General features: G+C 73.1%; 49 protein-coding genes and 1 pseudogene (1 of these 50 only partly in view). 30 read left to right on the forward strand and 20 right to left on the reverse strand.

The window, feature by feature from the left end; all coding sequences use genetic code 11:
- Positions 1-554: pseudogene (locus STBA_RS06495) on the forward strand (PucR family transcriptional regulator ligand-binding domain-containing protein) (its annotated part extends 1,066 nt beyond the left edge of the window); the annotation flags it as partial.
- A 4-nt stretch (positions 555-558) separates the two neighbouring features.
- Here the strand turns inward: STBA_RS06495 and STBA_RS37640 are convergent.
- Positions 559-1,614, reverse strand: coding sequence for a DUF3533 domain-containing protein (locus tag STBA_RS37640; RefSeq protein ID WP_077058326.1), 1,056 nt, complete (start codon positions 1,612-1,614; stop codon positions 559-561).
- Between the two features lie 267 nt (positions 1,615-1,881).
- On the opposite strand from STBA_RS37640, the gene STBA_RS06505 reads away from it, so the two are divergent.
- Positions 1,882-2,619 (forward strand): hypothetical protein, encoded by a 738-nt coding sequence (locus STBA_RS06505; RefSeq protein WP_077063144.1) that lies wholly within the window; start codon positions 1,882-1,884, stop codon positions 2,617-2,619.
- Positions 2,620-2,670: 51 nt separating this feature from the next.
- Here the strand turns inward: STBA_RS06505 and STBA_RS06510 are convergent, their stop codons facing one another.
- Entirely contained in the window at positions 2,671-3,390 is a 720-nt protein-coding gene (locus STBA_RS06510) for a GntR family transcriptional regulator (protein WP_077058327.1), read from the reverse strand.
- Between the two features lie 138 nt (positions 3,391-3,528).
- Here STBA_RS06510 and STBA_RS06515 point away from each other — a divergent pair, with 138 nt between their 5' ends.
- Positions 3,529-4,356, forward strand: a complete 828-nt coding sequence (locus tag STBA_RS06515; RefSeq protein WP_077058328.1) for a (2Fe-2S)-binding protein — start codon at positions 3,529-3,531, stop codon at positions 4,354-4,356.
- A gap of 169 nt (positions 4,357-4,525) precedes the next feature.
- Positions 4,526-5,515, forward strand: a complete 990-nt coding sequence (locus STBA_RS06520; protein ID WP_077058329.1) for a DUF2637 domain-containing protein — start codon at positions 4,526-4,528, stop codon at positions 5,513-5,515.
- Between the two features lie 55 nt (positions 5,516-5,570).
- Here STBA_RS06520 and STBA_RS06525 read toward each other — a convergent pair whose 3' ends face one another.
- The 3 genes from STBA_RS06525 to STBA_RS06535 all read right to left on the reverse strand — a co-directional run bounded on the left by STBA_RS06525 (position 5,571) and on the right by STBA_RS06535 (position 8,721).
- The gene (locus STBA_RS06525) at positions 5,571-7,040 is read right to left on the reverse strand and encodes an AlkA N-terminal domain-containing protein (RefSeq protein WP_077058330.1); all 1,470 of its coding nucleotides are present in this window, start codon (positions 7,038-7,040) and stop codon (positions 5,571-5,573) included.
- A 110-nt stretch (positions 7,041-7,150) separates the two neighbouring features.
- Positions 7,151-7,618 (reverse strand): PPOX class F420-dependent oxidoreductase, encoded by a 468-nt coding sequence (locus STBA_RS06530; protein ID WP_077058331.1) that lies wholly within the window; start codon positions 7,616-7,618, stop codon positions 7,151-7,153.
- Positions 7,619-7,671: 53 nt separating this feature from the next.
- Entirely contained in the window at positions 7,672-8,721 is a 1,050-nt protein-coding gene (locus tag STBA_RS06535) for a LacI family DNA-binding transcriptional regulator (RefSeq protein ID WP_077058332.1), read from the reverse strand.
- Between the two features lie 247 nt (positions 8,722-8,968).
- On the opposite strand from STBA_RS06535, the gene STBA_RS06540 reads away from it, so the two are divergent.
- The 4 genes from STBA_RS06540 to STBA_RS06555 all read left to right on the forward strand — a co-directional run bounded on the left by STBA_RS06540 (position 8,969) and on the right by STBA_RS06555 (position 13,938).
- A complete protein-coding gene (locus STBA_RS06540; protein ID WP_077058333.1) occupies positions 8,969-10,255 on the forward strand; it encodes an extracellular solute-binding protein in 1,287 nt (428 codons plus the stop codon).
- A 187-nt stretch (positions 10,256-10,442) separates the two neighbouring features.
- Complete coding sequence (locus STBA_RS06545; protein ID WP_077058334.1) at positions 10,443-11,474, forward strand: sugar ABC transporter permease; 1,032 nt, start codon at positions 10,443-10,445, stop codon at positions 11,472-11,474.
- On the forward strand, positions 11,471-12,415 hold the full coding sequence (locus tag STBA_RS06550) for a carbohydrate ABC transporter permease (protein WP_077058335.1): 945 nt from the start codon (positions 11,471-11,473) through the stop codon (positions 12,413-12,415). The genes STBA_RS06545 and STBA_RS06550 overlap by 4 nt, the downstream gene beginning before the upstream one ends.
- Positions 12,416-12,480: 65 nt before the next feature.
- Positions 12,481-13,938, forward strand: a complete 1,458-nt coding sequence (locus STBA_RS06555) for a GH1 family beta-glucosidase (RefSeq protein WP_077058336.1) — start codon at positions 12,481-12,483, stop codon at positions 13,936-13,938.
- Between the two features lie 331 nt (positions 13,939-14,269).
- On the opposite strand, the gene STBA_RS06565 is transcribed toward STBA_RS06555, so the two are convergent.
- The 3 genes from STBA_RS06565 to STBA_RS06575 all read right to left on the reverse strand — a co-directional run bounded on the left by STBA_RS06565 (position 14,270) and on the right by STBA_RS06575 (position 17,251).
- The gene (locus STBA_RS06565) at positions 14,270-14,845 is read right to left on the reverse strand and encodes a TerD family protein (protein WP_077058337.1); all 576 of its coding nucleotides are present in this window, start codon (positions 14,843-14,845) and stop codon (positions 14,270-14,272) included.
- A 61-nt stretch (positions 14,846-14,906) separates the two neighbouring features.
- Positions 14,907-15,926, reverse strand: coding sequence for a hemolysin family protein (locus tag STBA_RS06570; protein WP_077058338.1), 1,020 nt, complete (start codon positions 15,924-15,926; stop codon positions 14,907-14,909).
- A complete protein-coding gene (locus tag STBA_RS06575) occupies positions 15,923-17,251 on the reverse strand; it encodes a hemolysin family protein (RefSeq protein ID WP_077058339.1) in 1,329 nt (442 codons plus the stop codon). Before STBA_RS06575 ends, STBA_RS06570 begins: the two co-directional genes overlap by 4 nt.
- Positions 17,252-17,495: 244 nt before the next feature.
- Here STBA_RS06575 and STBA_RS06580 point away from each other — a divergent pair, with 244 nt between their 5' ends.
- Together STBA_RS06580 and STBA_RS06585 are read left to right on the forward strand one after the other, a co-directional pair.
- Positions 17,496-17,951 (forward strand): TerB family tellurite resistance protein, encoded by a 456-nt coding sequence (locus tag STBA_RS06580; RefSeq protein WP_077058340.1) that lies wholly within the window; start codon positions 17,496-17,498, stop codon positions 17,949-17,951.
- Between the two features lie 106 nt (positions 17,952-18,057).
- Entirely contained in the window at positions 18,058-18,621 is a 564-nt protein-coding gene (locus STBA_RS06585; protein WP_077058341.1) for a TetR family transcriptional regulator, read from the forward strand.
- Between the two features lie 16 nt (positions 18,622-18,637).
- Here STBA_RS06585 and STBA_RS06590 read toward each other — a convergent pair whose 3' ends face one another.
- From STBA_RS06590 to STBA_RS06620, 7 genes are all read right to left on the reverse strand, one after another.
- A complete protein-coding gene (locus STBA_RS06590; RefSeq protein WP_077058342.1) occupies positions 18,638-19,567 on the reverse strand; it encodes a M56 family metallopeptidase in 930 nt (309 codons plus the stop codon).
- Positions 19,568-19,573: 6 nt separating this feature from the next.
- The gene (locus tag STBA_RS06595; RefSeq protein WP_077058343.1) at positions 19,574-20,002 is read right to left on the reverse strand and encodes a BlaI/MecI/CopY family transcriptional regulator; all 429 of its coding nucleotides are present in this window, start codon (positions 20,000-20,002) and stop codon (positions 19,574-19,576) included.
- A gap of 96 nt (positions 20,003-20,098) precedes the next feature.
- Positions 20,099-22,495, reverse strand: a complete 2,397-nt coding sequence (lon, locus tag STBA_RS06600) for an endopeptidase La (protein ID WP_077058344.1) — start codon at positions 22,493-22,495, stop codon at positions 20,099-20,101.
- A 117-nt stretch (positions 22,496-22,612) separates the two neighbouring features.
- The gene (locus STBA_RS06605) at positions 22,613-23,524 is read right to left on the reverse strand and encodes a helix-turn-helix transcriptional regulator (protein WP_079252359.1); all 912 of its coding nucleotides are present in this window, start codon (positions 23,522-23,524) and stop codon (positions 22,613-22,615) included.
- Between the two features lie 189 nt (positions 23,525-23,713).
- A complete protein-coding gene (locus STBA_RS06610) occupies positions 23,714-24,403 on the reverse strand; it encodes a response regulator transcription factor (protein ID WP_077058345.1) in 690 nt (229 codons plus the stop codon).
- On the reverse strand, positions 24,400-25,695 hold the full coding sequence (locus tag STBA_RS06615; protein WP_077063146.1) for a sensor histidine kinase: 1,296 nt from the start codon (positions 25,693-25,695) through the stop codon (positions 24,400-24,402). Before STBA_RS06615 ends, STBA_RS06610 begins: the two co-directional genes overlap by 4 nt.
- Positions 25,696-25,702: 7 nt before the next feature.
- A complete protein-coding gene (locus tag STBA_RS06620) occupies positions 25,703-27,946 on the reverse strand; it encodes an MMPL family transporter (protein WP_077058346.1) in 2,244 nt (747 codons plus the stop codon).
- 231 nt (positions 27,947-28,177) lie between these two features.
- Between STBA_RS06620 and STBA_RS06625 the strand changes: the two genes are divergently transcribed.
- The 14 genes from STBA_RS06625 to STBA_RS06685 all read left to right on the forward strand — a co-directional run bounded on the left by STBA_RS06625 (position 28,178) and on the right by STBA_RS06685 (position 40,750).
- On the forward strand, positions 28,178-29,830 hold the full coding sequence (locus STBA_RS06625; protein ID WP_077058347.1) for an acyl-CoA dehydrogenase family protein: 1,653 nt from the start codon (positions 28,178-28,180) through the stop codon (positions 29,828-29,830).
- A gap of 81 nt (positions 29,831-29,911) precedes the next feature.
- Entirely contained in the window at positions 29,912-30,544 is a 633-nt protein-coding gene (locus tag STBA_RS06630; RefSeq protein WP_143659444.1) for a hypothetical protein, read from the forward strand.
- Positions 30,544-30,915, forward strand: coding sequence for a hypothetical protein (locus tag STBA_RS06635; protein WP_079251763.1), 372 nt, complete (start codon positions 30,544-30,546; stop codon positions 30,913-30,915). The genes STBA_RS06630 and STBA_RS06635 overlap by 1 nt, the downstream gene beginning before the upstream one ends.
- Before the next feature lie 198 nt (positions 30,916-31,113).
- Positions 31,114-31,197, forward strand: coding sequence for a putative leader peptide (locus STBA_RS39440; RefSeq protein ID WP_366510921.1), 84 nt, complete (start codon positions 31,114-31,116; stop codon positions 31,195-31,197).
- A 146-nt stretch (positions 31,198-31,343) separates the two neighbouring features.
- A complete protein-coding gene (locus tag STBA_RS06640) occupies positions 31,344-33,038 on the forward strand; it encodes a nitrite/sulfite reductase (protein ID WP_077058349.1) in 1,695 nt (564 codons plus the stop codon).
- Positions 33,035-33,265 (forward strand): hypothetical protein, encoded by a 231-nt coding sequence (locus STBA_RS06645; RefSeq protein WP_077058350.1) that lies wholly within the window; start codon positions 33,035-33,037, stop codon positions 33,263-33,265. The genes STBA_RS06640 and STBA_RS06645 overlap by 4 nt, the downstream gene beginning before the upstream one ends.
- 12 nt (positions 33,266-33,277) lie before the next feature.
- Positions 33,278-33,991 carry a phosphoadenylyl-sulfate reductase gene (locus STBA_RS06650; RefSeq protein ID WP_077058351.1) on the forward strand — a complete coding sequence of 238 codons (714 nt, stop codon included), beginning with the start codon at positions 33,278-33,280 and terminating at the stop codon, positions 33,989-33,991.
- Between the two features lie 34 nt (positions 33,992-34,025).
- A complete protein-coding gene (gene cysC, locus STBA_RS06655; protein ID WP_077058352.1) occupies positions 34,026-34,571 on the forward strand; it encodes an adenylyl-sulfate kinase in 546 nt (181 codons plus the stop codon).
- A gap of 68 nt (positions 34,572-34,639) precedes the next feature.
- The gene (cysD, locus tag STBA_RS06660; protein ID WP_077058353.1) at positions 34,640-35,578 is read left to right on the forward strand and encodes a sulfate adenylyltransferase subunit CysD; all 939 of its coding nucleotides are present in this window, start codon (positions 34,640-34,642) and stop codon (positions 35,576-35,578) included.
- Positions 35,578-36,930 (forward strand): GTP-binding protein, encoded by a 1,353-nt coding sequence (locus tag STBA_RS06665; protein ID WP_077058354.1) that lies wholly within the window; start codon positions 35,578-35,580, stop codon positions 36,928-36,930. Before cysD ends, STBA_RS06665 begins: the two co-directional genes overlap by 1 nt.
- Positions 36,931-37,104: 174 nt before the next feature.
- Entirely contained in the window at positions 37,105-38,241 is a 1,137-nt protein-coding gene (locus STBA_RS06670; RefSeq protein ID WP_079251764.1) for an ABC transporter substrate-binding protein, read from the forward strand.
- A gap of 35 nt (positions 38,242-38,276) precedes the next feature.
- The gene (locus STBA_RS06675; protein ID WP_077058355.1) at positions 38,277-39,071 is read left to right on the forward strand and encodes an ABC transporter ATP-binding protein; all 795 of its coding nucleotides are present in this window, start codon (positions 38,277-38,279) and stop codon (positions 39,069-39,071) included.
- The gene (locus STBA_RS06680; RefSeq protein WP_077058356.1) at positions 39,058-39,957 is read left to right on the forward strand and encodes an ABC transporter permease; all 900 of its coding nucleotides are present in this window, start codon (positions 39,058-39,060) and stop codon (positions 39,955-39,957) included. Before STBA_RS06675 ends, STBA_RS06680 begins: the two co-directional genes overlap by 14 nt.
- Positions 39,958-39,961: 4 nt before the next feature.
- Complete coding sequence (locus STBA_RS06685; protein ID WP_077058357.1) at positions 39,962-40,750, forward strand: sirohydrochlorin chelatase; 789 nt, start codon at positions 39,962-39,964, stop codon at positions 40,748-40,750.
- Here STBA_RS06685 and STBA_RS06690 read toward each other — a convergent pair whose 3' ends face one another.
- The 3 genes from STBA_RS06690 to STBA_RS39445 all read right to left on the reverse strand — a co-directional run bounded on the left by STBA_RS06690 (position 40,751) and on the right by STBA_RS39445 (position 41,696).
- Complete coding sequence (locus STBA_RS06690; protein WP_077058358.1) at positions 40,751-41,257, reverse strand: winged helix-turn-helix domain-containing protein; 507 nt, start codon at positions 41,255-41,257, stop codon at positions 40,751-40,753.
- A 27-nt stretch (positions 41,258-41,284) separates the two neighbouring features.
- A complete protein-coding gene (locus tag STBA_RS36305; RefSeq protein ID WP_253194571.1) occupies positions 41,285-41,425 on the reverse strand; it encodes a hypothetical protein in 141 nt (46 codons plus the stop codon).
- Positions 41,426-41,612: 187 nt separating this feature from the next.
- A complete protein-coding gene (locus STBA_RS39445; protein ID WP_107484989.1) occupies positions 41,613-41,696 on the reverse strand; it encodes a putative leader peptide in 84 nt (27 codons plus the stop codon).
- 262 nt (positions 41,697-41,958) lie between these two features.
- Here STBA_RS39445 and STBA_RS06695 point away from each other — a divergent pair, with 262 nt between their 5' ends.
- Together STBA_RS06695 and STBA_RS06700 are read left to right on the forward strand one after the other, a co-directional pair.
- On the forward strand, positions 41,959-42,426 hold the full coding sequence (locus tag STBA_RS06695) for a cysteine dioxygenase family protein (RefSeq protein WP_077058359.1): 468 nt from the start codon (positions 41,959-41,961) through the stop codon (positions 42,424-42,426).
- Between the two features lie 59 nt (positions 42,427-42,485).
- A complete protein-coding gene (locus STBA_RS06700) occupies positions 42,486-42,872 on the forward strand; it encodes a rhodanese-like domain-containing protein (protein ID WP_171987863.1) in 387 nt (128 codons plus the stop codon).
- Between the two features lie 223 nt (positions 42,873-43,095).
- Here STBA_RS06700 and STBA_RS06705 read toward each other — a convergent pair whose 3' ends face one another.
- A complete protein-coding gene (locus STBA_RS06705) occupies positions 43,096-44,115 on the reverse strand; it encodes an NAD-dependent epimerase/dehydratase family protein (protein WP_077058361.1) in 1,020 nt (339 codons plus the stop codon).
- A 163-nt stretch (positions 44,116-44,278) separates the two neighbouring features.
- Here STBA_RS06705 and STBA_RS06710 point away from each other — a divergent pair, with 163 nt between their 5' ends.
- Entirely contained in the window at positions 44,279-45,505 is a 1,227-nt protein-coding gene (locus tag STBA_RS06710) for an MFS transporter (protein ID WP_216355914.1), read from the forward strand.
- An 11-nt stretch (positions 45,506-45,516) separates the two neighbouring features.
- Here the strand turns inward: STBA_RS06710 and STBA_RS06715 are convergent, their stop codons facing one another.
- A complete protein-coding gene (locus STBA_RS06715) occupies positions 45,517-46,746 on the reverse strand; it encodes an SAV2148 family HEPN domain-containing protein (RefSeq protein ID WP_077063150.1) in 1,230 nt (409 codons plus the stop codon).
- Positions 46,747-46,869: 123 nt separating this feature from the next.
- Here STBA_RS06715 and treY point away from each other — a divergent pair, with 123 nt between their 5' ends.
- From treY to STBA_RS38695, 3 genes are all read left to right on the forward strand, one after another.
- Positions 46,870-49,281 (forward strand): malto-oligosyltrehalose synthase, encoded by a 2,412-nt coding sequence (gene treY, locus STBA_RS06720; protein ID WP_077058362.1) that lies wholly within the window; start codon positions 46,870-46,872, stop codon positions 49,279-49,281.
- 58 nt (positions 49,282-49,339) lie between these two features.
- Complete coding sequence (locus STBA_RS06725) at positions 49,340-49,927, forward strand: kinase (RefSeq protein WP_077063151.1); 588 nt, start codon at positions 49,340-49,342, stop codon at positions 49,925-49,927.
- Between the two features lie 359 nt (positions 49,928-50,286).
- On the forward strand, positions 50,287-50,627 hold a 341-nt coding region (locus tag STBA_RS38695), incomplete at its 3' end, for a lytic polysaccharide monooxygenase (RefSeq protein ID WP_253194573.1).

Genomic DNA, 50,627 nt, shown 5'->3' on the forward strand with positions numbered 1-50,627 from the left:
CGGTGGCGCACGAGGGCGGGGAGGCGGTGGCGTTCGTCCCGCTCGCCGAGGGCGACGACGGGGAGCCGGTGGCCGCGGAAACGGTACTCGGCCCGCTGCGGGAGGTCCTGGCCCGCGGGCTGCGGCCGGGCGGGCGGCTGACGCTCGGGGTGAGCGCCGCGGTGCCGTCCGCCGAGGGGCTGCGCGGCGCGGTGGCGGAGGCGCGGCACGCGCGCCGGGTCGCGGCGGCCCGGCAGGAGACGGTGTCGGGGGCGGGCCACGACGAGCTGGCCTCACACGTGCTGCTGCTGCCGTTCGTGCCCGACGACGTGCGGCTGGCGTTCACCGCCGGGCTGCTCGATCCGCTGCGGGACTACGACCGCAGGCACCGCTCCGGTCTCGTCGCCACGCTGGAGGCGTTCCTGGCGGCCGACGGCTCCTGGACGCGCTGCGCCGCCGGGCTGCACCTGCACGTGAACACGCTGCGGTACCGCATCGGCCGTATCGAGCAGTTGACGGGGCGTGACCTGACGAAGCTGGAGGACAAGGTGGACTTCTTCCTCGCGCTGCGGATGGACCTCACGCAAAGCTCAGCTCGTTCAGCGGCGAACGCGCCGGGGTCCGCAGGCGGGCGAGGAACAGGGTGAGGGCCGCGCCCGCCACCGCCCAGGCGGCGAGCACCAGCAGCGGGCCGAGGACCGCCTGCCCGTCGAAGTAGGCGATCGACCGGGCGGTCCAGGTGCCCGCACCGGGTATCAGCACCGGGCCGATCGCCTGCCAGAACGGCGGCAGCAGCGGGTAGGGATACGCCCCGCCCGCGCTCGGATTGCCCAGGACGACGACCACCAGGATCGCCAGGCCGATGCCCATGATGCCGAACAGGCCCTGGAGTGCCAGGGTGAACGCCCCGGTCGCGAACACCACCAGCGCGCCGAGGCCGGCGAGTGCCACCACGCGGCCCGGCAGCGCGTCCAGCACGGGCCCGGCGAGCACCGCGCCGCCCACGCCCGCGGCCACGGCGTAGACCGCGAGGACCGCGAGCCGCCGCATCGCGCGCCTGACGGTGGCAAGGCGGGCGCCTGCGCTGATCGCGAGGGCCGCCGCGCACAGGTAACCGCCCACGCACCAGCCGATGATCAGGTAGAACGCGGAGAGGCTGCGGCTGTCCCCGTCCGCGGCGGGCGCCACGTCCACCACCTCCACGGTGCGGTCCTGCTCCCGCCCCGCCTCGGTGACCACCTCCGTCACCGCCTGCGCGAGCGACGTGCCCGCGCCGGAGGCCACGTACAGCAGGTCCGCGGCGCCCGCGTCGTTCACGATCAGCGCGCCGTCGAGGTCGCGCCGTGCCACACGGTCCCGCGCGTCGTCGGCGTCATCCGCCTCCCGCGTGGCGTCCAGCGGGCGGCCGGGCAGGCCGTCCAGGCGCTCCACCATCTCCGCGCGCACCTCCTCGGCCGCGACGACGGCGACGGGGACGCGGTCGGGTTCCGGGTCGTGCAGGGCACCGAGGTAGGAGGTGATGAAGGCGAGGTGCAGCAGCAGCACGCCGAACACCAGCAGCGCGGCCCGCGGGGTCACCGCGCCGCGCGCCTCTCCGCGGCTGTCGCCAATGCCGTATCCGGTTATCCGGTCCATACCTGGCATCGTCCGCACCCGGCCCGCCGTCCGCACCCGCGGCAAGGCCGTTCGGCTGATGGTGGAGGACTTGTGAACTGGTTCACGCAGCCCTCTTGGCCAGGTGATGTTCCCCATGCTGAGATGCATTCACATCTGTCGACGATCATCGGTCGACGATCAACGGCTCGACGACGCGCTGGGGAGGGCGATGTGACGGAGACCGCCGTACCACATCCGGTTCGGACCGCGGGCGGGGATACGCCCTGGGGCCGGGGCCCGGGAAGGCTGGGGGGTGCCCCGACGGGCACCGCGGTGTGGCGGCTGCGGTCCCGGGGCTGTTGGGACGACGCCGCGGCACTGCTCGACGCGCTGGCGCGCAGCGAGCCGCCCGCGGCCCTGCTGCGCGCCGAACTGCTGGTGGAGCGCTGCATGTTCACCTCCGAGGGGTGGGGCCAGGCCGAGGAGGCGCTGCGCGCGGCGGAGTCCCTCTCGCTCGACGACGAGGAACGGGGCGCCGCCGCCTGCGAACGGGGCTACCTCGCCTACGCGGCCACGCTGCTGCGGGTGCGCGACCGGGCGGACGAGGCGCGCGCCGCACTGGGCCGGGCCGCCGCGCTGCTGGCCCCCGACTCCCCCGGCCGCCCGCTGCTGGACTTCAGGCGCGGGCTGATGGCCCAGCACATCAGCGGCAACCCGCAGGCCGCGGAGGCGGCCTACCGGCGGGCGCACAATGCGGCGCTGGCCGGTGGCGACGCGCTGCTCGGCTCATACACCTGGCGCCACCTCGCGGCCCTCGCGCTGGACGCGGGCGAGGTGTCGGAGGCGCGGCACGGCTTCGCGGAGTCGCTGCGGATGCGCGAGGAGACCGGCTTCCTCATCGGCATCGCCCCGGCCCTGGTGGCGCTCGCCGACGCCATGCCCGAGCCGGAGGCGGGGCGCCTGATGGCCGAGGCGGGGCGGCTGTACCGGCTGCTCGGCGGGGTTCCCCGCTGGCTGGCCGACCGCCTGCCCCGCACGCCCTGACCGGCGGCGTCCGGTGGCGGCCCGCCGTCGGGCCGCCACCGGACGCCGTCCTCACAGCCCGGTCAGGTGCTCACGGGCCAGCCGCTCCGCGGTGACCAGGTCCCCGGCGCGCAGTGCGTCGAGCAGCGCGGTGTGCTCCAGCGCGTCGGCCAGCAGCTCGGCCGTGCCGGGCAGCGGCCGGTGCAGCACGGGGCACTGGGCCTTGCGGTGCAGGTCCTCGGCGACGGCCACCAGGTGGCGGTTGCCCGTCAGGCGCAGCAGCTCGCGGTGGAAGCCGCGGTCGGCCTCGGCGTACGCGGCCCGGTCGCCAACCGTGGCCGCGGTCACGGTGGCCTCGGCCAGCGGGCGCAGCTCCTCCCACCGCTCGGGCGGCAGGCTGCGGGCCAGGCGCAGCACCGCGGGTACTTCGAGCGAGGCGCGCACCTCGGCCAGCTCCGCGAGGTCCCGCGGGCTGTGCCCCGCGACGCGGAAGCCGCGGTTGGGCAGGGTCTCCACGATTCCCTCGCCGGCCAGCCGCTGCATCGCCTCGCGCACCGGCGTCGCCGAGACGCCGTAGCGCTCGGCGAGCACGGGGGCCGAGTACGTCTCGCCCGGCGCGAGTTCGCCGCTGGCCAGCGCGTCGCGCAGGGCGGCGAGCACCTGGGCGCGCACCGAGTGCCGTTCGGGCAGGGAACGGGGCCTGACGGGCAGGGGCGGGCGCTCCGGAACCGGAGCGGCTCGCACGGCGGTCGCGGCCACCGATATGGCCGAGTCCGTTCGGGTGGGCTCCATCCGTCCGCTCCGTCCCCTCCTGCCCCCGAATCAACACGGTTCCAGCACCCTAGGCGGAGTTGACGCCCCGGCAAACCCCTAACCTTGATCGGGTAAGGTAAGGCTTACCTGCCCGAGATCAAGAGGTTCGGTGGCTCCATGACCCTGTCCGCCCTCGCCGGCACCAGCCCGCTCGCATCCGCATTCTCCCGGGTCTGCGACGTGCTGCCCTCGCTGCGGATCACCGAGGAGGCGCCGCGCGACGGCGACGGCTGGGTCTCGGGCGGCGATCTTGCGGCCGGCGGCGAGGCCCTTGAGGCGTTCCTGGACAGGGACGACGCGCGCATCCTCGAGGACTACGGCCGGCGGGCCAGGCCCGACGTCGTCGCCGCCTTCTCGCTGCACCGCTACGCCTGGCCCGCCGCCGTGCTGTTCACCGTGCCGTGGTTCCTGCTGCGCCGGGTGCCGTGGCTCGCGCCGCAGGACGTGTCCTTCCACCGGGACGAGGGGCGGCTCACCGCGCGGGCCACCGCGTTCAGCTGCCTGCCCGACGATCCGGCGGCCGACCTGCCGCAGGCGCGGGTCGTTCCGGACGAGGAGGCGCTGCGCGCCGCCGTGCGGCAGGCCGCCGCCGACCATCTCGGCCCGGTGCTGGCCGCGTTCGGCCCCCGCATGCGGCGCGGGCCGCGGGCACTGTGGGGCGCGGCGACCGACGAGCTGGTCGAGTCGCTGTGGTACCTCGGGCACCTGCTGGGCGAGGAGGGGCGCGCCGTCGCCGAGGCGGGCGAGCTGCTGCCCGGCGCCACCGCGCCGTTCACGCGCGGGGCCGCGTTCCGCGACCTCACCGGGCCGGACGGCGGGCCGCTGCGGACGCGGGACCGGGCCAGCTGCTGCATGTTCTACACGCTGCGCCCCGAAAGCACGTGCGTCACCTGTCCGCGGACGTGCGATACCGAACGAGTGAGCAGGCTGGCCGCGAGCCGATAACAGATTCGAACGTGGGGCGCCAACTCTCCCAGGATTACCACCCGTTGGTGTGATTCGGGCCGAATTGGCGGCCATACGGGCTCGGGTAGCATCAGGATGCTCGCGGAGGGTCATCACCAAATCACCACACCCGCCCGCGCTTTCCGCACACCCACACAGGGGGCACCCCATGGCATTGACGGACATAGAGCTGAGCTGGGTGCTGCCCGCCGCCGTGCTGCTGGCCGGGGCGGTCGTGGCGGTGGCCCTGCTGACGCGCGGCAGGAAGAGCACGCAGGACGGCGCCGAGGGCGACTCCTGGGAGCGGCTCGAAGCGGCCAGGCGACGCCGCGAACGCGCGTATGCGTCCGCCTCCTACACGCTGCTGTTCTGCTGCGCGGGCGTGGCCGCGGCCCTCTCCTTCCAGGGCCTGGTCGGCTTCGGCCGGGAAAATCTGAACCTGTCGGGCGGCTGGGAGTACCTGGTGCCCTTCGGCCTCGACGGCGCGGCGATGTTCTGCGCGGTGATCGCGGTGCGCGAGGCCAGCCACGGCGACTCCTCGATGGGCTCGCGGATGCTGGTGTGGCTGTTCGCGGGCGCGGCCGCCTGGTTCAACTGGGTGCACGCGCCGCGCGGCGCCGCGCACGCGGGCGCCCCGCACTTCTTCGCGGGCATGTCGCTGTCGGCCGCCGTGCTCTTCGACCGGGCGCTGAAGCAGACCCGCAGGGCGGCGCTGCGCGAGCAGGGTCTGGTGCCGCGCCCGATGCCGCAGATCCGGTTCGTGCGGTGGATGCGCGCCCCGCGCGAGACGTACGCGGCCTGGTCGCTGATGCTCCTGGAAAACGTGCGCACCCTGGACGAGGCCGTCGAGGAGGTGCGCGAGGAGCGCAGGACCAAGGCGGAGAAGCAGGCCACGCGCCGCGAGCGGCGGAAGCTGGAGCGGGCCAGGATCAAGGCGCTCGGCCGGCAGCGGCAGATGCTCCCCGCGGCGGCGGAGCCGCAGGTCGAGGTCGCCGTCACCCAGGAGCCGGCCGCCCTGGAGGCCGCCGGGCAGCGGCGCGCGCTCCACTCCTCGCGGGACACGGACGAGACCCTGGACGCGACGTCCATCTCGCAGGCCAGCCCGCGGCTGGACTCCCTGGAGGAAAAGCTGGCCAGGATCGAGCGGCAGTTCGGCTGACCGCGGCCCTGGGTGTATTGACCACGAGCGTTGTTGACACTCGTGGTCAATACACCTAGGCACCGGGACCCGTCACGTTCCACAGGTGGTGCAGGGCGTACGAACGCCACGGCCGCCACGCTCGCGCCGCGCCTGCCTCCGCGCCGACGATCCGCAGCCCGTGGCGCACCCCCGCGTCCCCCGGCAGGAAGACGTCCGGGTCGCCCAGGGCACGCATCCGCACGTAGCCCGCGGTCCACGGCCCGATGCCGCGCAGCGCGAGGAGCGCCCGTTCGGCCTCGTCGCGGTCCGCGCCCGCGTCGAGGGAAACGGTGCCGTCGGCCAGCGCCGCGCACAGCGTGCGGATCGCCGCGCGCCGCGCCTCGGGCATGCCCAGCTCGCCCAGCGGCGCGCCGGCGAGCACGCCCGGCTCGGGGAAGACGTGCGTGAGCCCGCCGTCCGGTGAGGACAGCGGCTTGCCGTACGCCTCGACGAGCGTGCCGGCCAGCGTGCGGGCGGCGCCGACGCTGACCTGCTGGCCGAGGACCGCGCGCACGGCCAGCTCCTGGGGGTCGGCCGCCCCCGGCGCGCGCAGTCCCGGCCGGGCCGCGACCAGCGGGCCGAGGACCGGATCGGCGCCGAGCCGTTCCGCGACGGCGAACGGGTCGGCGTCCAGATCGAACAGCCGCCGGAGCCGCTGCACCGCGGTCGTCAGGTCCCGGGTGTCGGTCAGGTGCAGCCGCGCCTCGATCCACCGGCCGCCGGGCGTGCAGGGCGGCTCGGCCACCTCGGCCACGCCGGTGCCGTGCGGCAGGGCGAGTGACCGGCGGTAGACCCTGGTGCCGGGGGCGCCGGTCATCTCCTCGATGCCGGCGATCGCGCGGCGCTGGAGGAAGTCGAAGACCTGCGGCGCGTCGTAGGGCCCGCGGTGGGCGAGCCGCAGCGGGACACCGCTGCCGGGCGCGGGCGGCCCGGCCCGGCGCGCCGCGCCGCGGGCCCGCGCCCGCAGCTCGCTCGGCGTGCAGTCGTAAACGGCGCGGACCGTGTCGTTGAACTGGCGCACGCTGGAGAACCCGGCCGCGAACCCGACGGCGGTGACGGAAAGGCCGGTCGTCTGGAGCAGCAGCCGCGCGGTGTGCGCGCGCTGCGCCCTGGCGAGCGCGATCGGGCCCGCGCCCAGTTCGGCCGTGAGCAGCCGCTGCACCTGCCTCGCGCTGTACCCGAGCCGCCGGGCGAGACCGTCGACGCCCTCCCGGTCCACGACGCCGTCCGCGATCATGCGCATCGCGCGGCCGGTCGCGTCCGCCCTGACGTTCCACTCCGTGGAGCCGGGCACCGCGTCGGGGCGGCACCTGCGGCAGGCCCGGAAGCCCGCCGCCTGGGCGGCGGCGGCCGAGGGGTGGAAGCGGACGTTCTCCCGCCTGGGCGTCGTCGCCGGGCAGCTCGGCCGGCAGTAGATGCCGGTGGTCAGCACGGCCGTGAAGAACACCCCGTCGAAGCGCTCGTCACGGCCGCGCACCGCCTCGTACCTGCTGTCGTCGTCCATCACGTCCCCCAGTGTGCCGGGCCGCGACGACGTTCACTCGCGGGAATCGGACATGGACGTGGGTGGGCGATGAGGGTGGGCGACGGGAGTGGGGGCGGGACCCGGGCTACCTACCGCGCGGCGAGGCGGGCCGGGAAGCCGCCGGTCGCGACGGGGCCCCAGCGCAGCGGCGTGACCCGGATCAGCGACTTGCCCTGCCGCGTCATCGCGGCCCGGTACTCGTCCCAGTCCGGGTGCTCACCCGCGATGTTGCGGTAGTACTCGACCAGCGGCTCCACGGCCTGGGGCACGTCCAGCACCTCGGCGGTGCCGTCGATCTGCACCCAGGGGCCGTCCCAGTCGTCGGACAGGACGAGCAGGCTGACCTCGGGGTCGCGCCTGGCGTTGCGCGTCTTGGCGCGCTCGGGGTAGGTCGAGACGACGATGCGCCCGGCATCGTCCACCCCGCACGTGAGCGGCGACCCCTGCGGGGAGCCGTCCGCGCGCCGGGTGAGCAGGATCGCCCGGTGGCGGGGGCGCACGAAGTCGAGCAGCTGCGCGAGGGTCACGCTGGTGTTCGTCGCAATCGAAGGGCTCATGGCGCAGCACCCTACGCCCGGACCCGGGAAGCCTGCGGGCGCGCCCCGCGATCTCAGCTGGAGGCCCGGACGATCAGCGAGGTGGGCAGCACCACGGGGAAGCGGGCGCTGCCGCCGCAAGCGATCTCCTGGAACAGCAACTCGGTGATGGTGCGGCCGATCTCCTCGACCTGCTGGCGCACGCTGGTCAGGGACGGCTCGGTGTGCCGGGCGACGATCGAATCGTCGAAGCCCACCAGCGCCACGTCGTCCGGCACTTGCCGTCCGGCGCGGCGCAGCTCGGCCAGCGCGCCCGCCGCCATCACGTCCGAAGCGGCGAAGACCGCGTCCAGACGAGGATGGCGCTCCAGCAGGGCACGCATGGCCAACCGGCCCCCCTCCTCGGTGAAGTCCCCCGGTGCCACGAGGGATTCGTCTGCCGGGGCCCCCGCCCCGACCAGCGCCTCCCGCCAGCCCCGCAGCCGACTGCTGCCGACGTCCATGTCCAACGGGCCGGTGATCGTGGCGATTTCCGAGCGCCCGCGGGCCAGGAGGTGGCGCACGGCCTCGGCGGAACCGCCCACGTTGTCGGAGTGGACGTGGGGCAGCGGCTCCTCGGCAGAACGTCGTCCGGCCAGCACCGTGGGCAGGCCGAGCTCCTCCAGCAGGCCGGGCAGCGGGTCGTCGCGATGCACCGAGACCAGCAGGACGCCATCCACCCGGCCGGCCGTCAGGAACTCCTGGAGGCGGTCCAGCTCGCGCTGGTCGCGCACCAGTATCAACAGCAGTTGCAGCTGTGTGCCCGCCAGCGCCTCGCTGACGCCCCGGATCACGGCGGAGAAGTACGGCTCGGAGCCGAGTCGGCTCTCGGACTCGGGGATCACCAGGGCGATCGAATCCGTTCTGCTGGTGACGAGGCTGCGGGCCACCGAACTCGGCACGAAGTTGAGCTCGGCGATGGCCGTCAGCACCGCGGTCCTCGCCTCATCGCTGACCAGCGGAGATCCGTTCAGCACCCGCGAGACGGTGGTCCGTCCCACGCCGGCGCGCGCGGCCACCGTCTTGATGGTGGGGCGCCGGCCGCCGCCGGCGGCCGGCTGTCCCCGCTCCTGACGCGGTGTCACCAATGGGCCAACTCTCCTCTCAAACATCGCGTTTCAGTCCGTGTCCTTGACACCGTCATCCTTCGGGCGACAGTCTTCCACAGCCCGGTGGGATCGTTCCCACTTCGTTTGGGATCGATCCCAACGGGCTTTCCGCTCTCATGCGACAAAGCTGCCGCAAGGAGATGTTTTCATGCCTGATGACACCCCCCGTCGCCTCCGTCCGCATGGCTCAACCATTTCGCCGACTCCATCCCGTTCCCCTCGCATGTCCCGCTCCCGACGACTGACCGTCGCCTCGGCCGTGACCGCACTCGCGCTGGTCGCGGGATGCGGGGGCGGCGAGAGCGACGCACGCGGCGAGGACGGGTCCGTCACGATCACCATGGGCCTGTTCGGGGTCATGGGGTACGCGGAGACCGACCTCCTGGACCGCTACATGGCGGAGAACCCGAATGTCACCATCGAGGCGGAGGTCGCCGGTGACGAGCAGACCTACTACACGGCGCTCCAGACCCACCTGGCGGGCGGCAGCGGCCTGAAGGACATTCAGGGCATCGAGATCGGCCGCGCCCAGGAGATGGTGGAGACCCAGGCGGACAAGTTCGCCGACTTCGCGGGCATGGCGGGCACCGATCACTTCCTGCCCTGGAAGCAGCCCCAGGTGACCACGGACGACGGCCGGATGATCGGCCTCGGCACGGATACCGGCCCCATGGCGATCTGCTATCGCAAGGACATGTTCGAGCAGGCCGGGCTGCCGACCGAACGCGAGGACGTCGCGGCGCTGTGGGCCGATGACTGGTCGCAGTACGTCGAGGTCGGCGAGCAGTTCATGGCCGACTCGGCGGACGGCGAGCTGTCGTACATGGACAGCTCCACGGGCCTGTTCAACGGCATGGTCTACGGCCACTCCGAGCAGTTCTACAACGCGGACGGCGACCTGATCCACGACGAGAACCCGGCCGTCGCCGACGCGTGGGACCTGGCCACCGAGGCGGCCGAATCGGGGATGACCGCGGCACTGCGGCAGTTCCAGCCCGGCTGGGACCCGGGCCTGGCCAACAGCACGTTCGCCACCACCGTCTGCCCGGCCTGGATGCTGGCCCACATCCAGGAGAAGGCCGGTCCGGACAACGCCGGGCTGTGGGACGTCACGCCGGCTCCGCAGGGCGCGAACTGGGGCGGCTCGTTCCTCGGCGTCATGGAGGACAGCCCGGTCCGGGACGAGGCCATGGAACTCGTCGCCTGGCTGACCGCGCCGGAACAGCAGATCTACCTCTTCGAGGAGCTGGGCATCTTCCCGTCCTCCCAGGAGGCCATCGAATCCGAGGCGGTGCGGAGCGGTACCTCGGAGTACTTCGACGGCGCGCCGGTGGGCGAGATCTTCGGCGCGGCGGCTCAGGAGATCCCTGCGGAGCAGGTGCTCGGCCGCCGGGACGGCACCATCAAGGACGCCTTCTCCCAGGGGCTTCAGCAGGTCGAGTCGCAGGGCGAGGACCCGGACGCGGCGTGGGACTCCGTCGACGAGAACATCCAGCGGGTCGCCGGCTGACCCGCGCGCCCCGCGCCCGGCACGCCGTCCCGACGGCCGCTTCCCACCGGGTCGCGGTCGTCGGGAATCCCCCGGCACCACCCGTCAACAAGGTCCCGTGCCCCCGACCCCGGTCCCGTCGACTCCCCGGCCTGGCCTTCCCGTAACTCCGCCTCCACCGAGCGTCCCTCACGGAAGGGAGCCCACCGTGGCCACCTCCAGTGCGCCCGCGCCCCCACCCACCCCCGCCCGGGACGGGCCGCGCCGCCGGCAGCCGCTGCGCAATCTGTTCCACCGCCTCGACCTGCGGGCCGCGCCCTATACGTTCATCGCCCCGTTCTTCATCATCTTCGGCGCCTTCAGCCTCTACCCGCTGATCTACACCTCGTGGATCTCGCTCCACCGCGTCGAGCTGTCCACGATGGACATGATGGAGTGGCAGGGCTTCGAGAACTACGTCAACCTCTGGCAGGACGACCGCTTCTGGAACGCCCTGACCAACACGTTCACCATCGGCGTCATCTCCACCGTCCCGCAGCTGCTGATGGCCCTGGGACTGGCGCACCTGCTGAACTACCGGCTGCGCGGCTCGGCTTTCTTCCGGGTCGCCGCGCTCGCTCCCTACGCCACCTCGGTCGGCGCCGCCGCCCTGGTCTTCACGATGCTCTTCGAACGCGACTTCGGCATGATCAACTGGGCCCTCGGCCTGGTCGGCATCGAGAACGTCGACTGGGAGAACGAGAAGTGGCCCGCCCAGCTGGCCATCTCCACCATCGTGATCTGGCGCTGGACCGGCTACAACGCGCTGTTGTACCTCGCCGCGATGCAGGCCATCCCCAGGGACCGGTACGAGGCCGCCGCGATCGACGGCGCCTCCCGTTGGCAGCAGTTCACCCGGGTCACGGTGCCCGGAATCCGCGCCACCATCGTCTTCACCATCGTGCTGTCCACCATCGGGGCCACCCAGATCTTCGGCGAGCCGCTGATCTTCGGGCAGGGCCCGAACGGCGTCACCGGCGGCGCCGACAATCAGTACCAGACCCTCGGCCTGCTGCTGTACGAGGAGGGCTGGCGCAACGGGCAGATGGGACGTGCCGCCACCGTCGCCTGGGCGATGTTCCTCATCCTCATCCTCGTCTTCGTCCTGCAACGCGTCCTGGCCGGCGCGCGGTCCCGGCGGGAGCCGGGGCGGCGGCGCGCGGCGGCGGGCGCGGCGAGCGCCGGGAGGCCGTCGCGATGACCACCGAATCCGTCGAGCCCGTCCGGCAGGAACGGCGGCGCGGGCACACGCCGTTCACCCACTCCGCCACTCCCCCGCCCCCCGCCCGCAGGTCCCGGCGGTCGCTGCGTATGGGCGCCGGCCGCCAGCACCACGGCGGTCCTGTCGCCTACGTGCTGCTCGGCATCGTCGCGCTGATCTCCCTCTTCCCGCTCTACTGGACGATGGTGGCGGCCTCGACCGACAACACCCGCGTCACGCAGAGTCCGCCGCCGTTCCTCCCCGGTCCGAACCTGTTCCGCAACCTCCGGGCCGCCTGGGAGGACGCGGCCCTCGGACAGGCCATGACCAACAGCCTGATCGTGGCCGGCAGCATCGCCGTGGCCACCGTGCTGTTCGCCACCCTGGCCGGCTTCGCCTTCGCCAAGCTGCGCTTCCGGGGCCGCAACATCCTGTTGATGCTCGTGATCGGCACCATGATGGTGCCGCCGCAGCTCGGGGTCGTCCCGCTGTTCATGATGATGAGCGACCTCGGGTGGGGGCTCCGCCTTGAGTCCGTCATCTTCCCCACGCTGGTCAGCGCGGTCGGCGTGTTCTTCATGCGGCAGTATCTCGCCGAGGCCCTGCCGGACGAGTTGGTCGAGGCCGGCCGCATGGACGGGGCGCACTCGCTGCGGATCTTCTGGAGCATCGTGCTGCCCGTCGCCCGGCCCGCCATGGCCGTGCTCTTCATGATCACGTTCGTCCACGCGTGGAACGACTTCTTCTGGCCCTTCATCGCCCTGGACATGAGCAACCCCACCGTCCCCGTGGCCCTCACCCAGCTCAGCGCGGGCTACGTCCGCGACCAGTCGCTCATCATGGCCGGCGCCCTGCTCGGCACCCTCCCGCTGCTCGTCATGTTCGTCGTCTTCGGCCGCCAGATCGTCGGCGGCATCATGCAGGGCGCGGTCAAAGGCTGACCGCGCCTCCGTCCTTCTCCCCTCCTTCCTTCTGCCCTCCACCGTCCCCGCCCGAAAGGACCCCCGTGGCCACCGCATTCGAATCCGCCGCCCCCGCGACACCGGGCGGGCGCGTCTTCCCTCCCGGCTTCCTGTGGGGAACCGCGACCGCGGCCTATCAGATCGAGGGCGCCGCGGCGGAGGACGGGCGGACGCCGTCCATCTGGGACACGTACTCCCGCACCCCGGGCAAGGTGCACAACGGGGACACCGGCGACGTTGCCACCGACCACTACCACCGCTGGCGGGAGGACATCGCGATCATGGCCGACCTCGGGGTCGGCGCGTACCGCTTCTCGCTGTCCTGGTCCCGGCTCCAGCCCGGCGGCCGGGGCTCCGCCACCGGAGCCGGCCTGGACTTCTACCGCCGGCTCGCCGACGCGCTGCTGGAGAAGGGCATCACGCCGGTGGCGACTCTTTACCACTGGGACCTGCCGCAGGAACTGGAGGACGCCGGCGGCTGGCCGGAGCGGGAGACCGCGGCGCGGTTCGCCGACTACGCGACTCTGGCCGCCCGCGCCCTGGGCGACCGCGTCGGCACCTGGATCACCCTCAACGAGCCCTGGTGCAGCGCCTTCCTCGGCTACGGCTCCGGCGTGCACGCGCCCGGCCGCACCGACCCGGTCGACGCGCTGCGTGCCGCGCACCACCTCAATCTGGGCCACGGCCTGGCGACCCAGGCGCTGCGCGCCGAACTCCCCGCCGGATCACGGGTGTCGGTCACGCTCAACTTCCACCACACGCGGGCGCTGACCGACAGCCCGGCCGACCGTGACGCCGCCCGGCGCATCGACGGCCTGGCCAACCGGCTGTTCACCGGGCCGCTGCTGCACGGCTCCTACCCGGCGGACACGCTCGCCGACACGGCACCGCTCACCGACTGGTCGTTCGTGCGCGACGGCGACGCCGCCGCCATCCACCAGCCGCTGGACTTTCTCGGCGTCAATTACTACACGCCGACCCTTGTCGCCGCCTCCGGCACCGCCGCCCCGCAGGGCGCCGACGGGCACCGGCCGAGCACGCACAGTGCCTGGCCGGGCGCCGAGGACGTCGCCTTCCACCGGGCGCCGGGACCGACCACCGCGATGGGCTGGGCGGTCGACCCGAGTGGACTGTACGACCTCCTGCTGCGGCTGCGGCAGGACCTGCCCCGCCTGCCTCTGATGATCACGGAGAACGGCGCGGCGTTCGACGACTACGCGGGCCCGGACGGCGCGGTCCACGACCCGGATCGCATCGCCTACCTGCACGGCCACCTCGCCGCCGTACACGCGGCGGTCGAGGCCGGGGTAGACGTCCGCGGTTATTTTCTGTGGTCACTGCTGGACAACTTCGAATGGGGCTACGGCTACAGCAAGCGCTTCGGCGCCGTCCACGTCGACTACCCGACCGGACGCCGCACGCCCAAGTCCAGCGCCCACTGGTACGCCCGGATCGCCCGCACCGGCACCCTGCCCCCGGAGGACACCTCGGGCACCGCCTGACCTGTGCTGGCTGAGCGACTCCGGACTTGTCCGCCCGGCGGTGGCCAAGGCCCGCCGTCCCGGGCTGCCGCTCCGAGGCCGGGGAAAGCCCGGCCGGGCGAACCGTCGCCGAAGTCGGTCCGCCGGCTCATCGAGTCCGTCAACGACACGCTCAAGGGACAGCTCGGGCTGGGGCAGCACGGCGGGCGGGCATACGAAGGCGTCGCTGTCCGCGTCGCCCAGCGCGTCCTGGTGATGGCCGCCGCCATCCGGCACGACCACCACACCGGCACACCCATCGCCAGGTCGCTGACCGCCTTCGATCACCGATCACATCGGACTTACTCGTCTGCTAGACGTTGACGCCGTAGTCGGTGGCGATGCCGGCGAGACCGGAGGCGTAGCCCTGGCCGACGGCGCGGAACTTCCAGTCGCCGCCGTGCCGGTACAGCTCGCCGAAGATCATCGCGGTCTCGGTCGCGGCGTCCTCGCTGAGGTCGTAGCGGGCCAGCTCCGCGCCGCCGTCCTGGTTGACGACGCGGATGAACGCGTTGCTGACCTGGCCGAAGCTCTGGCCGCGGTTGGCCGCGTCGTGGATCGACACGGGGAAGACGATGGTCTGGATCTCGGCGGGCACCGCCGCCAGGTTCACCTTGATCACCTCGTCGTCGCCCTCGCCCTCACCGGTGAGATTGTCCCCGGTGTGCTCCACGGAACCGTCCGGGCTGGTGAGGTTGTTGTAGAAGACGAAGTGCTGGTCGGAGACGACCTTGCCGGCGCCGGTGCACAGCAGGGCGCTGGCGTCCAGGTCGTAGTCGGCACCGGTCGTCGTCCGCACGTCCCAGCCGAGGCCCACCAGGACGGCGGTGAGCCCGGGGGCTTCCTTGGTGAGCGAGACGTTGCCGCCCTTGGACAGGCTTACGCCCATGATCTCCTCCTTCTGTGGCGCGGCGTGAATTTACAACACTGTAGAAGATGGCGGAACCGGATCATGCAGCCGGTGCCGGTCCGACCAGCGAGGTCAGCACGTCCTCCATTGTGACGAAGCCGAGAACCGTGCCCTTTCCGCCGGTGACGGCGGCCAGGTGCGTGCCGTCCGCGCGCATGGCGGTGAGGGTGTCGTCGAGCGGGGTGTCGATCTCCACACGGGTGACCGCGTGCAGTGCGGAGCGGGGGAACGGCTTGGTGCGCTCGGTGAGTCCGAGGCCGTCCTTGATGTGCAGGTAGCCGAGCACCGTGTCCCCCGGGCCTATGACGGGGAGCCGCGAGTAGCCGGCCGAGGTCGCGATGCGCTCCAGGCCCGCCGGGGTGATGCGGTGGTCCACGGTCGTCATCTGGCCGAGCGGGACGAGGATTTCGCCCACCGGCCGGGTGCCCATCTCCAGGGCGTCGCGCAGCCGCTCGCCGTCCGCGGGCTCCAGCAGGCCCGCCTGGCTCGAGTCGGTGACGAGCCGGGCGAGTTCGTCGTCGGTGAAGACGGCCGCCACCTCGTCCTTCGGTTCGACCTTCAGCAGCCGCAGCAGCATGTTCGCGAACGCGTTGATGCCGAAGATGACCGGCCGCAGGGCCCGGGTCAGGGCGACGAGCGGCGGCCCGAGCAGCAGGGCGCTGCGGGCTGGGGCGGCGAGCGCGATGTTCTTGGGGACCATTTCGCCGACGAGCATGTGCAGGTAGGTGGCGGCGGACAGGGCGATCAGGAACGCGATCGGGTGCACGAGCCCGTGCGGGACGTGCACCGCCTCGAAGACGGGCTCCAGCAGATGCGCGATGGCCGGCTCCGCCACCGCGCCGAGGACCAGCGAGGAGACGGTGATGCCCAGTTGCGCGGTCGCCATCATCGCGGACAGGTGCTCCAGGCCCCACAGCGTGGTACGGGCGCGCTTGTCGCCCGCCTGGGCGCGCGGCTCGATCTGGCTGCGCCGCACGGAGATGAGCGCGAACTCGGCGCCGACGAAGAAGGCGTTGGTCACCAGGGTGAGGGCGCCGATGACCAGTTGCAGCGTGGTCATCGGGCGTCCTCTTTCTCCTTGGCCGCCGCGGGCGCGGTGATCGCCACGCGGTCGGCGCGGTGGTGATCGATGTCCAGGACGGTCAGCTCCCAGCCGTCGATCCTGAGGGTGTCGCCGCGGGCGGGGATGCGGGCGAGGTGGGTGGCGAGCAGCCCGGCGAGCGTTTCGTAGGGCCCGTCAGGGGCGCTCAGGCCGATGTCGGCGAGCTGGTCGAGGCGCATGCCGCCGTCGGCCTCCCAGCCGGGCCTGCCGTCGGCGGTCGGCGGTGCGGGCAGCAGGTCGGGGACCTCAAGAGGGTCGTGCTCGTCGCGGACCTCGCCGACGACCTCCTCGACGATGTCCTCCACCGTGGCGACGCCCGCGGTGCCGCCGTACTCGTCGATGATCACCGCCATCGTCCTGGTGGCGCGCAGCCGGTCGAGCAGCCGGTCCACGGGGAGGCTGTCGGGTACGAGCAGCGGTGTGGACAGCAGGTCGGTGACCGGGGTGCCGAGCCGGGCGGCGGGTTCGAGGGCCAGCACGTCGCGGATGTGGACCGTTCCGATGACCTCGTCGAGGGTGTCGCGGTAGACGGGGAAGCGGGAAAGGCCCGTGGCGTGGGTGAGGTTCGCCGCGTCCGCGGCGGTGGCGTGCGCCTCCAGGGCGAGCACGTCCACGCGCGGGGTCATCACGTTCTCCGCGGTCAGGTCGCCGAGGTGCAGCGTGCGCACGAACAGCTCGGCCGAGTCGGCTTCCAGGGCGCCCTCGGCGGCCGAGTGCCGTGCGAGGGCCACCAGCTCCTCGGGGGAACGGGCCGAGGCCAGCTCCTCGGTGGGTTCGAGGCCGAGGCCGCGCACCAGGCGGTTCGCCGTGTTGTTCAGGTGCCGGATCAGCGGCCCGAAGACGGCCGTGAAGCCGCGCTGCGGGCCGGCCACGACCTTGGCGACGGCCAGCGGGCGGGAGATCGCCCAGTTCTTCGGGACCAGTTCGCCGATCACCATGAGCACGACCGTCGAGATCGCCACCCCCAGCAGGGTGGCGACGGAGGAGGCCGCGCCGCCGAGTCCCGCGTCCCGCAGCGGCCCGCGGAGCAGGGCGGCGAGCGAGGGCTCGGCGAGCATGCCGATGACCAGGGACGTCACCGTGATGCCGAGCTGGGCGCCGGAGAGTTGGAGCGTGAGCCGCCGTACGGCCCGCAGCGCGCCGTCGGCCCCGCGTTCGCCGGACTCGGCCGCGCGCTCCAGCTCGCCGCGCTCGACGGTGGTCAGGGAGAACTCGGCCGCGACGAAGATTGCGCAGGCGAGGGTGAGAGCCAGGGCGAGCAGGAGCAGCAGCAGTTCGGTCACCGTGCCACCCCCCAGCCCTGGCTCACTCGTGTGCGGCGGGGAACGGCACGGCTGGTACTGGGAGGTTCACCCATGGCGGGTTCGCTGCTCCTTCTCGACTGATGGGCTCATCTGGTCTGGCGTCGGTGGGCGGTGGGCCCGCCCTCCAGCGTAAAGGGCATATCAAGCCCCTTCACCGGTGCACCCTATGCTTCTACACGACTGTAGAAAGTTCGATACCGCAACGAGGACACCTGGAGTACTCATGGCCCTGTGGGACCGTGTGAAGGAATCCGCCCAGTCGATGCAGTCGCAGCTGACGGCGAAGAAGAACGACCTGAAGAGCGGCGCGTTCCGCGACGCGAGCATGGCGATGTGCGCGCTGGTCGCGGCCGCGGACGGCGAGGTGGACGCGGCCGAACGGCGCCGCGTCGCGCAGCTGATCGCCGGGAACGAGGTGCTGAGCAATTTCCCGGCCGAGGACCTCCAGCGCCGGTTCAACGAGTATCTGGACAAGCTCGCGGCCGACTTCGACTTCGGCAAGGTCGGGGTGCTCCAGGAGGTCGCGAAGGCCAAGAAGAAGCCGGCGGAGGCGCGGGCCGTCATCCAGATCGGCGTGGTGATCGGCGGCGCGGACGGCAATTTCGACGATGCGGAACAGTCGGTCGTGCGGGAGGCGTGCTTCGCCCTGGGGCTGCCGCCGCAGGAGTTCGACCTCTGAGCCCGTGGTCCGGCGCCCGGCGCCCGGCGGGAGCCGGTCCCGCCGGGCGCCGGGACGGGGGCCGGCCGCCCGGGCCGAACGAACCGGTTCGTATAGGTTGGGCGGCATGGACAGGGCACAGGCCAGCAGGCGTCGGCTCCTGGACGCCGCCGCTGCCGAATTCGCCGCCCACGGCATCGCCGGCGCGCGCGTCGACCGCATCTCCGCCGACGCGAAGGTCAGCAAGGCGCAGATGTACGCCTACTACGGCAGCAAGGAGAGCCTGTTCGACGCCGTCCTGGCCGACCAGGTCGCAGCCGTCCTCGACGCCGCCCCGCTCACCGCCGAGGATTTGCCCGGCTACGCCGTCCGCCTCTACGACGCCTACCTCGCCCGCCCCCGCCTCGTCCGCCTGGCCACCTGGGCACGTCTGGAACGCACCCCCGCCGGCCACCTCTTCGGCGAGGCCGGCGAGCTCCCCAAGATCCGGGCCATCTCCGAAGCCCAGGAAGCCGGGCACATCAACCCCGCCCTGTCCCCCGCCGACGTGCACTCCATGGTCATCGCCCTGGCCATGACCTGGTCACCGGCCAGCATCACCTGCACCGCGACGGCGGCCGACCCCGACGCCGACCACCAGCGCCGCCGCACGAGCCTCGCCACCGCCGTCCGGCACGCCTTCGCCCCGTGAGACCCCGGCGGCGGGATCACAGCGGCGTGGCCGCCTTCAGGACGAAGAAGAGGGTGACCGCCGCATTCGCGGAGGACAGGGCGGAGACCGTCGCGCCCGCCGCCGCGGTCCACGCGGCGAGGCCGACGGCCGTGAACGCCGGGGGCCAGTGGCGCGGCGCCGGGGCCGGGCCGAGAAGCGCGGCGACGCGGCGCGGCACAGGCCCCGGCGCGGCCGCGCCCGCCAGCGTCGCGGCCGGCGCGCCGCGGGAGGCGAGCGCCGCGTGCGCGATCGCGCGCGCCACCGCGCGCCGGTCGCCGACCGCGCGCGCCGCCTCCTCGTCCGCCCACCGCTCCGCGACGTAGGCCACGGCCGTGGCCAGCGGCAGCAGGAACGGGTTGGCCCGCGCCGCGAGCTGCACCACCAGCAGGCAGCGGTGGTGCCGGGCCGCCAGGTGGGCCCGTTCGTGCGCGAAGAGCGCCCGGCGCTCCGCCGGGGCGAGCCGCGCCAGCAGGCCGCGGGAGACCACGATGCGGCCCGGGCGGCCGGGCAGGGCCCAGGCGTAGGGCTCGGAGTCGGGCAGCACCGCGACGGGGCCGCCCGGGAGACCGGCGAGCGCCCGCCGTGCGGCACGGCGCACCCGCACGTGCCGCACCAGGGTGCGCCCGCAGGCGAGGAGCACCAGGATCAGCGCCGGAATGGCGGCCCGGCCCGCGATCTCCTCGAACGGAACGGCCCGGCGCACCTCGGGGTCGGACCAGCCGTCGGGCAGGGGGTTGCCCGGCAGCTGGGCGGTGCCCACCACCATCACCAGGGCCAGGCACAGGGTGCTGCACACCGCGAGGACGCCCGCCACCGTCGTCAGCAGCCGGGTGGCGGCCCGCGGGTGCAGCCGCTGCTCGGCCAGCCGCGCGACCGGCCAGGCGCTCAGCGGCAGCACCAGCGGCAGGAAGACGAAGACCCCCATGACGGCTCAGCCCTCCGGTTGCTCCGCCTCGCCGTGCGCGCCGGTCCCGGGCGGGCCGGCGTCGTCCAGCTCGTTGAGCAGGCCGCGCAGCAGCCGCTCGTCGTCCGCCGAGAGCACCGTCACGAAGCTGGCCAGGACGGCCTTGCGGTCCGTCTCGCCGTCCAGGACCCGCCGCATCCGCAGCGCCGCGAGCCCCGCCTCGCCCGCGGCCGGGGTCCAGGCGAACGACCTGCCCGACTTCTCGCGCCGTACCGCGCCCTTCGCCAGCAGCCTGGTCAGCGTCGTGACGACGGTGGTGTACGCCAGGTCGCCGCCGATCCGTTCGCGCACCCAGGCCGCGCTCACCGGTCCAGGCGCGGCGCCGAGTGCGGCGAGCACCTGCGCCTCCAGCTCGCCCTGGCCGCGGCGCCGGGGGCGCGCGTGCCGGTCCTTCACCCCGCCTCCCTCACGACGACTCGCCCCGCGGCCGTCGGCGGGAGCGCTTCATGATAGGCGCCTTCCGCCGAAGGCCACGGGGCGTGCCCGCGAAGGTCAGGCCGCCACGGCCACCGGGGCCCCGGCGGGCGTGAGGGCCAGATCGAGCACCTGCCGCACGTCGGCGACGGGGTGCACGTCCAGCGTGGCCAGCACTTCCTCCGGCACATCGTCCAGGTCCGGCTCGTTCCGCTTGGGGATGATCACGACTGTCAGCCCCGCCCGGTGGGCGGCGAGCAGCTTCTGCTTCACGCCACCGATGGGCAGCACCCGCCCGGTCAGGGAGACCTCGCCCGTCATCGCCACGTCGGGCCGCACCTGCCGCCCGCTGAGCAGCGAGGCCAGTGCGGTCGTCATGGTGATGCCGGCGCTCGGCCCGTCCTTGGGCACCGCGCCCGCCGGAACGTGCAGGTGGATGCCGCGCTCCTTGAGGTCGCCGACCGGCAGCTCCAGCTCCGCGCCGCGCGAGCGCAGGTAGGACAGCGCGATCTGGCCGGACTCCTTCATCACGTCGCCGAGCTGCCCGGTCAGGGTCAGCCCCGCGCCGCCGGTCTCCGGGTCGGCCAGGGACGCCTCGATGTACAGCACGTCGCCGCCGGTGCCGGTGACGGCGAGGCCGGTGGCCACGCCGGGCACCGCGGTGCGCCGTTCGGCCGGCTCCTGTGCCGCCTCCGGGGTGTGGTGCGGTCGGCCGATCAGCCCGCGCAGGTCCGCCTCGGTGACGGTGCACGGCAGGGCCAGCTCGCCCAGCTCGGCGCGGGCCGCGACCTTGCGCAGCAGCCGGGCGACGGTGCGTTCCAGGCTGCGGACGCCGGCTTCCCTGGTGTACTCGCCGGCCAGCTTGCGCAGGACGGCGTCCTGAACCGTCACCTCGTCGGGGCGCAGGCCGGTGCGCTCGATCTGCCGCGGCAGCAGGTGGTCGCGCGCGATGGTGACCTTCTCGTCCTCGGTGTAGCCGTCGAGGCGCACCAGGTCCATCCGGTCGAGCAGCGGCTGCGGGATGGCCTCCAGGACGTTGGCCGTGGCCAGGAACACCACGTCCGACAGGTCCAGCTCGACCTCCAGGTAGTGGTCGCGGAACGTGTGGTTCTGCGCGGGGTCGAGCACTTCGAGGAGGGCGGCGGACGGGTCGCCCCGGTAGTCGCTGCCGACCTTGTCGATCTCGTCGAGCAGGACGACCGGGTTCATCGAACCGGCCTCCTTGATCGCCCGGACGATACGTCCTGGCAGCGCGCCGACGTAGGTGCGCCGGTGGCCGCGGATCTCCGCCTCGTCGCGGACGCCGCCGAGCGCCACCCGCACGAACTTGCGGCCCATCGCGCGGGCCACGCTCTCGCCAAGGCTCGTCTTGCCGACGCCCGGCGGGCCGACGAGGGCCAGCACGGCCCCGCCGCGGCGCCCGCCGATGACGCCGAGGCCGCGGTCGCCGCGGCGCTTGCGCACGGCCAGGTACTCGGTGATCCGCTCCTTGACGTCGTCCAGGCCCGCGTGGTCGGCGTCGAGGACCGCCTTGGCACCCGGGATGTCGTAGGCGTCCTCGGTACGGGTCTGCCAGGGCAGGTCGAGCACGGTGTCGAGCCAGGTGCGGATCCAGCTGCCCTCGGGGCTCGCGTCCGAGGACCGCTCCAGCTTGTCGACCTCCTTGAGGGCGGCCTCGCGCACCTTCTGCGGCAGGTCGGCGGCCTCGACGCGGGCCCGGTAGTCCTCGCCCTCGTCGGCCGCGTCGCCGTTCAGCTCGGCCAGCTCCTTGCGCACGGCCTCCAGCTGGCGGCGCAGCAGAAACTCGCGCTGCTGCTTGTCGACGCCGTCCTGCACGTCCTTGGCGATCGACTCGGCCACGTCCTGCTCGGCCAGGTGCTCGCTCAGCAGGCTGACGGCCAGCTTCAGGCGTTCCACCGGGTCGGTGGTGCGCAGCAGCGTGACGCGCTGCTCGGTGCCGAGGAACGGCAGGTAGCCCGCATTGTCCGCGAGCAGCCCGATGTCCTCGATCTGCTGCACCCGGTCCACGACCTGCCAGGCGCCGCGCTTGCGGAGCCAGTTGGTGGTGAGTGCCTTGTATTCCTTGGCCAGCTCGGCGACGGCACCGGGCAGGGGGCTCGGCACGGTCTCCTCGACCGCCGTGCCCTCGACCCACAGCGCGGCGCCGGGACCCGTGGTCCCCGAACCGATGCGGACGCGGCGCACGCCGCGGACCAGCGCGCCCGGGTCGCCGTCGGCCAGCCGGCCGACCTGCTCGACCCGGCCGAGCACACCGATGTCGGCGTAACGGCCGTCCACGCGCGGCACGAGCAGCAGCCGCGGCTTCTCCCCGCCGGGCGCGGCGACCTGCGCGGCCTCGACCGCGGCGCGCACCTCGGCGTCGGACAGCTCCAGGGGCACCACCATCCCTGGCAGTACCACCTCGTCATCGAGCGGCAGCACCGGCAGGGTGAGTACATCGAACGTCGAAGTCATGACCTCTCCCTCGGCAAGCAAATTGAGCTATGTCGGCTCAATGCCGAGGGCGGGCCGGATGTTCCCCACGGCCCACGGTGTTCGCTGTGGGCGATATGCCCGCCGCCCGGGGCGGCGTCAGGTCTCGCGCCTGATGCGGTTCAGGAAGTCGCGGGTCTCGGCCGGCGGGTGGGCCTCGACGACCAGGCGGTTCATCATGTGCCGGTACTGCTCGATCTCGCACGGCTTGTCCGGGTAGACGCCGCCGGTGAGCTGCTCCAGGTAGACCACGTCGGGCAGCTCGCCGCCCGGCGGGCGCAACACGGTCACCGGGCCCGCTATGGCGGCGTGCCCGCCAGCGGTGAACGGCACCACCTGGATGGTGACGTGCGGCAGCACCGAGACCTCGATCAGGTGGTCGAGCTGGCGCCGCATCAGCGCGGAGTCGCCCATCGAACGCCGCAGCGCGGCCTCGTCGATGACGACCCACAGGTGCGGCGGGCTGGCCCGGTGCAGGATCTGCTGGCGCGCCATGCGCAGCTCGACACGGCGCTCGATCCGCTCCTCGGTGTCCTCGGGCCCGAGCAGCACCACGGCGCGGGCGTACTCCTCGGTCTGCAACAGCCCCGGGACGAATTGGAGTTCGTAGGCGCGGATGACCACGGCCGTCTGCTCAAGGCCGAGGTAGACGTTCAGCCAGGAGGGCACCACGTCGTAGTAGATGTGCCACCAGCCCGGCGCGTTCGACTGCCGGGCCAGCGCGAGCAGGGTGTCGGTCTCGGCCTCGTCCGTGACGCCGTACAGGGCGAGCAGGTCCGCCACGTCGCGCGCCTTGAAGCCGGTCCTGCCCATCTCCAGGCGGCTGATCTTGGAGTGCGAGGCCCTGATCCGCGTGCCGGCGTCCGCGCCGGTGATCCCGCGCGCCTCCCGCAGCTGCCGCAGGCGCGCCCCGAGAACCATGCGGGGCACGGTCGGTCCCGTCTGCTGGTAGTCAACGGTACGAGCGGTACTGCGCTCGCCGACGGACCCCTCGTGCTTCAACACGCCCATGCCCGCTCCCATCGCAGAGGCCGCGAACGCCCAACTGTACTAAGGTTCCCCGCTCGATCAGATAGGGCGGTCGCGGGCTTTTGTCCACTGCGGCGGACACGGCCTGTCCTCAAGGAAGCTACCACCAGCCGCTGTCCGGGCCGTTCGGGCAGGTAGAACGTCCTCGTGCTCGCCTCCGGCGCCCCCGGCTCAGGGGCGGTCGGTGCCGCCGTCGGGGGCGGCGGGGGCCAGGCCCGTCCGGTAGGCGATGACGACGAGTTGCGCCCGGTCGCGGGCCTCCAGCTTCGTCATGGCGCGCTGGACGTGGGCGCGGACGGTGAAGGGGCTGAGGAACATCCGCTCGGCGATCTCCTGGTTGGACAGGCCGGTCGCGACCAGAGCCACCATCTCGCGTTCGCGCGGGGTGAGCACGGCGAGCCGCTCGGGCTGGTGCGACGGGGCGTCGTCCGGTGTGGCCAGGAAACGGGCGACCAGGGAGCGGGTCGCGGCGGGGGACAGCAGCGTGTCGCCGCCTGCGATCGTGCGCACGGCGTTCAGCAGGTCCTCGGCCCCGATGCCCTTGCCGATGAACCCGCCGGCCCCCGCGCGCAGCGCCTGGGCGACGTACTCGTCGGTCTCGTACGTGGTGAGGATCAGGATGCGGCTGGCCCGCAGTTCCGGGTCCGCGCAGATCTCCGACGTGGCGGTGAGACCGTCCACCTCCGGCATCCTGATGTCCATGATCACCACGTCCGGGCGCAGCTCCCGGGTGAGTCTCACCGCCTCCCTGCCGTCGGCGGCCTCGCCGACCACGGTGATGTCGTCGGCGGTGTCGAGAAGCATCCGGAAGGCATCGCGCAGCAGAGCCTGATCGTCGGCGAGCAGCACCCGGAGCGTCACGTCGCATCCCCGGCCTCTGGGCCGGCCACTCGCCCCTCGGCGGCCGTTGCTCCGCCGTTCCGCCGCGCCGTGTCCTTGGCGGGCGGCAGGGGCAGCTCGGTGGAGACGAGGAAGCCGCCCTCCGGGCGCCTGCCCGCGGAGAGGTGCCCCCCGACCGCGGTGGCACGTTCACGCATCCCGATCAGACCGTAACCGGGCGGACGGTCCTGCACCGTGGACGCACTCGGTCCCGTGGCCGCGGTCGGCGCCGTACGGGTGCCCCCTCCGTCGTCGGCGACGGTGATGGTCACGCGATCGCGGTTCCAGGAGAGGCCCACCCGGGCGCTGCCGGCACCGGCGTGTTTGGTCACGTTGGTCAGGGCCTCCTGGACGATGCGGTAGGCGGTGAGGTCCACTCCCGGCGGCAGCGGCCTGGCCGTGCCCTCCTGGTGCACCGACACCTCAAGTCCCGCGCGGCGGAAGGATTCGAGGAGCGTGGGGAGCCGGGACAGTCCGGGCGCCGGTTCCGCGGGCGTGGCCGCGTCCCCGGACTGGCGCAGCAGACCGACCGTGGCCCGCAGGTCGTCGAGCGCGTCGCCGGTGGTCTCGACGAGCTGCTTCAGGCTCTTGCGGGTCTGCTCGGGGCGGGCGTCGAAGAGGTGGGCGGCGACCGTGGCCTGCGCGTTGGCCAGGGTGATCTGATGGGCCACGAGATCGTGCAGCTCCCGGGCGATGCGCACCCGTTCCTCGGCCACTCTCCGGCGCGCCTCGCTCTCCCGGCTCTTCTCGGCCCGCCGGGCCCGCTCCTCCACGGCCGCCAGGTAGGCCCGCCGGTTCTGCACCGAGTGCCCGAGTACGCCGGCCACCAGCGGGAACGCCGCCACCGCTCCCATCCTGCTCGCGTCCTTCCACGAAAGGGCCCCGAACACGGGGGTGAAGGCGACCAGCAGCGCCGCGGAGGTGAGCGCCACCGCGCTCACCGCGTGCCGTTCGGTGCGCACGGTGAGCGAGTAGGCGGTGATCACGGCGGGGGCCACGATGAGCGGGCTCAGCAGGAGACCGAGGAGCGGCACCAGCATGCCGCTCGCGGTCGTGGCCGCCATGGCCGCCAGGGGCGCCCGGTGCCGCACCGGCAGCACGGCACAGGACACCACGGCGATGAAGTAGGCGGCGGCCGACGGCGGTGACAGCGTGCTGCCGTCGTCCTGCACCACGCCGCCGAGCAGACAGAGCACGAACGCCGTGGCCGTGATCGCCCCCTCCCGCCACCATGTGCGGCGTGATCGCGGACCACGGCCATCCGTGTTCGTCATGGCGGGCTCAGTGCCGGCCGACGGGGAGCTGCGGCGCCGCCGCGTCCTGCTCGGCCGCGGAGGCCGGGACATGCCTGCTCAAGTCCTCACCCTCGATATCCACATTCGGCAGCACGCGGTTCAGGATACGGGGGAGCCACCAGGCCCGGTCGCCGAGCAGTGCCAGGACCGCGGGCACGACCGCCATCCGGACCACGAAGGCGTCGAAGGCGACGGCGGCGGCCAGGCCGACGCCCATCGTCTGGATGGTCGGGCTGCTCATCCCGATGAATCCGGCGAACACGCTGACCATGATGATCGCCGCCGCGGCCACCACACGTCCGCTGTGCCGGAACCCGTTGACGATGGCCTCGCCGGGGGACGCGCCATGGACGTAGGTCTCCCGCATCCGGGTGAGGAGGAAGACCTCGTAGTCCATGGCGAGGCCGAACACGATCCCGATGATGAGGATCGGCATCAGCGACATGACAGGACCGGTCTGCTCGATGCCGAGCAGGTCCGCCGCCCAGCCCCACTGGAAGACGGCGACGAGGACGCCGAAGGCGGCACCCACCGACAGCAGGAAGCCGAGCGCTGCCTTGACCGGGACGAGGACCGAGCGGAAGACCACCGTCAGCAGGAGTACCGCCAGGCCGATGACCACGGTCAGATAGGGGATGAGGGCGTCGGACATGGCTTCGGAGATGTCGATATTCATCGCGGTGGTGCCGGTCACCAGGACGTCGGCGCCCGTGCCGGTCTCGACGCCGGAGACCGCGTCCCGGATCGTGTGCACCAGGTCCTTGGTCTCGGCGCTGTTCGGCGCGGTCTGGGGGACGGCGGTGAGGACGGCCGTGTCCTCGGCCCGGCTGAGAACCGGATCGCCGACCGACGCGACCCCGTCCACGCCCCGTACGGTCTCGATGACCAGGTCCGTGGTGGCCCGGGCGTCCGCGGACTCCGACGTGTCCACGACCACGGTCAGAGGGCCGTTGAAGCCGGGGCCGAAGCCTTCGGACAGCAGGTCGTAGGCGCGGCGCTGGGTGGTCTCCACCGACTTGGCCTCGTCTCCTGGCAGCCCGAGTTCGAGGCTGAGCGCCGGCAGGGCGACGGCGCCGAGACCGAGTCCGGCGACCATCAGCACGGCCACCGGCCGGCGCAGCACGAACTGCGCCCAGCGGGTGCCGAGCCCGGGCCGGCCGGCCGCGGTGGGCAGCGCGTGCGGACGTTCGGCTCCCGGCCGGGTGGCCTTGCGGACACGGCGGGACAGGACCCGCCGGCCGAAGTAGCCGAACAGCGCGGGGACCAGGGTCAGTGCGACGAGTACGGCAAGGGCCACGGCGCCCGCGCCGCCCATGCCGATCTTGGTGAGTTCGGGGATTCCGACGACCCCGAGACCGACCAGGGCGATGAAGACGGTCGCGCCGGCGAAGACGACGGCGGAGCCGGCCGTGCCCACCGCCCGGCCGGCGGCCTCCTCCGGCTCACTGCCCCGGGCGCGCTCGTCGCGGAAGCGGGAGGTGATGAAGAGCGCGTAGTCGATGCCGACCGCGAGCCCCAGCATCAGCGCCAGGATGGCGACGGTGGATGTCAGGCCCAGCGGAACGGCCAGCGCGGAGACCAGGCCGAAGGCGATGGCCACGCCCACGAACGCGGTCAGCAGGGACAATCCGGCCGCGACCAGCGACCCGAGGGCGACGATCAGCACGACCGCGGCCACCGCCACACCGATGATCTCCGTCGTACCGCCCGGCTCCTCTTCCGCGTCCAGGGCCGAGCCGCCGATCTCCACGGTCAGCCCCGTGTCCCGGGCCTGGCCGGCGGCGTCCTCCAGCGCGCTCTTCGTCGACTCGGTCAGGTCGACGGTGTCCGCGGTGTAGGTGATCGTGGAGTACGCGATGGTGCCGTCCTCGCTGACAGCGCCGGTCTCATAGGGGTCGGTGGTCGACGCGACCTGATCGCCCCCGTCCAGCGAGCCGAGCGCGTCCTCGACGGCCGCCCTGTTCTCCCTGGCCGTCACCTGCTGCCCGTCCGGCGCCTGGAACACCAAACGGGCCTCGGCACCTTGGGAGTTGCTCTCGGGGAAGCGCTGGTCCAGCAGGTCGAACGCCTGCTGCGACTCGGTGCCGGGCATGGAGAGGTCCTCTTCCTCCCCGGCCGGCGCCACGGCGGCGGCGACGATGGCCAGCAGCAGACCGCCCAGCCACAGACGAAGCACGAGCCGCCGCCGCCGGAAGGACCACCGTCCGATCCGGTAAAGAAATGTCGCCATCTGCTGATCACTCCAGACGCCGCAAGGCAAGGGGAATGTGCGGGATTCGCACGCCTCCCACACTCCCCTCCGGCGCCCCGCCAGGCATCGTTCCCCGTCGCCGTCTTCGCCTGGTGCGGCAGGACCAGACACGCACGCGTCCTGGTGCCTGTGCACCACATTGATCCGGGCTGTGGACCGGCTGAAGGAACGGGTGATGACTCCTGGCGAGCGCGGGCCTACGGTTACGGCATGACGCGCAGCACTCACTCGGTGACGAATCAGGTTCCGCCCCTGGTGGGGTACGACGTCTTCCGCGCGGACGCGGCCCTGGCCGAGGCGTTCGCCCGGCACGTGGGGCCCGCGCACGCCGAGGAGGCGACCGCGGAGCTGAGCGCGCTCGGCGAGGCGGCGGGCTCGGCCGAGGCGCAGGAGTGGGGGGCGCAGGCGAACGCACATCCGCCGGCGCTGCGCACGCACGACCGCTACGGGCACCGGATCGACGAGGTGGACTTCCACCCGGCGTGGCACCGGCTGCTTGAGCGGGCCGTCGCGGCGGGGCTGACGGACGCGTGGTCGCGGCCGGACGGCCAGCTGCGCCGCGCCGCCGGGTTCCTGGTGTGGACGCAGGTGGAGGCCGGGCACGGCTGCCCGGTGTCGATGACGCACTCGGCGGTGCCCGCGCTGCGCGCCCAGCCCGAGCTCGCGGCGGTCTGGGAGCCGCTGCTCACCTCGCGGACGTACGAGCCCGGGCTGCGTCCCGCGGGCCGGAAGGCGGGCGTGCTCGCGGGCATGGGGATGACGGAGAAGCAGGGCGGCTCCGACGTGCGGGCCAACACCACGCGCGCCGAGCCGCTCGCCGAGCCCGGTGCCTACGCCCTCACCGGCCACAAGTGGTTCTGCTCCGCGCCGATGTCGGACGCGTTCCTCGTACTGGCCCGGGCGCCGGGCGGGCTGACGTGCTTCCTGCTGCCGCGGGTGCTGCCCGACGGCACGCGCAACGCCTTCCGTATCCAGCGGCTGAAGGACAAGCTGGGGAACCGTTCCAACGCCTCGGCCGAGGTCGAGTTCGACGGCGGCACCGTGGCGTGGCGGGTGGGCGAGGAGGGGCGCGGGGTGCCCACGATCATCGAGATGGTCGGCGCCACTCGCCTGGACTGCGTCGCGGGCTCGGCGGCGATCATGCGGCAGGCGGTGGCCCAGGCCGTCCACCACGCCGCCCACCGCGAGGCGTTCGGCGGGAAGCTGATCGACAAGCCCCTGATGGAAAACGTGCTCGCCGATCTGGCGATCGAGTCGGAGGCGGCGACCGCGCTCACGCTGCGGCTCGCCGCGGCGTGCGACGCCGCCGCCGCGGGCAGCGCGCAGGACCGGCACCTGCTGCGGCTCGCGGTCCCGGCCGCCAAGTACTGGGTGACCAAGCGCTGCACGCCCCTGGTCGCGGAGGCGCTCGAATGCCTGGGCGGCAACGGTTACGTGGAGGAGTCCGGCATGCCGCGGCTGCTGCGCGAGTCGCCGCTGAACTCGATCTGGGAGGGCTCGGGCAACGTGCAGGCGCTGGACGTGCTGCGGGCGCTCCAGCGGGAGCCCGGGGCGCTGAACGCGTTCCTCGCCGAGGTGGGCCGGGCGGCCGGTGCGGACCACCGTCTGGACGCGGCGATCAAGGCGCTGCTGACGGAGTTGTCGGACCTGGACGGCATCGAGGGGCGGGCGCGGCGCCTGGTGGAGCGGCTGGCCCTGGTGCTCCAGGGGGCGCTGCTGGTCCAGCACGCCCCGCCCGCGGTCGCGGACGCGTTCTGCGCCGCGCGTCTCGGCGGCGAGGGGGGCGCGGCGTTCGGAACGCTGCCGCGGGCGGCGGGCCTTGCCGCGGTCGTCGAGCGGGCCCGGCCGGTTAACGGCACGTAACCAAAGAGGTTTGCCGGGACAGGGGCCGGTAAGGCGCAGTCATGACAACCCGCGGGAGAGGTTCTCTACGAAGGGGAAGTCATGGTTGCAATAATTATCATTCTGGCCGCTGCCGCGGTCGCCGTGGTCGTGCTGCTCCTGGCTCTGCCGACCGTCGGTCCGGGCAACGGCAGCCTTCAGCGCCGCTTCGGGCCCGAATACGAGCGGGCGGTCACCCGGCACGACGGCGACGTGAAGGCGGCGAAGAAGGATCTGTCCGAGCGGGTGCGCCGGCACGGCCGCCTCAGGGTGCGGGCGCTGTCCGCCGGGGAGCGTGAGCAGTACGAGCTCAAGTGGGCGCACGTCCAGGAGCGTTTCGTGGATTCGCCGGTCTCGGCGGCGGCCGAGGCCGATCACCTGCTGACCCGGCTCGTCCACGACCGCGGGTTCCCCTCGGACGCCTACGACGACCAGGTGGCCGCGCTGTCCGTGCACCATCCGCGGCAGGTCGAGTCGTACCGGCGGCTGCACGCGCTGGCCGCGCGCGCCGATGCGGGGGGCACGGGCACCGAGGAGATGCGGGAGGCGCTCCTGCGCGGCCGGGACCTGTTCCGCGAACTGGTCGCGGCCGGGCCCCAGGACAGCGCCGAGCACCGGGCCGGCCCGCGGCGGATGAGGATACGGCGCCCCGGTCACCCGGAGCGGCAGGACGCGGCGACGAAGGGTGGTGCGTGATGGATGTGCACAAGGCGGGAACGGACGCGTACGGCGCCGGGGACACGTACCGCACCGGGGCCGACGCGGACGCGGAGCTCCAGGCCGAGGTGCCGGCGAACAGCCCGGCGCCGCTGATCCCGCAGCCGGAGGCCGACCGGCTCACGGCGGGGCTGCACCACGCGGTGGTCGGCTTCGTCGACAGCCCGGAACGTTCCCTCACGGAGGCGGACTTCCTGCTGGAGGAGACCGTGGCCCAGCTCACGGAGGCGTTGAGCACGCGGCGCAGGGACCTGCGCGGCGGGTGGCAGGAGGAGGGGATGGACACGGAGCGGCAGCGGGTGCTGCTCCTGGACTACCGCGAGCTGGTGGAACGCCTGCTCGGCGTCTGACCACACCGTCCCCCCACGAGGCGGCCCCGGGGCATCTGCCCCGGGGCCGCCGCCCGTGTTCCCTGCCGTTGTCCGGCCGCTGTCGCGCGCGGGCGACCGAGGGTGACGGAATCTTCACGCGTCTCGGATAACGGGACACCATTGTCCACATAATGGATATCAGTGGACTCGGGCGTCACCGCGTGCCACTCTGCGGTCATGTCACGAGCTGGAGTCACCTTGGTGAGTCGGCGCCATGTCGACCTCGGTCGGATGTCCAGCGCCATCTGTCCGGCCTGCTGAGAGCCGCAGCACCGAGCCGGTAATCCCCTCCCGGAGCGCGGGAGTTCCCCCCGCCACCCACCGTTCCACTCTGCCCTGACGCCCGCAGCGCCGCGGGTGGCCGCCGGGCGGAGTCGCCCTGCTGCCCGCAGAAGGATTGCGTGACGATGTCCGAGCCCGCCAGGAAGCCCGCTGCCCCGACCCGCCGCAAGGCCGGCCGCCACCGCGGTGAAGGCCAGTGGGCGGCCGGCCACTTCACTCCGCTCAACCCCAACGAGCAGGTCAAGAAGGACGACGACGGTCTCAACGTGCGGACACGCATCGAGACGATCTACTCCAAACGAGGCTTCGACTCCATCGACGGCCAGGACCTGCGCGGCCGGATGCGCTGGTGGGGCCTGTACACCCAGCGCAAGCCCGGCATCGACGGCGGCAAGACCGCCATCCTCGAACCGGAGGAGCTGGACGACGAGTACTTCATGCTGCGCGTCCGCATCGACGGCGGGCGGCTGACGACACAGCAGCTGCGCGTCATCGGTGAGATCTCCCAGGAGTTCGCGCGCGGCACGGCCGACGTGACCGACCGGCAGAACGTCCAGTACCACTGGATTCGCATCGAGGACGTGCCGGAGATCTGGCGGCGGCTCGAAGGCGTCGGCCTGTCGACCACCGAAGCCTGCGGCGACACCCCGCGCGTCATCGTGGGCTCCCCCGTCGCCGGCATCGCGGAGGACGAGATCATCGACGGCACGCCCGCCATCGAGGCGATCCACCGCCGGGTGATCGGCAACAAGGCGTACTCCAACCTGCCGCGCAAGTTCAAGACCGCCGTCTCCGGTTCGCCGCTGCTCGACGTGGCGCACGAGATCAACGACGTCGCGTTCGTCGGGGTGCGCCACCCCGAGTACGGGCCGGGCTTCGACGTCTGGGTGGGCGGCGGCCTGTCCACCAACCCCAAGATCGGCGTGCGGCTGGGGGCGTGGGTGCCGATCGAGGACGTCGCCGACGTCCACGAGGGCATCGTCGGCCTCTTCCGGGACCACGGCTACCGGCGGCTGCGCAACCGCGCCCGCATCAAGTACCTCGTCGCGGACTGGGGACCGGAGAAGTTCCGCCGGGTCCTGGAGGACGAGTACCTGCTGCGCCGCATGGCCGACGGCCCCGCGCCCGCGGCGCCGGTGCACCACTGGCGCGATCACGTGGGCGTGCACCGCCAGCGCGACGGCCGTTACTACGTCGGCTTCGCCCCGCGGGTGGGACGCGTCGACGGCGCCACGCTCGCCAAGATCGCGGACCTGGCCGAGGCGCACGGCTCGCGGCGCGTCCACACCACCGTCCAGCAGAAGTTGCTCATCCTCGACGTGGCCGAGGAGCAGGTCGCCCCGCTCACCGAGGGACTTGCCGCGCTCGACCTGACCGCCAGCCCCTCCGCGTTCCGGCGCGGCACCATGGCGTGCACCGGCATCGAGTTCTGCAAGCTCGCCATCGTGGAGACCAAGGGCCGCGGCGCCTGGCTGATCGACGAACTGGAGCGGCGCCTCCCCGGCTTCGACGAACCCCTCACCATCAACATCAACGGCTGCCCCAACTCCTGCGCCCGCATCCAGACTGCGGACATCGGTCTCAAGGGGCAGCTGGTCACCGACGCCGACGGCAACCAGGTGGAGGGCTACCAGGTCCACCTCGGCGGCGCCCTCGGCCTCGAACCCGGCTTCGGCCGCAAGGTCCGCGGACTGAAGGTCACCGCTGCCGGGCTCGCCGACTACGTCGAACGCGTGCTCCGCGCATTCCAGGAACAACGGGAGCCCGGCGAGCGCTTCGCCCAGTGGGCCGCGCGCGCCGACGAGGAGTCCCTGTCGTGAGCGAGAGGGCCGCCCCGTTCTACTGCCCCTACTGCGGCGACGAGGACCTGCGTCCGAGCGAGCAGGGGCACGGCACCTGGGAGTGCGCGGCCTGCAACCGCGCCTTCCGGCTGTCCTTCCTCGGCCTGCTGACCCGCGGGCTGACCGGGCGGCAGGACGGGGCCGGGGGCCGGGACGGGAACGGCGGCGACGGCCCCGGCGGGGAAGCCACCCGCCGGACGAGCTGAGGAAGGGACAAGATGACCGCGATCACCACCGGGCGTCCCCGGGCCGAGGAACTGCGCGCGCTCGCCGAACGCGCCGGCCGCGAACTCGAGGGAGCGCCCGCGCTCGACATCCTGGGCTGGGCTGCCGAAACGTTCGGCCCGCGGCTGTGCGTCACCTCGTCGATGGCGGACGCCGTCGTCGCGCACCTGGCCGCGCGCGCCCTGCCGGGCGTGGACGTGCTGTTCCTCGACACCGGCTACCACTTCCCCGAGACCATTGGCACCCGCGACGCCGTCGAAGCCGTTCTCGACGTCAACGTCATCACGCTCACCCCCCGCCGCACCGTCGCGGAGCAGGACGCCGAGTTCGGGCCGCGGCTGCACGAGCGGAACCCGGACCTGTGCTGCGCGATGCGCAAGGTCGAGGTTCTTGAGGCGGGCCTCGGCTCCTACGACGCGTGGGCCACGGGGCTGCGCCGCGACGAGTCGCCCACGCGGGCCGGCACCCCGGTCGTCGGGTGGGACGCCACACGCGAAAAGGTGAAGATTGCCCCGATAGCTCATTGGACGCAGGCTGATGTGGAAGCCTATGTGAGAGAGCACGGGGTGCTCACCAATCCGCTTCTCCAGGACGGCTACGCATCCATAGGGTGCGCCCCCTGCACGCGCCGCACGGCGGAGGGCGAGGACGCACGGGCCGGCCGGTGGGCCGGGATGGGCAAGACCGAGTGCGGGCTGCACGGCTGAGGCCGGGATGACGCCGACGACGAGGAACCACGAGATGAACGCGACAGGGCAGGGCGCCACCATCTGGCTCACCGGCCTGCCCAGCGCGGGCAAGACCACCATCGCCCTGGCGCTGGCCGCCCGGCTGGCGGACGAGGGCCACCGCGTCGAGGTGCTCGACGGCGACGAGATCCGCACCTTCCTCTCCGCGGGCCTCGGCTTCTCGCGCGAGGACCGGCACACCAACGTGCAGCGCATCGGATTCGTCGCCCAGTTGCTCGCCTCGCACGGAGTGAAGACGCTCGTGCCGGTGATCGCCCCGTACGCGGACAGCCGCGAGGCGGTGCGCAAGCGCCATCAGGCGGCCGGCACCGGCTACGTGGAGGTGCACGTCGCAACGCCCGTCGAGGTCTGCTCCGTACGCGACGTCAAGGGCCTGTACGCCAAGCAGGCCGCGGGCGAACTGTCCGGGCTGACCGGCGTGGACGACCCGTACGAGATCCCGGCCGACCCCGACCTGCGCATCGATGCCCACGAACAGACCGTCGAGGACTCTGCCGCCGCCCTGTACGCGCTGCTGCGCGACCGGCGGCTGCTGTGAGCTCAAGGGAGCACACCGTGACCGGCACACCGGCAGCGGGGGGCAGCAGCGAGCGAAAGGAAGAGAGGATGACCGTGACGGCACGGCGGCCCGGCGCCGCCACCACAAGCCCGTACGCCCTTCCCCACCTGGACGTGCTGGAGTCAGAGGCGGTGCACATCTTCCGCGAGGTCGCAGGGGAGTTCGAGCGGCCGGTGATCCTGTTCTCCGGCGGCAAGGACTCCATCGTGATGCTGCACCTGGCGCTGAAGGCGTTCGCGCCCGCGTCGCTGCCCTTCGCGCTGCTGCACGTGGACACCGGGCACAACTTCCCCGAGGTCATCGCCTACCGGGACCGCGTCGTCCGGCAGCACGCACTGCGCCTGCACGTCGCCTCCGTCCAGGAGTTCATCGACGACGGCAGACTCCGCGAACGGCCGGACGGTACCCGCAACCCGCTCCAGACCGTGCCGCTGCTCCACGCCATCGACAGCCGGCGCTTCGACGCCGTCTTCGGCGGCGGGCGGCGCGACGAGGAGAAGGCGCGGGCCAAAGAGCGGGTGTTCTCGCTGCGCGACGAGTTCGGCGGCTGGGACCCGCGGCGGCAGCGCCCTGAGTTGTGGCAGCTGTACAACGGGCGGCACGCGCCCGGCGAGCACGTCCGCGTCTTTCCCCTGTCCAACTGGACGGAGCTGGACGTCTGGCAGTACATCGCGCGGGAGAAGATCGAGATTCCGGAGATCTACTACGCCCACGAGCGCGAGGTCTTCCACCGCGACGGCATGTGGCTGGCCGCCGGCGAGTGGGGCGGACCGCGCGAGGGCGAACGGGTGGCGCGCCGCCTGGTGCGGTACCGCACGGTCGGCGACATGTCGTGCACCGGCGCGGTGGACTCCGACGCCGAGACCACCGAGCAGATCATCGCGGAGATCGCGGCCTCCCGGCTCACCGAGCGGGGCGCGACCAGAGCCGACGACAAGCTGTCCGAGGCCGCCATGGAGGACCGCAAGCGCGAGGGGTACTTCTGATGAGCGCCGACACGCACGCCGTCGAGGCGCTGTACACGACCGCGCTGCTGCGCTTCGCCACCGCCGGCTCCGTGGACGACGGGAAGTCCACCCTGGTCGGCCGGCTGCTGCACGACTCCAAGTCCGTGCTGACCGACCAGTTGGAGGCCGTCGAGCTGGCCTCGCGCAACCGCGGCCAGGAGGCCGTGGACCTGGCGCTGCTCACCGACGGGCTGCGGGCCGAGCGCGAGCAGGGCATCACGATCGACGTCGCCTACCGCTACTTCGCCACCGCGCGCCGCCGGTTCATCCTCGCCGACACCCCGGGGCACGTGCAGTACACGCGGAACATGGTGACCGGCGCCTCCACCGCGGAGCTGGCGATCATACTGGTCGACGCGCGCAACGGCGTGGTCGAGCAGACCCGCAGGCACGCCGCGGTCGCCGCGCTGCTGCGGGTCCCGCACGTCGTCCTCGCCGTCAACAAGATGGACCTGGCCCGGTACGACGAGCAGGTGTTCGCCCGGATCGCCGGGGAGTTCACCGCGTACGCCGCTTCGCTCGGCATCCCCGGGATCACCGCCATCCCCATCTCGGCGCTGGCCGGGGACAATGTGGTGACCCCCTCGGCCCGCATGGACTGGTACGGCGGCCCGACCGTGCTCGAACACCTGGAGACCGTGCAGGTCGGCCACGACCCGGCCGAGGACCCGGCGCGCTTCCCCGTGCAGTACGTGATCCGGCCGCAGACCCCCGAGCACCCCGACTTCCGCGGCTACGCGGGGCAGATCGCCTCGGGCGTGCTGCGCGTCGGCGAGCGCGTGACCGTGCAGCCCTCGGGCCGCACCAGCCGCATCGAACGGATCGACGCGCTGGGGCAGTCCGTGGAGACGGCCTGGGCACCGCAGTCGGTGACCGTGACGCTGACCGACGACCTGGACATCTCCCGCGGCGACCTGATCGCCCCGGCCGACGGTGCCGCCGCTCCCGTGCAGGACATCACCGCGACCGTGTGCCACCTGCACGACCGGCCGCTCCGGCCGGGCGCCCGCGTGCTGCTGAAGCACGCCACCCGCACGGTGAAGGCGATCGTCAAGGAGATCCCGTCCCGGCTGACGCTGGCCGACCTGTCCCAGCACCGCGATCCTGGCGAGCTGGTGGCCAACGACATCGGCCGCGTGCGCATCCGCACCGCGGAGCCGCTGGCGGTGGACCCGTACGCGGCATCCCGCGCCACCGGCTCGTTCCTGCTGATCGACCCGGCGGACGGCACGACGCTCACCGCCGGCATGGCGGGCGAAGCCTTCGCCGAGACCGCGGCGGCCGCGGCGGCCACGGCGGCCGAGGACCCCGCCGCGGAGTGGGACTTCTGACCATGATGGGAAACGTGTTCGCCACGTTCGCCAAGGAGGGCGGGCGCGTCGGCAGCGGTGCGCTGGGCAGCGGGCAGGGCGGTATGGGCCGATGTGCGGACTGACGCGCTCCCCCGGTTCCGCTCCCGCCCGCCTCATCCCCGGACCCCCGGGTTCCCGGAAGGAACACCCGCCATGACCAGCGTCCGTTTCCTGCCCGCAAGACGGCCGCGCAGACTGCTGTCCGCCGCCGCGGCCCTGCCTCTGCTCGTCGGTGGCCTCGCCGCCTGCGGCTACGGCTCCGAGGCCGAGGACGACGAGCCCGCCCCCTCCGGCGGCGCGGGCGCGGGCGAAGCCCTGTCGGCCGACGAGGTCAGCATCGGCTATTTCGCCAATATCACGCACGCCACCGCCGTGGTCGGCCTTCAGGACGACGGCCTGATCCGGCAGGAGCTGGGCGGCACCGAGGCGAGCACCCAGGTGTTCAACGCCGGCCCCTCCGCGATCGAGGCGCTCAACTCCGGCGACCTGGACGTCACGTTCATCGGTCCGAACCCGGCGATCAACGGCTGGGCGCAGTCCGGCGGCCAGAGCCTGCGCGTCGTGTCCGGCGCGGCCTCGGGCGGCGCCGCCCTCGTCGTCGACCCCGACGTCGTCCGGAGCGTCGACGACCTCGCGGGCGCGCGCATCGCGACCCCGCAGCTCGGCAACACCCAGGACGTGGCCCTGCTCAACTACCTGGCCGACGAGGGCTTCGAGGTCAACCCGCAGGACGGCACGGGCGATGTGGAGGTCTACCGCATCCCCAACTCCGAGATCCCCGCGGCGTTCGACGGCGGCGACATCGACGGTGCCTGGGTCCCCGAGCCCACCGCGGCCAATCTCGTCAGCCGCGGCGCCGAGACGCTGATCGACGAGGGCGAGCTGTGGGAGAACGGCCAGTACGTCGTCACCCACGTCATCGCCTCGCAGGACTTCCTGGCCGAGCACGAGGACGTGGTCGAGGCCATCGTGCGGGGCGTGGTGCGCACCAACGCCTGGATCAACGAGCACCCCGAGGACGCGAAGGCGCAGTTCAACGCGGAGCTGGCGGCGCTTCCCGGCGGCAGCGAGCTGCCCGCCGAGGTGCTCGACCCGGCGTTCGAGCACGTCGAGTTCCTGAACGACCCGCTGGCCGCCACGCTCCGGGCGGGCGCGGAGAACGCGACCGACGCCGGGCTGCTGGAGGACACGGACCTCACGGGCATCTACGACCTGTCCCTCCTCAACCGCGTACTGGCCGAGGAAGGGCTGCCGGAGGTCACCGACGATGCCGGTCTCGGCGTCGAGTGACGGCCCCCGCCCCACCCACCCCAGGAGGTGACCCGATGGCCCTCGCCCTCGACAAGCCCGGCAGCGACGGCGGCACCGAGACCGAGTTCGCCGTGCGCCTGGACCACGTATCCAAGTCCTTCGGCCGGCCGGGCAAGCAGCAGCTCGTCCTGGACGACATCAGTCTCGACGTCGCCCCCGGCGAGTTCGTCACCCTCATCGGCGCCTCCGGCTGCGGCAAGTCGACCCTGCTCAACCTGACCGCCGGGCTCGACGCGGCGTCCGCCGGGACCATCGCGGTCCCCGGCGGGCGCCCGGCGCTGATGTTCCAGGAGCACGCGCTCTTCCCGTGGCTGACCGCGGGCCGCAACATCGAGCTGGCGCTGCGGCTGCGCGGCGTTCCGAAGAACGAGCGCGGGCCCGAGGCCGAACGGCTGCTCACGCTGGTGCGGCTGACGGGCGCGTACGGCAAGCGCGTGCACGAGCTGTCCGGCGGCATGCGGCAGCGCGTCGCGCTGGCCAGGGCGCTCGCCCAGGACAGCAGGCTGCTGCTGATGGACGAGCCGTTCGCCGCGCTGGACGCGATCACGCGGGACGTGCTGCACGAGGAGCTGACCCGCATCTGGAACGAGACCGGGGTTTCCGTGCTGTTCGTCACGCACAACGTGCGGGAGGCGGTGCGGCTGGCCCAGCGCGTCATCCTGCTGTCCTCCCGGCCAGGACGCATCGTCCACGAGTGGCGGGTCGGCATCGACCAGCCGCGCCGCATCGAGGACGCCGAGGTCTCCGCGCTGTCCGTGGAGATCACCGAACGACTCCGGGAGGAGATCCGCCGCCATGGCCAGCAGTGAGACACAGCCGGGGCGGACCGGCACCGCCGACCTGGCCGGTCTCGAAGCGGGACTCGACGCGCTGGAGACCAAGGAGGCGGCCGAACGCCTGCCGGTCGGCCGGATCCTGGTGACGAAGGTCCTGCCGCCGATCGTCGCGATCGGCCTGGTGCTCGCGATCTGGCAGCTGGTGTACGTCGCCGAAGTCCAGCCGGACTACCTGCTGCCGAGCCCGCTCGACGTGGGCGACGAGTTCGCCGAGATGTGGCGGCAGGGCACGCTGTTCGAGTACATCTGGACCAGCGTCTCGCGCGGCATCCTCGGCTTCCTCATCGCCGTGACCGTCGGCACGCCGCTCGGCCTGGTCGTGGCCCGCGTGAAGCTGGTCAGGGCGGCCATCGGCCCGGTGCTGACCGGCCTCCAGTCGCTGCCCTCGATCGCGTGGGTGCCGGCGGCCATCATCTGGTTCGGCCTCACCAACGGCACCATCTACGCGGTGGTCCTGCTCGGCGCCGTGCCGTCCATCGCCAACGGCATCGTCTCGGGCGTCGACCAGATCCCGCCGCTGTACCTGCGGGCCGGGCGGATGCTCGGCGCCCGCGGGCTGACCAGCGTCCGGCACGTGCTGCTCCCCGCCGCGCTGCCCGGCTACCTGGCGGGGCTGAAGCAGGGCTGGGCATTCTCCTGGCGTTCGCTGATGGCGGCCGAGCTGATCGTGCAGTCGCCGAGTCTGGGCACCGGTCTCGGCCAGCTGATGGAGGGCTTCAGGACCATGCAGAACATGTCGGGCGTACTCGCCACGATCATTCTGATCCTGGTCGTCGGCGTCGCGATCGACCTGCTGTTCTTCTCCCCGCTCGAGCGCCGGGTGCTGCGCAGCCGCGGGCTCCTGGCCCGTGTCGCCTGAGGCCGTGGGCCGGACGCCCGCGGACCGCGGGCGCCCGGTGCTGCTCCTGGTCGCCCACGGCAGCCGCGACCCGCGGCACGCGGCGACCGTCGCCGCGCTGACCGCGCGGGTCCGCCGCCGCGCGCCGGGGCTGCGGGTGGAGACGGGCTTCCTCGACTTCACCGTGCCGGGCGTGGACCAGGTGCTCGCGCGGCTCCACGCGGACGGCGAACGGGACGTGGTCGCCGTTCCGCTGCTGCTCTCCCGCGCGTTCCACGCCAGGACCGACATCCCGGCCGTCCTCGCCGCGCAGGAGGCGCTGCTGCCGGGACTTGCCGTCCGGCAGGCCGATGTCCCCGGTCCTGACCCGCTGTTGCTCGGCGCGCTGGAACGGCGGCTGGCCGGGGTCCGGGCCGGTCTTTCGCCGGCCCAGTGGCGCGAGACCGGCGTCGTGCTCGCCTCGGCCGGCTCCTCCGACCCGGGCGCCCTGGCCGCGGTCGGCCGCCTCGCCCGGCACTGGCGGCTGGCGTCCGGCCGGCGCGCGGTGCGGACCGCGTTCGCCTCCGCGGCCACGCCAACGACGGCGGACGCCGTCCGCGCGCTGCGCGCGGACGGCGTCCGCCGGGTGGCCGTGGCGCCGTTCGTGATCGCGCCGGGGCGACTGCCCGACCGCATCCTGGCCGGAGCCCGCGCGGCCGGTGCCGACCTCGTCGCCCCGGTGCTCGGGGACGCGCCCGAACTGGCCGCGCTCGTGCTGCGCCGCTGGGCGGCGGCGGCCGGCGCGCCGCGCGCCGACCGCCTGCTCACCGGCTGATCAGGCGGCGGGCACGTACTTGTAGCCCACCCGGCGCACCGTCACGATCCGCTCGCGGTGGGCCGCGCCCAGCTTGCGGCGCAGCCGTGCCACGTGCACGTCGACCGTGCGCTGGTCCCCCACCGGGCCGTAGCCCCAGATGGTGGCCACCAGTTGCTCGCGGGTGTACACCCGGTGCGGGTGGCCCACCAGGTGGGCGAGCAGCTCGAATTCGAGGTAGGTCAGGCGCAGCGGCCGGCCGTCGACCGCCGCGGTGCGCTCCTCGGGGTCCACCGTGATGCCCGCTTCCGCGGGCGCGGGACGGGGTGCGGGTGCGGACGCGGACGCGGGTGCCGGTGCGGCGGCCAGCAGTTCGGTGAGCTGCGTCAGCTGGGTGCCGGCCGGGGCCAGGACCAGGTAGCCGACGAGCGGAACGGTGCCGTCCGTGCCGTCGGCGCCCTGAGGGACGAGTGTCACCGTCACGTCGGACAGGTCGGGGAGGTCGGGGAGAGCGGTGAGGTGCCGCATGGATCGGCTCCTATCTGTGGTTGCGGTTCAGGCCGCGGCGGCAGGGGTGTAATGCTCTGCGTCGTCGAGGTCCTGGCCGCGGAAGAAGACCGCCTTGTGGTCGACGCCGACGATTTCGGGGCCGATCCGTCCGCCGATCCTGCGCAGGTCGAAATCGGTGGTGGTCATGCTGCTGCCTTTCTGAGCCCTGAGCCCTGAGCGCTGAGCCCCTGAGTCTCTGAGCGCTGAGCCTGGAGGTGCATGGATGGGCAGCCGAATTCACCCCGCGGCACGGCACCACGCAGCACTGCGTGCGGACCCTGCACAAGGGAAAGACAAGAAGGAATCGCGGGAGCGGCGAAGTCGGCTGGCGCGGTCAGCGACCGGCGGCACAGATGGCGCTGGCCTGCCGTCGGAGGTCGACGTGCAGACGCACGACAAGAAAGTCAGCCTGGCTCACGGTAGGTGAGCATGCCAGTAGTGCACGCAACCGTCAAGGTATTTCCGCTGCCGGCTTGACCGTTGGACGAACACGCTGTCACTCTGACCCCGTGTCGGCCGGCAAGCGCTTCTTCTCCCGAGAGCACGTGGACCTCGTCCGCGTGGCCAGCGCGCTGTGTCGCCGCGGTCGTCCCTGACGGCCGCGCTCGCCCGGTGTCTGCCGCGGGCGCGGCGTTCTCCGCCGTTCCCGTTCGCCCCGACACCCTTCCGCGAGGTTCCTCATGTCCGCGCCGGCCCCTGCCGCCGTCCCCTCCGCACAACTCGCCCGCACTGTCCGCCGTTTCGCCGCCAGGACCGGTCTGTGGCGCCCGCTGGTGCGCTTCAGCGCCCCGGACCGCAGCTACCGGCGGCTTGAGCGGACGGACGCCTACGAGGTGTGGCTGCTCACCTGGCTGCCCGGCCAGGGCACCGAGATCCACGACCACGGCGGCTCCGCCGGCTCGTTCGGCGTCGTGGCCGGCACTCTCACGGAGCACGCCTTCCCCGCGCCCGCCGACGGCGGGCGGCGGCTCGGCACCGGGGACGTGCGCGCCTTCGGGCCCAGGTACGTCCACCAGGTGACGAACGCGGACGAGCGGCCCGCCGTGAGCATCCACGCCTACGCGCCCGTGCTGTCCACCCAGACCTACTACCGGCGGGAGGCGGACGGGCGGCTGGCCGCGGTCCGCACCGACGCCATCACGGATTGACCGGCCGGCAACAGGAACGGAGCGAGGCAGTGGGCGAAGCAGCAAACGAAGCAGGGACCTTGACGATCGGCGGCCACCTGGCCGCGGTGCGCGGCGCGCTGGACCGGCTCGGCCCGCGGCAGGCGCACGACGCCGTGCGGCACGGCGCCGTACTGGTCGACACCCGCCCGGAGTTCCAGCGCGCCGCGTCCGGCACGATCCCGGGCGCGCTGATCATCGAACGGAACCACCTGGAGTGGCGTTGCGACCCGGCCAGCGGCGCGTCGGTACCCGAGGCGGCCGACCGGGACGTGCGGTGGATCGTCTTCTGCGACGAGGGCTACGCGTCCTCGCTCGCGGCGGCTTCGCTGCGGGCCATCGGGCTGCACCGCGCGACGGACCTCGACGGCGGCTTCCAGAGCTGGCGCCACGCCGGCCTGCCGGTCACACCACCCGGTACGCCGTGACCGCGGCCCGCGCGGTCAGGCCGGGCCCAAGGGCCCGTCTTCAAAAGGGCAGTCCGGCTCGCAACGACTGGCATCCCTCCCCCGGACTTCTCCCCCGGACTTCTCCCCCAGACTTCGTCCGGGAGGTGCCCCCAGGGAGGTGCCCACAGGGAAGGGGTCCACAGGGAGGGGGGCCCGCGTACGAGGGCGATCCGGCGCCTTGCCAGAGGGCGCCATCCGCCGCTCACTGATCGGACGCCCCTTTGAAGACGGACGCTAGAACCCTGGCCTCGGTTTCCGGGTCAAGGCCGACCGGGGAGCGTTCCGGGCGGCCGGGAACGCCGTCCGGGAGACCGGTGAGCCAGGCCCAGGTGGCCTCGACGGTCTCGGTGACCGGCCGGCACCGCAGGCCCGCGGCCAGGGCCTTGCCGACATCGGAGCCGTGCAGCGCGTCGTGGGTCTCCCCCGGCGGCAGCCACACCGGCAGCTGCGTCCACGGGGCGATACCGGCGGCGAGCACGGTTTCCGGATCGGTCCAGCAGAGCCGCGCCGCGGAGCCGGTCACGCGGACGCAGGTGTCGAGGAGCCGGCCCATGGTGGTGTGGCCCGGTGGGCTGACCAGGTCGTAGGGGCCGCTCAGCCCGGCGTCCGCCGCGTCGAGGGCCCAGGCGGCGAGGTCGCGCCCGTCGACGTACTGGAGCGGCAGATCGCGCGGGCCGGGGGCGAGCACCCGGCCGCCGCGGGCGATGCGCGTCAGCCACCACGGCAGGCGGCCGACGTCCTCGTACGGGCCGAGGATGAGGCCGCAGCGGACGAGCAGGGTGCGGTCGGCGCCGAACTCCGCCGTGGCGGCCAGCTCGCCGCCGCGCTTGTCCGCCGCGTACTCGGTCGCCCCCGCGTCGGGCGAGGCGTCGACGACCGGCGCGTCCTCGGCCGCGCCCGCGGCCATGGGGAAGACGTACACGGAACGGCTGGAGATGTAGGTGTAGTGGCGGGCCCGCCCGGCGAGCAGCCGGGCGGCGTCCCGCACGGCCACGGGCGCGTCGCTCCAGGTGTCCAGGACGTAGTCCCACTCCCCCTCGGCCAGTGCCGCGAGCCCGCCGTCCGCCGTGCGGTCCCCGCGCAGCGCGCGGACGCCGGGCGGCGGGGCGGCGCGCCCCCGGTTGAGCACGGTGACGTGCCAGCCGCGTGCCAGCGCCTCCTCGGCGGCGGCGCGGCCGACGAATCCGGTTCCCCCGAGGATCAGCAGTGTCCGAGTGCTCATACGGCGAATGCTGCCCGGGGGAACGCGGCGCGGGGAAGGCGGGCCTGCCGTCAGCAGATTCGCCGAGAGCAGAATCTCCGGGGCAGCCGCACCGGGAACGCCGGTGCGCGCCGCAACCGGCGGCGCCCGGCCGTGCGTCCAGGCTGCCATGGGCGTGCGCGGGATGGATCTGAGGCCGCTGCGGATCGCCGCGTTCCGCCGGCTGTGGGCCTCGGGGGCCGTGACGGCGGTCGGGGCGAGCTGCACGGCCGTCGCCGTGCCCCTCCAGATCTACGACCTCACCGGCTCCTCCGCGTGGGTCGGCCTGTCCGCGGTGGCGGCCCTCGGCCCGCTGACCGCCGCCGCGCTGTGGGGCGGTGTGCTGGCCGACGCGGTGGACCGGCGCCGCCTGCTGCTGGTGACGAACGGCGGCATCGCGCTGGTGTGCGTGCTGCTGTGGGCCCAGGCCGCGGCCGGGCTCGGCTCGGTGGCGGTGCTGTTCGTGCTGCTCGGGCTGTTGCAGGGCTGCCTCGGCGCGAACATGGCGGCGCGCGGCGCGGTCGTGCCGCGGCTGGTGCCCGCCGAACTGCTGCCCGCGGCCAACGCGCTGGACGCGATGGTCCGGTGGGCGGGTCCTGTGGTGGGGCCGCTGCTCGCGGGCGCCCTGCTGCCGGTGACGGGCGTGGCGCCGCTGTACCTGCTGGACGCGGCGGCGCTGTGCGTGATGCTCAGGGCCGTGGCGCTGCTGCCGCCGCTGCCGCCCGCGGCGCTGCCCGGTGCGCGGGCGGACGGGGGGATCGCCGGGGGCCTGCGGTACCTGGCGGGGCAGCGGCTGCTGCTCGTGGTCCTGCTCGCCGACCTCGTGGCCATGGTGCTGGGCAATCCCGCCGCGCTGCTGCCGCAGCTATCGCAGGAGACGTTCGGCGATCCGGCGGGCGGCGGGATGGCGCTGGGGCTGCTCAGCGCCGCCCTGCCGCTCGGCGCGGTCCTCGCGGGGGCGTGCTCCGGCGCGTTCACCGGCCTGCGCAGGCACGGTCTGGTGATCACCGTGGCCGTGTGCGTCTGGGGCGGTGCGGTCGCGGCGTTCGGGCTCACGCACCGGCTGTGGCTCGCGCTGTGCTTCCTGGTGGTGGGCGGCGCGGCACTCATGCTGCTGAGCGTCTTCCGCACGACCGTGCTCCAGGCCGCGGTCACGGACGAGGTGCGGGGCCGTCTACAGGGGCCGGTGACGGTCGTGTCGGCGGGCGGGCCGTGGGTGGCCCACCTCGTGCACGGCCCGGCGGGCGCGGCGTTCGGCACGGCCTGGGCGATCAGCGGCGGCGGGCTGCTGACCGTCGCGGCCATGGCGACTCTGGCCGCGTGCTGCCCCGACCTGCTGCGCCACACGGCGGCCGCCCCGCCCGTGCGGTGAGCGGGCGGGCTTCAGGACACCGGGCGGGAGTTCTCCCAGGCGTACTCGAATTCCTCGCGGTAGGTCTCGTACAGGCTCAGCTCGCCGTCGGCGGCGGCGTCGTCGCGTTGCATTATCTCCCGCCCGGCGCGGCGCAGCACCAGGGCGGGGGTCTCCATACCGCGGCTGCGCCGAAGATATGACTGCACGACCGCAACCCCGTCGGGCTCGTCGGCGTCCACGAAGTAGGCGCTGAACCTGGGGGTGTCGTCGAAGACGTGGATGTCGAACGCCTGCGGATCGCGCACGCGCCCGCGGACGCGGCGCATGTGGAGAATATTCGTCTCCACCGAGCGGCCGAGCTCGCCGCGTTTGAGGCCGAGTTCGCGTTCGCGGCGGCGCATGGCGCCGCTCGCCGGGTTGAGGAACAGCAGCCGCATCCGGCAGCCGGACTCCGCCAGGCGCACCAGGCGCCGCCCCGGATAGTTCTGCACCAGCAGCCCGAGCCCTATGCCGACCGCGTCCAGGCGCCGTGCGCCGCCGAACAGTTCCTCGGCCGGCAGCTGCCGCTGGAGCCTGACGCGGTCGGGGTGGACGCCGGCCACATCCGTGAACCGGTCCCCCACCAGGTGCTCCACGGCGTCCGCGGGCAGCCGCCCCGCGGACGGCGGCGCCCCGGAGTCGAGCAGCCGCAGCAGCCGGGCGCAGCCCCGTTCCGCCTGCTCCAGCACGGCCCGGCTCATGCCGCGGTTGCGGTTGACGGCGCTGCGCGCCACCTCCAGCTCGTCGAGAGTCAGCTCGACCTCGCGCCTGTTGTCCAAATACGGCGCAAAGCACGGCCAGTGCTGCACCATGAGTTCACGCAGTTGCGGAAGGGTGAGGAAGGCGAGCACCGTGTCATCGGCAGGATCGATCAGATGCCCCTTGCGGCGGCTGACCTCGCGGAGGGCCGCGGCCCGCTGCACCCACTCCTGCCCGGTCGGCCCGGCGGCGGCGACTTCCCACTCCTCGCCGTGCACCGGCTCGTACACCGGACGCAGCACCGCGGCCACCACGGACCGCAGCCGCTGTTCCACCAGGTTCAGCCAGACATACGCACGGCCCGCCCGTTCCACGCGGGTGCGGACCTCCGACCAGTCCTGGGCGCTCCACTCCAGGTCGGCCCCGATTTCCACGGGGCGCGGCACCGGCACCGCCCCCGGCTGGGCCTCGGCGGTCTCACCCCCGTTTCCCGAGGGCAGCTCCAGCCCCGAAGAGCTCACCGCCTGCACCGCCTTCCGCCCCACTGATGGATCAAGGAAGCCTACTGCGGCACCCGCCGCACGTGCAGCACAGTCGGGAATCAACTGCGCTTGTCCGCACGGCCGTCGGGGCAGAGGGTTTCCATGACGCCAGCGCGCCACACGCCCACGTCTACCTACCGGCTCCAGCTGGAGCCGGATTTCCCGTTCGCGGCGGCGACCGAGATCGTGCCCTACGTGGCCGATCTGGGCATTTCCCACCTCCATTTGTCGCCCGTGCTGGAGGCCGTGCCCGGCTCGGGGCACGGCTACGACGTGACCGACCACACGCGGGTGCGGGGGGAGCTGGGCGGCGAGGAGGGCCTGCGGCGGCTGTCGGCGGCGGCGCGCGCGGAGGGCCTGGGGCTGATTGTCGACATCGTGCCCAACCACATGGCGGTGCCGGTGCGCGCGGAGCAGAACGGGCCGCTGTGGGAGGTGCTGCGGGACGGTCCCGGGGCGGCGCGCGCGGACTGGTTCGACATCGACTGGGCGGCCGGTGGCGGCCGGGTGCTGCTGCCCGTGCTCGGCGGGCCGCTCGGCGAGGAGCTGGACCGGCTCTCCGTGGCGGACGGCGTGCTGCGGTACGCCGACCGCACGTTCCCGCTGCGGCCCGGCACCGAGGAACTGCCGCTGCCCGAGCTGCTCGACTCCCAGCATTACCGCCTCGCGTGGTGGCGGCTGGGCAGAACCGAAGTGAACTACCGCCGCTTCTTCGCCATTTCCGAGCTGATCGGGGTACGCGTGGAGGACCCGGAGGTCTTCGAGGCGACGCACGCGGTCGTGCTGCGGCTGCTGGACGAGGGAGTCCTGGACGGGCTGCGCGTCGACCACCCGGACGGCCTGGCCGATCCCGGCGGCTACCTGGGGCGGCTGCACCGGCGCAGCGGCGGCGCCTGGATCGTGGCGGAGAAGATCCTCGGGCCCGGCGAGCAGTTGCCGGCGAGCTGGCCCATCGCGGGCACCACCGGGTACGACGCGCTGCGGCACATCGACGCGATGTTCACCGACCCGGAAGGCTGCGCCGAACTCACCGAGCACTACCGCGCGTTCACCGGTGCCCCGCCGGATCTGGGCGGCGAGTGGACGCCGACGACGCGGCGGGCCGCGTACAAGATGATCAGTCACGAGCTGGCGGCCGAGAGCGAACGGCTGACGCGCACCGCGGTGGCGCTGTGCGCGCGGGTCCCCGAGCTGCGGCTGCGGGACCACGCGCCGTGGGCGCTGCGCTCCGCGCTGACGGAGTTGCTGGTGCGGCTGCCGGTGTACCGGCCGTACGTGACGGCGGACGCGCCGCCCTCGCCGGTCGACGAGGCGATGCTGGTGACGGCGGCGGACGGGGCACGGGCGATGTTCCCCGTCTCGGCCGAGGCGGCGGCGGTGGACACGGTCAGGGAGCTGGCGCTGGGGCGGTTCGGGGAGGGCGAGGGCCTGACGGACTTCCGGGTGCGCTTCGCGCAGGTCTCCTCCGCGCTGCGGGCCAAGGCGGTGGAGGACACCGCCTGTTACCGGTACGCCCCGCTGCTCTCCGCCGCCGAGGTCGGCGGCGACCCGGGGCAGCCCGCGCTGCCGCCGGACGCGTTCCACTCGTTCTGCGCGCGGCTGCAACGGGACTGGCCGCTGACCGGAACCGTCCTGTCGACGCACGACACCAAGCGCAGCGGCGATGTCAGAGCCACCGTCAGCGCGTTGAGCGAACATCCGCGCGGATGGTCGGAACTCGTCACCAGGCTGACCGAGTCGACCGCGAGGGCCGGAGTGCGGGCCCCGGACCCGCACGTGGCGTGGGCCACCTGGCAGACCGCGTTCGCCCTGGGCTTCCCCGATCGGGAACGGCTGCTCGCCGCGATGCTGAAGACGGTCAGGGAGACCGGGCTGCACACGAGCTGGACCGAACAGGAGACGGCGTACGAGGCGGCGGTCGAACGGTTCGTGCTCGCGGGTCCGTGCGGGCCCCCGCTGTATCCGCTCACCGAGTTCGCGCGCGAGCTGGCACCGCAGATCCGGGCCAACATCCTGGGCTCCGCGCTGCTGCATCTGACGATGCCGGGGGTGCCCGACGTCTACCGCGGCAGCGAACGGCACTACCTGGCGCTGGTCGACCCGGACAACCGCCGGCTCCCGCAGCTGCCGATCGCGCAGCTGGCGGCGCTCGGCGACGCGTCGACGACCGGCTACGACCTGGCCACGGAGAAGCTGCGGCTGACCGCCACGGCCCTGCGGCTGCGGCGTGACAACCCGGAGTGGTTCGGCGAACTGGCCGACTACCAGCCGCTGTCCGCCGAAGGCGCGGCGGCCGGGCACTGCCTGGCGTTCATGCGCAGCGGCCGGGCGATCACGGCGGTCACCCGGCTCTCCCGGCGCCTCGACCACACGGGCGGCTGGGAGGACACCCGGCTGCCGCTGCCGCCGGGAACGTGGCGGGAGCTGCTGAGCGGCCGGACGGTGCACGGGCGGGCACGGCTCTCCCAACTCCTGGCACCGGAACCGGTGGCGCTGCTGGTGCGGGAGGACTGAGCCCGGCACGCCGGAGCACGCGCCCGCGGATGACGATGCGGGTAGGGTCCCGCGAATGATGGTGGGTTCGGCAACGACTCGGCTGATCGTCCTCCGCGGCAACTCCGCCGCGGGGAAGTCCGCGGTCGCCGCCGAGGTGCGCGCACGGTACGGACGAGGCATCGCCCTGGTCGGCCAGGACAATCTCCGCCGTGTCGTGCTCCGCGAGAGGGACACACCCGAGGGCGCGAACATCGGTCTCATCGACACCGTCGCCCGCTACGCGCTTGATCACCACTACCACGTCGTGGTCGAAGGCATCCTGTACGCGGCGCACTACGGGTCGATGCTCGAAGCACTGCGACGGGACCACCGGGGGCGGACGCACCACTTCTACCTCGATGTGTCGTTCGACGAGACACTCCGCCGCCACACCACGAAACCGCAGGCAGCGGAGTACGGCGAGGCGGAGATGCGGGACTGGTACCGGCCGCTCGACCTGTTGCCCGGTGGCGTGGAAACGGTGGTCGCCGAGTCGAGTGCCCTGGCGGACACCGTGGACCGGGTGCTGCGGGAGGCCGGACTAGGCCGTGTCGACCTAGCCCCGCCCACCGATGCGGCCCCGGGTTCCCGTCGCTCTCCCCAGGAGAGCGGCAGCTCCGCGTGACACTCGGGCACGCACCGGGGCCGCGGCGGCCCGCTCCCCGCGTTCGCGCGGCATCCTGACGCCGGCCGAGGTGGCCGCGCTGCTTTCCGGTCACGGCACGGGCAGGCGGGCGGACCCTCCCCCCGGCTCGCCCCGGAGAGACCGGTCTGCCACGAGGCGGACACGTCCGCTGCCGGACGCGGAGGAGCGTGGCCGTGACCGACGCCCCGTCATGGGCGGGCCATGGCCGCGAGCTTCACGCGTTCACCTCATGTGCGCACATCTTCCGCGCTTTCCCTTTACAGCGGCGTTCCCCACCGCTACGGTCACGGCACCTGGGAGCGCTCCCACCCAGATCACGGCGAAAGGGACGCAACGCAATGAGAGAACGGCCAACCCCCCGCCCGCGCCTGAGAAGACCGGCTCTGCTGACCCTCCTCGCCGCGCTGCCCGCGCTCTGCCTGGTGATGTTCACCGGTGGCACCGCATCCGCGCACGGCGCACCGATGGACCCCGGGAGCCGCACGTACCTGTGCTGGAAGTACAGCGTCAACCAGAGCGGCGCGATCGATCCGAGCAACCCCGCCTGCCGGGCCGCGCTCCAGGAGAGCGGGGCGAACGCCTTCTACAACTGGTTCGCCGTGCTCCAGTCCAACGGCGGCGGCCGGACCGAAGGATTCATCCCCGACGGACAGCTGTGCAGCGGCGGCGCCACGGTCTA

The sequence above is a fragment of the Streptomyces sp. MP131-18 genome, assembly GCF_001984575.1.
GTDB lineage: Bacteria > Actinomycetota > Actinomycetes > Streptomycetales > Streptomycetaceae > Streptomyces > Streptomyces johnsoniae.

Coding starts and splice junctions, on each gene's coding strand:
- STBA_RS37640 (WP_077058326.1), bottom strand. CDS start 1,614: ATGGACCGGATAACCGGATACGGCATTGGCGACAGCCGCGGAGAGGCG.
- STBA_RS06510 (WP_077058327.1), bottom strand. CDS start 3,390: ATGGAGCCCACCCGAACGGACTCGGCCATATCGGTGGCCGCGACCGCC.
- STBA_RS06515 (WP_077058328.1), top strand. CDS start 3,529: ATGACCCTGTCCGCCCTCGCCGGCACCAGCCCGCTCGCATCCGCATTC.
- STBA_RS06520 (WP_077058329.1), top strand. CDS start 4,526: ATGGCATTGACGGACATAGAGCTGAGCTGGGTGCTGCCCGCCGCCGTG.
- STBA_RS06525 (WP_077058330.1), bottom strand. CDS start 7,040: ATGGACGACGACAGCAGGTACGAGGCGGTGCGCGGCCGTGACGAGCGC.
- STBA_RS06530 (WP_077058331.1), bottom strand. CDS start 7,618: ATGAGCCCTTCGATTGCGACGAACACCAGCGTGACCCTCGCGCAGCTG.
- STBA_RS06540 (WP_077058333.1), top strand. CDS start 8,969: ATGTCCCGCTCCCGACGACTGACCGTCGCCTCGGCCGTGACCGCACTC.
- STBA_RS06550 (WP_077058335.1), top strand. CDS start 11,471: ATGACCACCGAATCCGTCGAGCCCGTCCGGCAGGAACGGCGGCGCGGG.
- STBA_RS06565 (WP_077058337.1), bottom strand. CDS start 14,845: ATGGGCGTAAGCCTGTCCAAGGGCGGCAACGTCTCGCTCACCAAGGAA.
- STBA_RS06570 (WP_077058338.1), bottom strand. CDS start 15,926: ATGACCACGCTGCAACTGGTCATCGGCGCCCTCACCCTGGTGACCAAC.
- STBA_RS06580 (WP_077058340.1), top strand. CDS start 17,496: ATGGCCCTGTGGGACCGTGTGAAGGAATCCGCCCAGTCGATGCAGTCG.
- STBA_RS06585 (WP_077058341.1), top strand. CDS start 18,058: ATGGACAGGGCACAGGCCAGCAGGCGTCGGCTCCTGGACGCCGCCGCT.
- STBA_RS06590 (WP_077058342.1), bottom strand. CDS start 19,567: ATGGGGGTCTTCGTCTTCCTGCCGCTGGTGCTGCCGCTGAGCGCCTGG.
- lon (WP_077058344.1), bottom strand. CDS start 22,495: ATGACTTCGACGTTCGATGTACTCACCCTGCCGGTGCTGCCGCTCGAT.
- STBA_RS06605 (WP_079252359.1), bottom strand. CDS start 23,524: ATGGGCGTGTTGAAGCACGAGGGGTCCGTCGGCGAGCGCAGTACCGCT.
- STBA_RS06615 (WP_077063146.1), bottom strand. CDS start 25,695: ATGACGAACACGGATGGCCGTGGTCCGCGATCACGCCGCACATGGTGG.
- STBA_RS06620 (WP_077058346.1), bottom strand. CDS start 27,946: ATGGCGACATTTCTTTACCGGATCGGACGGTGGTCCTTCCGGCGGCGG.
- STBA_RS06625 (WP_077058347.1), top strand. CDS start 28,178: ATGACGCGCAGCACTCACTCGGTGACGAATCAGGTTCCGCCCCTGGTG.
- STBA_RS06630 (WP_143659444.1), top strand. CDS start 29,912: ATGGTTGCAATAATTATCATTCTGGCCGCTGCCGCGGTCGCCGTGGTC.
- STBA_RS06635 (WP_079251763.1), top strand. CDS start 30,544: ATGGATGTGCACAAGGCGGGAACGGACGCGTACGGCGCCGGGGACACG.
- STBA_RS39440 (WP_366510921.1), top strand. CDS start 31,114: ATGTCACGAGCTGGAGTCACCTTGGTGAGTCGGCGCCATGTCGACCTC.
- STBA_RS06640 (WP_077058349.1), top strand. CDS start 31,344: ATGTCCGAGCCCGCCAGGAAGCCCGCTGCCCCGACCCGCCGCAAGGCC.
- STBA_RS06650 (WP_077058351.1), top strand. CDS start 33,278: ATGACCGCGATCACCACCGGGCGTCCCCGGGCCGAGGAACTGCGCGCG.
- cysC (WP_077058352.1), top strand. CDS start 34,026: ATGAACGCGACAGGGCAGGGCGCCACCATCTGGCTCACCGGCCTGCCC.
- cysD (WP_077058353.1), top strand. CDS start 34,640: ATGACCGTGACGGCACGGCGGCCCGGCGCCGCCACCACAAGCCCGTAC.
- STBA_RS06665 (WP_077058354.1), top strand. CDS start 35,578: ATGAGCGCCGACACGCACGCCGTCGAGGCGCTGTACACGACCGCGCTG.
- STBA_RS06670 (WP_079251764.1), top strand. CDS start 37,105: ATGACCAGCGTCCGTTTCCTGCCCGCAAGACGGCCGCGCAGACTGCTG.
- STBA_RS06675 (WP_077058355.1), top strand. CDS start 38,277: ATGGCCCTCGCCCTCGACAAGCCCGGCAGCGACGGCGGCACCGAGACC.
- STBA_RS06680 (WP_077058356.1), top strand. CDS start 39,058: ATGGCCAGCAGTGAGACACAGCCGGGGCGGACCGGCACCGCCGACCTG.
- STBA_RS06690 (WP_077058358.1), bottom strand. CDS start 41,257: ATGCGGCACCTCACCGCTCTCCCCGACCTCCCCGACCTGTCCGACGTG.
- STBA_RS36305 (WP_253194571.1), bottom strand. CDS start 41,425: ATGACCACCACCGATTTCGACCTGCGCAGGATCGGCGGACGGATCGGC.
- STBA_RS06695 (WP_077058359.1), top strand. CDS start 41,959: ATGTCCGCGCCGGCCCCTGCCGCCGTCCCCTCCGCACAACTCGCCCGC.
- STBA_RS06705 (WP_077058361.1), bottom strand. CDS start 44,115: ATGAGCACTCGGACACTGCTGATCCTCGGGGGAACCGGATTCGTCGGC.
- STBA_RS06710 (WP_216355914.1), top strand. CDS start 44,279: ATGGATCTGAGGCCGCTGCGGATCGCCGCGTTCCGCCGGCTGTGGGCC.
- treY (WP_077058362.1), top strand. CDS start 46,870: ATGACGCCAGCGCGCCACACGCCCACGTCTACCTACCGGCTCCAGCTG.
- STBA_RS06725 (WP_077063151.1), top strand. CDS start 49,340: ATGGTGGGTTCGGCAACGACTCGGCTGATCGTCCTCCGCGGCAACTCC.